This window comes from Paenarthrobacter nitroguajacolicus (assembly GCF_031455195.1).
In the GTDB taxonomy this organism is placed as follows: Bacteria; Actinomycetota; Actinomycetes; order Actinomycetales; family Micrococcaceae; genus Arthrobacter; species Arthrobacter nitroguajacolicus_D.
Genome location: NZ_JAVDSH010000008.1, coordinates 1 through 57,671, shown reverse-complemented (window position 1 = coordinate 57,671; position 57,671 = coordinate 1). Strand labels below are relative to the sequence as shown.

Below are 57,671 nucleotides of genomic sequence, written 5' to 3'. Positions count from 1 at the left end.
TGGAACAGCTCATGGCTGACGGGCTGGTCCGCACCAAGATCATGATGAGCGTCGAAGGCACTCCCATGCAGACCACCGGCCTGGATGTTGTGCCGCATCCGTACCGGCCTTTGGCGGCCAACGGGTCGGTCACCGAAAACCTGTACGTTCTGGGTTTGCAGTTGTCCGCTTCACAGTGGGGCACGGCCATCGCGGCGGAGGCGCGGCCCCGGACCGGGCATGCCTATGCCAGCGGACAGCGGACCCTGCGGGACGCCGATGAGATTGCGCGTAGCATTCTGGCCCGCTGAGGACCCAGGGTTGCAGTGCCGCCCGGCCTTCGTTAGTGTGTGAGCTGCATCACCGAACTGGTGGTGCGCGCTTTTGATCCGCGGCGGGAGAGCCCTGCCGGTACATCACCACAGGCGCCGTAGGAGCAAACCCTCCCCAGGAATCTCTCAGGCCCATGTACCGCCGCGGCGAGGCAACTCTGGAAAGCAGTCCGGAACGCCGGGCTCACCGAAGGTGCAAGCAGGCCCACGCCTGCGGAAACTCTCAGGTCCATCTACAGAGCGGGGAGGAACCCGAATCTTGTGGCACCCAGTGCCGCCTGAACGATGGAGTTCCTTTGACGATTCAGCGCCCACCCTCAACCGGTACCGATTCACCGCATCTTGAGCGCCAGCTCAGCAACCGCCACATCCAGCTCATCGCCATCGGCGGAGCAATCGGAACAGGCCTTTTCATGGGTTCCGGCAAAACCATCTCCGCCGCCGGCCCGTCCGTCATCTTCGTGTACATGATCATCGGCTTCATGCTGTTCTTCGTCATGCGTGCCATGGGCGAACTGCTGCTCAGCAACCTGAACTACAAATCCTTCAGCGACTTCGCAGCTGACCTCCTGGGTCCTTGGGCCGGCTTCTTCACCGGTTGGACGTACTGGTTCTGCTGGGTCATCACGGGAATTGCGGACGTCATTGCGATCGCGGGTTACTCGCAGGAGCTGTGGCCTTCCCTTCCGCTCTGGGTGCCGGGGCTGATTACCATCGGCATCCTCCTGCTGCTGAACCTGGCAACGGTGAAGGCATTCGGCGAAACCGAGTTCTGGTTCGCCCTCATCAAGATCGTCGCCATCGCGGCCTTGATCATTGTTGGCCTGTTCATGATTTTTAGCGGCTTCCAGTCCGAAGCCGGCCCAGCCAGCTTCACCAACCTCTGGAGCCATGGAGGCTTCTTCCCGAACGAATTCATGGGCTTCGTCGCCGGATTCCAGATCGCGGTCTTCGCTTTCGTCGGCATCGAACTGGTGGGAACCACTGCGGCTGAGGCCAAGGACCCGGAAAAGAACCTGCCCAAGGCCATCAACTCGATTCCCATCCGCGTGCTCCTCTTCTACGTGGGCGCCCTGATCATCCTGATGTCCGTCACCCCGTGGACCCAGTTCGCTGCCGGTCACAGCCCGTTCATTGCCATGTTCTCCCTGGCCGGCCTGGGCGCAGCAGCCACGATCGTCAACCTGGTGGTCCTCACATCCGCCATGTCCTCAGCCAACTCAGGGATCTACTCCACGTCCCGCATGGTGTTCGGCCTCGCCCAGGAAGGCGATGCCCCCAAGGTGTTCGGCGCGCTCTCCGGACGCAAAGTACCCCGCAACGCACTGTTCCTGTCCTGCGTTCTGTTGCTGTCCGGCGTCGTGCTCATGTACGCCGGCCAGGACGTCGGTAAGGCGTTCGATATGGTGACCACCGTGTCTGCCGTCTGCTTCGTCTTCGTGTGGTCGATCATCCTGGCCAGCTACCTGGCCTTCCGGAAGCGCCGTCCCCACCTTCACGAATCTTCGGCGTTCAAGATGCCGGGTGGAGTGGCCATGGTGTGGGTGGTGTTCGCCTTCTTTGCCTTCGTGCTGTGGGCGCTGACCACCCAGCCGGACACCCTCGCAGCGTTGCTGGCCACGCCCCTGTGGTTCGTGTTTTTGGGGGTCGCTTGGGCGATACTCCGACGCCGTCCCGCCCACCTGGCCCGGTACGCCGCTTTCCAGGCCGAGCTGCGCAGCGATGCTGCCAGGGTCCAGGACCCGGAACCGGCAAACAAGTAACCACAAGACAGGCCCCTCACGAACCAATCGTGAGGGGCCTGTCTCTTGGGGCATGCTACGGGGCGCTTAGCCCCTCAGGCATTTCTGGTACTGCAACCATTCGATGCCGTACCGCAGCCATCCCACAATGTCGTACCACTTGGACGGCTTGGTGGGCGGGGTGCACTGCGGCGGGTTGGGTCCGCTCGCTGCCACCTTGACCAGGGCCTTCACTACCGTTCCGGACTCGACGGCGGTCAGCACCAGGGTGCCTGTACCCGCGACCGCTGCAGCGGGCACCTTCACGTTGACGGTCGCCGCGCCGGCGGATACGGGGACGTCCCCGAGTGCCACGGAGGCGCCCTTGGCGTCGACAAAGACCGCTTTCAGCAAGGTGTTCGCAGGGCTGCCGATGGAGGTCAGGTTCAGCTTGGAGACCGCCAGCGTGATGGATTCGCCAGCCTTGACCTCGGCTGCGGTGGAGTTTGCCACAGCAACTGAGCGGCGTGCGAAGTCCGGCGAGACCGGGTTGTGCGTTTGGAGGTACTTGATCCAAGCGTCACGGTCCACCAGGCCCGTGTCCTTCGTGTTGCTGCCCTCCTTGAAGATCCGGAAGTTGTCACCGCCTGTTGCCAGGAAGCTGAAGGTACCGATCCTGTACTGCTTTGCGGGGTCGATCACAGCGCCATTAACCCAGATGCCAGTGATCCGATCGCCCGCTGCACGGGCGGCGTCGTAGGTGTAGTTGACGTTCTTGGACACCCCCAGCTGCTGGTACGGGCGGCTTGGGATGGTGCCGTCCGGGTTGGTCTGCCACTGCTGCTCCAGGAGCGTCTTGAACTGCGCACCCGTCAGGGATGTGGTCCACAGGTTGTTCACGAACGGCAGGACCGCGTTGGCCTCGGCGTAGGTGATGGTCCCGTCCGGCGCGTAGTACAGCTCGTTGCGCAACCCGCCGGGGTTGACGACGCCGATTTCCGCCGCGCCGAGTTCGGGCGCCTTGAGCGTGTCCACCAGGGAGTCCGCTACCAGGTTGCCCAGCGTGGACTCGCTCGCGCGATCGTCCCGCTTGGGGGCGCCCCCAGCGGGGTCCGGGGTGAATGCTGTGGTGATATCAGCGGTCACTGCACCTACAGGCTGGTTGCCGATTTCCGCAGCCTGGGCCAGGGCCATGTCCACGATGGTTTTCACTGCCGCCACCCGCGGATAGGCCGCGACGAGGCTTTCAGCGGTTTCGGTGGTCCTGTCCACGACTGCTGCCTTGTAGGCGGTGACGGACTTGCTCGCGGTGTCTACGGTGAGCGTTACGCTGCCCACGTTCTCGCCGTAGTTGCCGGTCTGCACGATCGGGCGGGTCTTGCCGGTGGGTTGGCCGTTGGCGTCAAGTACGGGCGCGTCCCAGGCGTACTCCTTGTGGGTGTGCCCGGTGAAGATGGCAGCTACGTCCGGAGTGGTTTCGTTGACGAGCTTGGCAAACGGACCGCCCGCGGCCACTTCCTGCTCCAACGTGGCGCCCTCTGGGGTGCCGGACGCGGCGCCATCGTGGTTTTCCACGATGATCAGGTCTGCCAGCTTTTCGGCCTTGATCTTCGCGGCAACCCGGTTGATGGCCTCCACGGGATCGCCGAACTCAAGATCGGTGATGCCTGCGGGGGTTACCAGGGAAGGAACTTCCTGGGTGACCGTGCCGATGACCGCTACCTTCATGCCGTTCAGGTCCAGGACCTTGTACTCCGGCAGGACGGGGGTGGTGGTGCCCTTCTGGTAAACGTTGGCGCCCAGGTAGGCGAACTTTGCGTTGTTGCCTCCGGCTATGACGCGGTCGCGCAAGTCTGCCCAGCCGCCGTCGAACTCGTGGTTGCCCACAGCGGAAGCCTGCAGCTCGAGCGCGTTCAGGACGTCAAGGGTGGGCTGGTCCTTCGCCACGGAGGAAGCGAAGAGGGAGGCACCGATATTGTCGCCAGCGGAGATGAAGGCAGTCGCGCCGGGGGCTGCTGCCGCACGGAGCTTCTCCACGGTGCCTGCGAAGAGTACCGTGTTGGTGTCGATCCGGCCGTGGAAGTCGTTAATTCCCAGGAACTGCAGGTCAACAGTGGCCGGTGCGTCCGGAGCCAGGTTCAGGCCCACCACCACGGGGTCGTGGTCGCTGGCCCGGAACTCGTCCGCGGCATAGTAGTTGGTCACGTTGTTGTTATACCTGCTGTATTCCAGGGCGACGGACTCAACGGAGTTGATGTTCCAGATGTCGGTTCCCGTGACAACCTTGTGGGCGGCCGGGGATGCCAGGATGTGGTCGAGGGAGCCCACCATCCCGCCGAACAGGTAGGAGTGTTTGCCGGTGCCGACTTCGAGGTCGGTGTAGCCCGCGCCGGTGAGGACGTTGATGGGATCTTCCTTGGAATAGGCGTTGAAGTCACCGATCAGGAAGACCTTGTCAGTGCCCTTGGAGGCCTGGAGGTCCTTGGAGAAAGCCAGCAGGGATTCGGCCTGCTTGGTGCGGGCAATGTTGGAGGCGCCCTGGCCCTTGTCGGTATCGTCCGGCGTTGCTGCGGAGCCCTTGGACTTGAAGTGGTTCACGATCGCGATGAATTTCTTGTCATCGCTGCCGCCGACCGGCTTGAACACCTGGGCCAGCGGCTTACGGGCGCTGGCGAAGGCCACGGTGTCGTTGTGGATGATGGACTCGCCCAGAGGTTCGGCCGCGGCCTTTTTATAGATGAATGCGGTGCGGATCATGTCTTCATCGCTCAGCGGGGGAGCGTTCGCAGGCGTGCGCACGTAATCCCACACTCCGGGAGTCTTGACGTTGAGGGACTCCACGAGCTTGGACAGGGCGTCGTCGCGGTTCTTGCCGAACTGGGCCGAGTTCTCGATCTCTTCGAGGGACACGACGTCGGCGCCCGACTTGGTAATCGCGGCAACGATCTTGGCCTGCTGGCGCTCGAAGTTCTCCGCGTTGGCAGCACCGCGGGCGTTGCAGCCTTCCTTGACGGTGATCGGGTTGCCGTCGCGGTCGGTGTAGAAAACACAGCCAGCGAGTTGGTCACCCGTGGTGGGGAAGTAGTTCAGCACGTTGAAGGAGGCCAGCTTGAGGCTGCCACCCACGTCTGCAGGACCTTCTGGGCGGGTGGAGGTGAAGGTTGCGGGCTGGACGGACTCAGCGTTTGCAGGGCTCAGCGCCGTGAGCGGCTGGAACTTCCACGAGTTGTTCCCGTAGCCCAGGATGACGTCGGTTTTGAACGTGGCGGGCGAGCCAACACGTACGGGGTCCGAAGGGGTCAGATACGGCAATTGCTGGGCCTTGGTGGCCGCGTCCTTGAGGAAGTTGGTGGACGCGCCGTCGTCGAGCTTGATGCCGCGCAAGGCGTTATCTGCCACTACGGCGGCATACTCGGGCGAGCCGTAGGTTGCCACCGCCGTCGGCTGGACCAGCGGGGACTTGCCGGCCGCGAGGCCGATCTCGCCGTACTGGTTCAGGGAGTAGTTGTCAGTCACCGTGAAGTCACCCTGGGGTGAGACAAGCATGCCTTCGAGGCTTTCACGGGCTGCCTCGTTGGCCGGCAACGCGAACGGCGTGGACTTGACCTCGGGGGCCGCTTCGGTGAGCTTCTTCAGCCCCGCGGCTTCCACTGTGATCTGTGTTTGGTTGGCAAATTCGCTGACCACACCGGTGAGTTCCAGGTAGTCGCCCGGCTGGACCGTGGCCGCCGTCGTGGGTGAATAGACGAACAAAGCGTCCGACGCCGTCCTGGCCGCCGCTGCTGTTTCGCCGCCGGTACCCGGGGTCTGCACGTAGTAGCCGTTGAATCCGCCTGTCGCGTAGACGGCGGTGACCTTGCCTCGGGTGCTCACCGTGCTGCCGACCAACGGGCTGGCCATGCCGGTGCCTTGTATCTCCGCGATGGTCTTGGTGCCCGGTTGCGGACCAGGATCGGTGGGCGGCGTGGTGCCAGCCGAAGGCGTGGGGGTGATGGTGGCGCTGAGGGTGAAATCAGCGGCATTGGAGTCGGTGTCAACGCCGTTGGTCCGGTTGAGGCTCTTGACGTCTGAATTACTGGCGGGAGCCGTTGCAGGCGCGGTCTCAAAAGTGTTGGACGTTCCGTAACCCAGGAGGTCGGCGATGGCGGCGTTGGCCGTCACTGAGCCCGCGGGAAGTGGGGACACGGCGGTGCCCTGTTTCGCCAGGACCAGTGTCCCGGTGGTTCCGCTCGGGTTCAGGGTTCCGGAGGCCTGAACATCCGGCGTGGGGAGGGCCGGCGCCGTAGAGGAGGCGCTGTTGCTGGCCCCTTGGACCAGGAAGTAGCCCTTGGCCGGGATACTCCCTGTCAAGGGAGTGATCCCCGTTGGTGCTGCGGTAGCCGTGCCCGACCGGTATTGCAAGGACCAGCCAGCCAAGCTGACGGGTGCGTCCGAGGAGTTGTAGAGCTCCACGAATTTGTTCTTGAAGGCCGCGCCGCTGCTTCCGCCGCTGAGATAGGCCTCGTTGATGACCACCGGCGAGGTGCCCGCCGGCGTGGCGGGATCGTCCGCCGCCATGGCCGGGACAGCCGTCAACGGGGCTGCAAGCAACCCTGCCGACAAGGCCGTTCCCGCCAGTAATTTCCAATGGTGTTGGTGCATCCGCTCTAACTTTCATTAGGGAGCCCTGTATGGCCCTGTGGACGACGCCCACCTTCTTGTGAAGTGGGCGCTGTTCCCGGAAGTTACTCCGGGGTAAAGCTGCCTCAGACGTAGCAGAACACGAACGGATGAATGGGAAGTGGACCAGTGGTGGCCGGAGAGTGCCCGCCACTGGCCTTCTTTACTTGGCGGCGCCCTTGAGGGTCCCGGACGTAGCTGCGCCGGACGCGCCGCCGATCAGGCAGACGATCTCGCGGTCATCGGCCTTCCACGTATCGGTAGTGGGGTAGAAGTAGGTCAGTTCCAGGGTTGATGAATCAAAGGGCACGCCCACGAAGCTTGCGAACTCGGAACTGCAATACTCTTCGGATTGCTTCTCAACCTCGGACTGGCCCGGGTACGTGTCGGCCACAATGTCCTTGGCCGCATAAGCTTCGAGATCGTGCTCTTGGTCGCAGGGGATGACGGATACGTCCTTGACCTCAGTACCGGACGGCTCAGCGATGCAGTCACCCACCTTCACTTTGAAGGCATCCGCAACAGAAGACTCGGTAGGTTTGCCGGACTCGTCCCGTTTGGCATCCCCGCTGCTGATCAGCGAACATCCCGCCAGGGCTAAGGACGCCAGGCCCAACAGGGCGGTGGCTTTGATGGCTTGTGAAAGGTGCTGCAACTCAGGTCCTCGTTCCCCAGGGACCGCAGGTGGAGATCGGGGGATGCCCAGCCTGCGGCCAATCAATGAGGGACCGGTCAAAGCGCCCACGCCGAACGATCCCCCAGGATCGGCGGTGGGCGGGTGGGGCCGGGCGCCCCTGGGTAGGAGGCGCCGGGCACCACCCGGAAATCAAAAGTCTAAGCGGACTGACCCGTGTCCTGGATGATCTTGAATACTGCGCCGGTGGGATCAATGAGCGTCGCCAGGCGGCCGAACGGTGTTTCTTCCGCGGCATGCATGACTGTTGCTCCCAAGGCGAGGGCTTGCTCTACTGTGGCGTCGGTGTTCTCAACCGCGAAGTAGACGCTCCACATGGACGGTACTTCGTCAGAGAGTACGCCGGCGGCATCCATGATGCCCGCCTTCGCGTTGTCTCCTGCGCCCAGGGTGGTGTAGCGGAACTCCGGGGTATCACTCATGACATTCGTGTCCCAGCCGAAGACTTTCTGGTAGAAAGACACGGCTGAGTCGTAGTCCTTGGCAAGGAGCTCATGCCACGCCGGTGAACCCGGTTCCGCAGCTACTTCGAAACCCTTCATCTGACCGAACTGCCAGGCACCGATGGATGCGCCCGAGGAATCGCCGTACATGGCCATGCTGCCTTGCTCCGGAACATCCATGGGTTCCATGTAGACCTGGCCCCCGTTGGCCGCTGCGGCCTCTGTGGTCGCCTTGATGTCGTCCGTGCGCAGGTAAGTGGACCACAGGTCCGGCATGGCGCCCATGTCAGCCTGCTTCTGCATGATGCCGGCCACCAGCTTTCCGTCCTTGGACGCGGTGATGTAGCCGCCGTACGTCTCCTCATCACCGGCTTCGTACGTCCAGCCGAAGAGGACGTTGTAAAACTCCTTGGCTTTCTCTGTATCGGACGTCATCAGATCTATCCAGCACGGTGCGCCGGGTGTGATGTCAGGCGTTGGCATAGGTCAGGCTCCTGTTGTAGTTCCGCGGTAAAACTGCGGTTTAGGTCAGAGGTGTGGAGACAGGTAGAACACTATGCGGGGGGTCTGACAGTTTCAATGATGTTCCGGTTGCAGGTTCTCAGTTAGCCCGGACGCACTGGGACCGTGGGCACAAAAATGCCCCGGGTTTGGAACCCGGGGCATTCATTGGCGGAAGGTAAGGGATTTGAACCCTTGGTACGGGGTTACCGCACACTGGTTTTCAAGACCAGCTCCTTAGGCCGCTCGGACAACCTTCCTCGCCTAGTAGTGTTTCATAGGGAGTTGGCTGTTCCAAAACATCACGTCTGTCCGGTCCCCGCCCCGGGGCCGACGGACATGCAAGAAACCGGGAGTTCGTCATGAAAGCCGTCTACATCTCAGAGCCAGGCGGGCCCGAAGTCCTCGAGGTCCGCGACGTTCCTGCTCCGGTCCCGGGTGAGGGCGAAGTCCTGATCGATGTCGTCGCCGCAGGCCTGAACAGGGCCGATGTCCAGCAGCGACGCGGTTTCTACCCGCCACCCCCTGGGGCTTCAGAGATCCCCGGGCTTGAAGTGTCCGGCCGCATCGCCGCCTTCGGTCCCGGCGTCACCAAGGCATTCTCGGTAGGGGACAAAGTAGTTGCCCTTCTTTCCGGTGGCGGCTACGCCCAACAGGTAGCTGTGTCCGCCGAGCAAGTGCTCAGGGTTCCCGACGGCGTTGACCTCATCACCGCAGCCGCGCTGCCCGAGGTTGCCGCCACCGTTTACTCCAACCTGATCATGACCGCCCAACTGCAACCAGGCGAGACGGTGCTCATCCACGGGGCAACGGGCGGCATCGGCACCATGGCCATCCAGCTGGCCAAGGCCTACGGCGCAAAAGTGGCTGCCACAGCCGGCACGGACGAGAAGGTCGGCACCGCCAAGGCCTTCCTCGGTGCGGACATCGCCATCAACTACACCGAAGAGGACTTCGCTGAAAGCCTGCGGGCGCAAAACGGTGGCAAAGGCGCGGACGTGATCCTCGACGTCGTCGGTGCCAAATACCTGCAGCAGAACATCGACGCCCTTGGCGACTACGGCAGGCTCATCGTCATCGGGCTCCAGGGCGGCGCCACAGCGGAAATCAACCTCGGCCAGCTCCTCAGCAAACGGGCCGCCGTTATCGGAACGGCCCTCCGGCCCCGGTCCGTGGCCGAGAAGGGCATCATCATGTCCGCCGTGCGCGAGTCCGTATGGCCCATGATCACCGATGGCAGGATCCGGCCCCTGGTGGCCAAGTCCTTCCCGCTGGACCAAGTGCAGGACGCGCACCGGTACTTTGACTCCGGCGACCACGTGGGCAAGGTCCTGCTTCTGCTCTGACCAGTCAATCCACCGCAGCGAGGAGTCCAATGTCCATCCGGCACAGCCTGCTGGCCCTGCTCCAGGACCAGCCGCGGTACGGCTATGAGCTGCGGGTCGAATTCGAGGACCGAACAGCTGCCGCCTGGCCGCTGAACATCGGGCAGGTCTACACCACCCTGGACCGCCTGGAGCGTGACGGCCTGGTCAGCAAGGACGGCGACGACGGCGGTGGGCACGTCGTCTACAGCATCACTGACGCCGGGGCTGAGGAAGTCGTGGCGTGGTTCGCGGGGGCGGTTGACCGGGGCAGTCCGCCGCGGAACGAAATCGCCATCAAGCTGGCGCTCGCCGTTACCCTTCCTGGTGTGGACGCCTCGGAAGTGATCCAGTCACAGCGCGAAGTGTCACTCCGTGCCCTGCAGGAACATACGCAGGCCCGTAAGGCGGTTTCCGCCAATCAGCGATCGTCCGATACTGCATGGCTGCTGGTGCTGGACTCGCTGATTTTTCAGGCCGAAGCGGAGGTGCGCTGGCTGGACCTTTGTGAGGCACGGATGGTCCAGGCGCAGGGCAACGCGGGAGCGGTTTAGCGTCTTCCGGTGCGAGACGCGAGTTTGCTGGGCGTCCAGGAACGGTCGTCCGTCGCATGGCTGTGACCGCTCACCGCGGGCCAGGGTCCCGCACGCGTGTACGGCCTTTACTTGTCGGTAGCAGTTGTTACTGTGCTGGAAGGCACGTGGCGAAGCGGTCCCTACCGCAGTTTTCGCCACAACAGCATTTCCCATCACCGCAGCAGTTCTCAAGGAGGAGATATGGGCAAGGTTCCTGACCAAACCGGACTCGCGGAAGGACTGGATCCCACACTGCCATCGCCGGCCGTGGATGATTCCGTTAGTGAGGCTGAAGAGCGTAACTGGACGCCGGCCAAGATTGGGCTCTGGGTGGCGATTTCGCTCCTTGGGGCGGTGGCATGGTTCATGGTCGCGTTGGTCCGTGGCGAAACAGTGAATGCCATCTGGTTCGTTTTCGCCGCGGTGTGCACGTACTTGATCGGCTACCGGTTCTACTCGAAGGTCATAGAGCGGTACCTGCTCAAACCGGACGACCGCCGGGCCACTCCTGCTGAGTACAAGGCGGATGGCAAGGACTATGTCCGAACAGACCGCAACGTGCTCTTCGGCCACCACTTCGCTGCCATTGCAGGCGCTGGCCCGCTGGTAGGACCTGTCATCGCGGCCCAAATGGGCTATCTGCCGGGCACTATCTGGATCATCCTCGGCGTCGTTCTTGCCGGCGCGGTGCAGGACTATCTGGTGATGTTCTTCTCCATGCGCCGCGGTGGACGGTCCCTGGGCCAAATGGCCCGTGAAGAACTTGGTGTTATTGGCGGTACCGCAGCGCTGGTCGCCACGCTGCTGATCATGATCATCATCGTGGCCATCCTCGCGCTCGTGGTGGTCAACGCCCTTGGTGAGAGCCCGTGGGGTGTGTTCTCCGTCGGCATGACTATCCCCATCGCACTGTTCATGGGTGTTTACCTGCGCTTTATCCGGCCGGGCAAGGTCATGGAAGTCTCCATCATCGGGTTCGTCCTCCTCATGGCCGCCATCATTGGCGGCGGTGCGGTGGCTGGCACCGAGTGGGGTGCGGCCTTCTTCCACCTGGATAAGGTGACCATCGCGTGGGGCCTTATCATCTACGGGTTCATCGCCGCGATCCTGCCCGTTTGGCTGCTCCTTGCGCCGCGGGACTACCTTTCGACGTTCATGAAGATCGGCGTGATCGTGATGCTCGCGCTTGCCATCATCGTGGTCCGTCCGGAAATCACGGTCCCGGCGTTCAGCGAGTTCGCCAGCCGCGAGAACGGGCCGGTCTTCTCCGGTGCACTGTTCCCGTTCCTGTTCGTGACCATCGCCTGTGGCGCGTTGTCCGGTTTCCACGCGCTCATTTCCTCGGGCACCACCCCCAAGCTGATCGAGAAGGAGCGGCAGACGCGCTTCATCGGTTACGGCGGCATGCTGATGGAGTCCTTCGTGGCCATCATGGCGCTCGTAGCAGCGATCTCGATCGATCGCGGCGTCTACTTCGCCATGAACGCTCCGTTGGCCCTGACCGGCGGCACGGTTGAAACCGCAGCCACTTGGGTCAACAGCCTGGGCCTGGCCAACGTGAACATCACCCCCGACGTCCTGGCCCAGACAGCGAAGGACGTGGGCGAGGAGAGCATCATCTCGCGCTCCGGTGGTGCCCCGACGCTGGCTGTTGGCCTGGCGCACATCATGCAGCAGTTCATCGGCGGCCCCGGCATGATGGCTTTCTGGTACCACTTCGCCATCATGTTCGAGGCACTCTTCATCCTGACCGCAGTGGACGCGGGCACGCGTGTTGCCCGGTTCATGCTGCAGGACTCCATCGGCAACTTTGTTCCCAAGTTCAAGGAAGCCTCATGGCGGCCCGGTGCATGGTTGTGCACGGCAATCATGGTGGCAGCCTGGGGTGCGGTGCTGATCATGGGTGTCACGGATCCTTTGGGTGGCATCAACACCCTCTTCCCGCTGTTCGGTATTGCCAACCAGCTTCTCGCCGCAATCGCCTTGGCGGTGTGCATGGCCATTGTGGCCAAACGGGGCACCTTCAAATGGCTGTGGATCGTCGCTGTCCCGTTGGCGTTCGCCGCCGTCGTCACCATCACGGCCAGCTTCCATAAGATCTTCTCGCCCGTCCCGGCCGTAGGATACTTTGCCAACAACCAGGCGTTCTCCAAGGCCTTGGCTGATGGGAAGACGGAATTCGGAACCGCCAAATCGGTGGCGGCCATGGAAGCGGTGATCCGGAATACGGCTATCCAGGGGTGGCTGTCAGTGATCTTTGTGGTCTTGAGCATCATCGTGATTCTCACCGCCCTCCTGGCCACCATCAAAGCCATCCGCGCCGGTGGGGGACAGGGTCACGAGGACCCGGCTGTCCCTTCAAAGGTCTTCGCCCCCGCGGGGCTGATCCCCACTGCGGCGGAGAAGGCTTTGCTCGCCGAATGGAACGCCCTACCCGTTGGGAAACGCACTGAGAAAGCCGGACACCACTGATGAACGCCATCGCCAACGGCTTCCGGGGCTTCGCGGCATACATGGGTTCGCTTATGGGTGCTGATGCGTACGCGAAGTATCTTGAGCATTTCGCTGCTACCGGCCATGCCGGTCCCGCCATGACCGAACGTGAGTTCTGGCGGGACCGGATGGACCGGCAGGACAGCAACCCGCAGGGAAGGTGCTGCTGACACCAGCGCCGGTGGTCGCCTGTTTCGCTACGAACGAAGTCCAAAAATGATGACTCGGACCTGGGTTCGCCCGAACCACATGAGAGTATGAACCAATGAGCGATCTGAACGACATTCAGCCCAAGGATGAGGCTTCGGACGACACCCCCGTGGAGGGCACCATGCTGGACGAGGGCGAGGCACAGGCCCCTGGCCAGCCACAGACTCAAGGGCAACCTGCGGACGATGCCAAGCCCAGGAGCGGTGGCCTCCACGAACTGGTGGACGAGCCCGCCAAGGTGATGCGGATCGGCACCATGGTCCGGCAGCTCCTGGAAGAAGTTAAGGCAGCACCGTTGGACGATGCTGCCCGCGGACGCCTGGCAGAAATCCACGAACGCTCCATCAAGGAACTCGAAGATGGGCTTGCGCCGGAACTCATCGAGGAACTGGAGCGCATCAGCCTTCCGTTCCCCGAGGAAAAGGCGCCTTCCGACGCCGAACTCCGCATCGCCCAAGCCCAGCTGGTGGGCTGGCTTGAGGGTCTTTTCCATGGGATCCAGGCCGCCATTGCGGCCCAACAAGCCGCCAAGGAACACGCAGCCGCCCAGATGCACCTGCGGCAGCTCCCACCTGGAACCGTCATCGCTCCGGGAATCGTTATCGGGGAAAATGGGCAACCGCAGCGGGCCGCCGCGCCTGGCGCGCCCGGCGTTCCGCAGGGACGTCCCGAAGATCCCGACCACGGCCCGGGCCAGTACCTCTGAGTCTGGGGGTGGGTTTCTTTGGGGCCGTCCGGCAGGGGCGGAAAGACGATGTGGAGCTCGGCAAGGGGCTTTGGCGCCGCGCCCACGACCGCTTCCATCGGGGATTGGACCGGTACCACCAGGTACTTGAGGGCGTAGATGACGAGCAGTTGTACAACGAACTGGTGGTGATCGCCAATGAACTGGCCGGGTTGTCGCCGCGTGTCAGGGCTATTTGCGTTGAGGCGCAACGACGTTCGCCCAGTGACGGTTTGGACGTTCCTGGGGCGCTTGCCGGCGTGCACCGGGCGCTATCGAAGGCGGGGAACTCCTTGGCCACCACGGCTGAAGCGGCGGCAATGCTGAGGCTGGCCGTTGGGCCGGTGCCGGTGGGTGCGCTGTCCGTCCATCGGCGCGCGGAGGCCGTCTTCGAGCAGGTTGCCGATGCCGAGCGGGAACTTTCCAAGGAAGCATAGTGTGCAGCGTCCGCAACTACAGGCGTGCGCCCTTATTCATCCGATGCAATAAGTTAAGCGCATAGCTGATCTGCGTAACAATTGGCGCTTTCCAACGCGCCGTGCTGGCAGTATGGCAAGCATGACTTCGTCACCAACACTTACTTTCAACGACGGCAACACCATCCCCCAGCTCGGCTACGGGGTGTGGCAAGTTGAAGACGATGTAGCCGAAAAGGTGGTGCGCCAGGCTTTCGAGGCTGGGTTCCGCCACATCGACACAGCAAAGATCTACGGCAACGAGGCAGGCGTCGGCCGTGCCATTGCCTCCTCCGGCCTTTCCGCCGAGGACATCTTCATCACCACCAAGCTGTGGAATGCAGACCAGGGCTACGAGTCCACGCTGGAGGCTTTCGAGGCTTCCATGGACCGTCTCGGCCTGGAGACGCTGGACCTCTACCTCATCCACTGGCAGCAGCCCAAGCAGGAAAAGTACGTTGATACCTGGAAGGCCCTCATCGAGCTCAAGAAGCGCGGCCGGGTCAAGTCCATCGGTGTTTCCAACTTCACCAAGGAAGGCCTGCAGCACATCATTGATGAAACCGGCGTTGTGCCGGCCATCAACCAGGTGGAACTGCACCCGTTCTTCAACCAGTCCGAGCTGCGCGAGTTCAACGCGTCCAAGGGAATCCTGACCCAGGCTTGGTCCCCTCTGGGCCAGGGTGGCGAGCTGTTGGAGAGCGCCACCATCGCTGAAATCGCTGCCAAGCACGACGCCACGCCGGCGCAGGTTGTCATCGCCTGGCACCTGGCCATCGGCAACGTCGTGATCCCCAAGTCCGTTACCGAGTCGCGTATCCGGGAAAACTTCGCTGCCCTGGACGTCACGCTGGACGCCACCGACGTCGAGGCCATCAACGGCCTGGACCGCGGCGCCGAGGGCCGCATCGGCCCGGACCCGGCAGTCTCCGACTTCGCCTAAGCCTGACGGTTTGTGCAGGTGCCCCGCTCCCTTCTTGGGGGCGGGGCACCTGCCGTTAACGTTCGACGCCGGCACCTGCCGTTAACGTTCGACGCCGGCACCTGGCCGGGGCGCCCAAGGTGACCGGCCGCCGTCGCACCCTTACGAGGCGGTCGGCCGTTCCGCCCGCCCGGCTCCAGCTGTCCCCGGACAGGCCAAAGGCAGGACGCCCTGGGAGCGTCCTGCCTTTGTCTTTAGCGCATGGGGTCCCTGCGCCCGTCCGTCGGGTTTCCTGTTGCGATGGAGTACAGGGCCTTCCCGCGCTTGCCGGACATTGGTCCGGCAGGCTGTGCCGCATCCGCTGTAAACCCAGCGGGATGGAAGCCGGTGCAGGTGGGTTACATGATGCCGGTGGGTACCAGCAGGGCCCAGGCCAGTGCCGGGGCAACCAGGACGACTCCACCGGCGTACATCATCAGCTGCTTGTAGACGCGCTGGCGGTCGTGCTCGCGTGCGTTGGCTACTACCAAGGCGCCGTCAGTGGAGAACGGTGAAACGTCTACCACCGTGGCTGCAATTGCAAGAGCCGCGACGGTTCCGGAGGCGCTGAGTGAGCTGGTTGCCAGCAAAGGGCCGGCCAGCGGGATGAACGCGGTCAGCAATGCCGTGGACGAGGCGAAGGCCGATCCGACGCCAATGACGTAGCAAAGGACCAATGCGATCAGCAGGGGTGCGCCCAAGGCGAGGGCCTGTTCGGCGAGGGTGTCGATGACGCCGACGTGCTGGAGCAGCGAGACGTACGTGATCATGCCGGCCACCAGCAGGACGGTAGACCAAGAGATGCCGCCGATGAACGTCTGGTGCTCCTTGATGTTCACCAGTGCCAGGAGAAGGCCGGCGGACAGGGCAACGAAGCCGATAGGCATGTGGAAGCCCAACGTGCACACGAGGATTGCGAGAATCAGGGCCAAGGTCAGGAGCTGCTGCCCGTTGGGGCGTCCGATCCGCGGCGAATCCAGTGCGGAGTACTCGTTGGCGTGCTTGTCACGGAGTTTGCCGAGCAGCCCAAACAGCACGATGGTCAGCGCCGAAAGGATGAAGTTCAGGGCGAAGCTCGCCAGGAAAAGTGCCCCCTGGTCGATGGGAAAGCCGTTCTTAGTGGCGATGTCGTGAACCAGGACGCCGGCCACGGACAGGGGCGAGAAGCCGCCGGCATGGGCGCCATTGATGACGAAGGCCCCCATCAGGACCGGATGGATGCGCGACTCGTAGGCAAGCCCGAGCGCGGCCGGTGCCAGGAGTGCCACGGCCGCGGGGGAGAACGTCCCCAGTGCGGTCAGGGCTGCGGCCATGAGGAAGAAGACCCAGGGCAGCAGCATGGTCTTGCCCCGGACCAGTCGGACGCATGTCTGCACAATGATGTCGATGGAGCCGTTCCGCTGGGCCATGCTGAAGAAGTAGGTGACGCCGATGATCGTCAGTACGATGCTGGCCGGGAATTCTTCCAGGATCTGCTTGTCAGTCATGCCCAGTACGAAATAGCCGACGCCGAAGGAAGCAACCAGCCCCATCACGCCGATGTTGAGCGGCCACTTGGTTGCCACCACGAACATCACCACCAGGATGACGAGCGGGATGATCTGCGTTGCGGTCATGGTCGGCTCCGATCCCGAGGCCGCCGCGGGGCTGCCAAGGACACCTCCGAGCAGGAGGGCGGCGAGACCCAGGACGGTGATGGCGACAGCCGTCACCAGCAGGATACGACGGCGGCGCTTGGGCCGCGCTTCAACTGGGGGGTTGGGGGCAGTCTTCTCTGCGGTCTTAGTCATGGTGCTCTCTCTTCATTGAGTAGCGCTGGCTGTTCAGCGGGTAGCGCCGGCAAGGGAGGCGTCGACGGTGTTGTCGAGCGTCTCGGGGAGGTGGATGGTGGTGGTTGCGATGGTGCGGGCTGTCCGATCCACACCGATGATCAGGGAACCGTCCTTTTCCTCACTCCACGTCTCGATCACGCCGGCTGGTGTGCGCAGCCTCAGCGTTGGCCGCAGGTTGTGTTCGGTGATGTCGTACAGAACGGTGCCCGGTGTGCGGGCTGCAAGCGTCAGTGCGATGCTGCCCGTGATGGCGAGGGCGGGGTGCGGCTTGCCCATGGAGAGCATCATGACGCTGACATCGCTGCCTGCATCGGACTGGGCCGGTGGAGCGACGATGGCAACTTTCGGGATGGCTCGTGCCGCTTCGCTGGTGGTTGCGGCGAGGCCCATGCGTACTGCCGCTTGGCGTCGGATCTGTTCGAGCGTCTCCAATTGCAGTTCGACGCCAGCAAACCAGCTATCGTAGCGTTCCGGGTCCAAGCCGAGCTCCTCGGCTCGCAGAATTACTACTGGCGCTCCGGCGTCGACAAGGGAAGCGGTCCAGCGTGTCCCGCCTGCGCTGATCGTCTCTGCCGCGGATCCAGTGGGAAGCAAGCTCCCAGTGGTTTTACCGGCGGGGTCCTGGAAACCAAGCCCCACCCGGTACCCGGGGAAGGGGACGCCGGGCATCTCTGCCTGCGGGACGATGGGAAGGGCACCGGCCGGGGTGGATACCCGCTGGATGATGATCTGGCCAGTGTTGGTATTCCGGGTGACGATCCGGGTGATGTCACTGGTGGGCGTAACCCAACCCTTCTCGATGGCGTACAAGCCCACCACCGCCGAGCAGTTACCGCAATTGCTGCCCCAGTCAACGGCAGCTTCTTCAATTCCTACCTGGGCAAACGTGAACTCGACATCAATATCGTCGTCCGCTGGACGGTGGACGATCATGGCTTTGCTGGTTGTCGAAGTTGCGCCACCCACACCGTCGATCTGCCGGTGGTCGGGGCTGCCGAACAGTCGCGGGAGCAACGCGTCCGGACTGGTTTCAGTGTCACCGAATTGCCCGCTTTCGAAGACCCAGCACTTGCTGGTGCCTCCGCGCATCCATTCCGCTTCGATGTTCATGGTCGGTTCCTTGCTTCTCTGTCGCCCAGGTTTGTTCAAGGGCTTACTTCGAGATTGAGGCACATCACATTTGAAGACAATGTTGAATATCTTGGGTGGGATGAAGCAATACTTCATTCACCGATTGCTTTGGGTGGGATCGTCCGCTGAAGATAAGGAATGGCCTTCCTGGATGCCAACTCTTCCTTGGTATTGGCTGCTGCCTGTATAGAATTAACCAATTCCTAGGAAGGGTGAACCGTTGCTTAACGATGCGAGCCAGGATCTTTTTGATATTCGACGGCTGGCGCTGCTGGTTGAGGTTGTTGAGCAGGGTTCCATAACCGCCGCCGCCGAACTCATGCTCTACTCTCCTTCGGCAGTTTCCCAGCAGCTGCGGAAACTGGAACAGGAAGTGGGGCAACCACTCCTCAACCGCCGCTCCCGTGGGGTAGTGCCCACCGAAGCGGGGCAGGTGCTGGCTGGCCACGCCCGCAAGATCGTCAGTCAAATGCGGGCAGCACAGTCGGACCTTGACCAAATCGCCGGACTCAAGCGCGGCTCCCTGACGGTCGGAACATTCCCGACTCTTGCCGGGTCATTCCTCCCCATAGTCATCAGGGCCTTCAAGAAGCGGTACCCGGCCATTGGCCTGTCCGTGCGCAGTGCGCGTTTCGATGACCTGGTATCGGACCTGCAGTCCGGGGTTACTGGCCTATGCCTCCTCTGGGACTACCCCTGGAACAGATTCCAGGACGACTCAATTCGCGTCACCGAGGTCTTCCAGGAGAGCACGGTGATCCTGGTTTCCCGAGGACACGCTCTGGCCGGGCGCGAAGAGATCCGAATGGAGGAGCTCCGCAAGGAGTCGTGGATAGTGCGGGCTGAGGCCCATCCCGTGGTGGAAGTGCTGCAACGTTCTGCCCACGAAGCCGGGTTCGAACCAACCATCGGGTTCCTGGCCAACGACTATCAGGAAGCCCAGGCAATGGTGAGCGTTGGGATGGGCGTGGCCATGGTGCCGAAAACCGCCGTCGCACTCCAACATCCCGACGTGAGGGTCATCAGCCTGGGTTCCGCCGCCCCCTTGCGGCGGGTGCTGCTGGCACAACGCCAGGACAAGGTCTACGCGCCGGCGGAAGTCGCCTTTCACTCCACTCTGCTGGAGATAGCGCGGGAGCGCGCGGGGGACTACCTGTAGCAGCGGCACCAGGGGTATGTCGCCGTCGACTTACCGCCGGGACATTTTAAGGATGACCCGATAGCCGTCCGCGGGCCATTCTTCTTCCACTATGCATACTTCGTCCGTGCCGCCTCCGTCGCGGTCGTTTTCTTTGATGCAGCCGTCCTCCGACAGCTTCGATTTGCTGACATCCATCCCTATGCGGGTCGCAACGTCATTGAGGCTGACTCTATGATCAACCTTCCACTCCGCGCGCAGCCTGACGCAGGAGGTGTCGATGGAGAGACAGCCGGCCTCTACCTTCGGATCGCTCCGGTGCGTGAGAACCCAGTCGTCCTCCGGTGCATTGTCGGCCGCGGCCATGACAGCTTTGGCCTTCTCGGCGTGGCTCCCACCGCCGTTGATGGAGTTGACCAGGGCGGAGCACCCCGCGAACAGGAGGATCAGCACGAAAATGCCGATGCCACCGAGAATCCACCCGAGTTTGCTCTTCTTTTTGGGCTGCGGCGGACCGTACTGCTGTGGCGGGCCGTACTGCTGTGGCGGCCCGTACTGCGGCGGTGGGCCGTACTGCGGGCGCTGCTGGGGATGCTGGCCGGGAAACGGTTGAGGTGGCGGTGGTCCGTACGGTTCCATGCAGCGAATGTCTCCTGGGTCGTCGTCAAGGACAGTAGTTGTGGAGGCTGATGACAATGGCGCCATGACCGTCCTCCAAAACAGCGTAAGGGTTCATGCGCGCTGTCATGCCTCCCGCCGTCGGCTTCGACGTGTTTCTGCCCAAAGTTGTCCCTAAACTGTGGCAGGACCCAATATCGTGGCGTTCGCACAGAGGAGCCCCCGGGCACATACGCCCAGTTCACCAGCACAGACCGGATGGAGCCCGCATGGCGGTGTTTGACGCATTGGAGCGGCAGATCGTGGCTGCCCTGCAACTGGATCCCAGATGTCCTTGGCGCAAGATGGCCGCCGTGCTGGGGGAGGCCGAGCGGACCGTCGCCCGACGCGGATCGCAGTTGCTGGAGTCCGGTGCCGTAGCGGTAGTGGGAATCCGGCCAAGGCCCGCCGTGGTGTTGGTGGAGATGCGGTGCCTGCCCGGGACAGTGCGCGCAGCCGCGAATGCCCTTTCCCAGCGCGGTGACACCACGTTCGTCTACACCACAACGGGCACGGGCGACTGCGTGGCCGAAGTCCTCACTGAACCTGCCCGGATGGGAGATGTCCTGTCCGATGAATTACCTTCCACTATCGGACTCAGGGACTCAACCAGCTACCCGGTGCTCCGGTACTTCCGGACTATTCGTGGCTGGCGGCCGGAGGTCCTTCCGGTAGACAAAGCCGAGGCGCTGCGTTCCAACCTCGCGCAGGACTCCGGCATCCTGGTCCGGCAACAGCAAATGAGCCGCCAGGATAATGAACTCATCGACGCGCTGTGCGCCGATGGCAGGATGAGCTTCGAAGCACTGGGGCGTCGGGTTGGCGTGTCGGAGGCTACTGCGCGGCGACGAAGCGAATGGCTCCTGACCAACAACCAGGTCCATGTGCGGGCGATAGTTGAGCCCGCGTCCTTTGGCCTCGCTGTTGAGGCGCTGCTCTGGATCAGGGCTTCGCCGCAGCACGTTGAGCGTGTGGGGAAGAGCCTCGCTGAGCTTCCCACAGTTCGGTATGCCGCCGCCATCGCGGGCAACTACCAGATCATGGCCGATGTCACTGTGGAGGACATGTCCTCCCTTTACCGTTTCATCACGGACTCAGAGTGGGCCCAAGAGGCCACCGGCGTGGACGTGTCCATCCTGTTGGACGCGCGAAAGCGCGGGGGACGGGTCATGCGCTCGCCGTCGTGAGGGGCTCGGCTTCCACGGCAGGTGCGACGGCGGCATACCCGGTCTGCTGCTCGAAGGCATGGCCGTAGCGGAGCAGTTGCATATCCGTGTAGTGGTTGCTGGCCAGTTGCAGGCCTATGGGCAGCCCGGCGGAACTGAAGCCTGCCGGAACGCTGAGTACAGGGAGGCCGGTGGCCGAGAGCAGGCAGGCCGATCGCATCCAGTCCAGATAAGTCTCGGAGGGCACGCCGGCAACCTCCATGGGATAGCGGAGCGAGGCGTCGAAGGGGAGCACTTGGGCGCAGGGACTGGCGAACAGCTCGTAGCGTCCAAAAAAGTCCTGGACGTTGCGCTCGAGCCGGGTGCGGGCGGCGGCAGTTTCGATGAGGTCCCGGGCCGTCAATGCGAATCCCTTATTCACGTTCCAGTGCACTTCAGGCTTAACGACATCCCCTGCGCGAGCCAGGAGAGGACCCAGGCCAGCGGCGAAGTCCATGGCGCGCGTGTTGCCGAACACCAGGTCCGCTTCGCTGAAATCCGGAGTCGCTTCTTCCACGATCGCCCCGAGCTCCTCGAAAACGGAAAGCTGCCGTTCCAGGTGCTCCACAATTTCAGGCTCCACAGGCACACCGATGCCAAAGTCGCGGGACCAGCCGATCCGTACGCCGCGCATGTCCGTCGCCAGCGACGTCCGGAAAACATTCGGATCGAGGCCTTCCGGGTGCGGAACCCGCGGATCCTTGCCGGCGGTTACGGACATGAACAACGCAATGTCCTCCACACTCCGGGCCATGGGTCCGGTCCTTCCCAACCACGCGAAAGCATTGACGTCCGACGGCATGGGGATGACCGCCGTCGACGGCCTGAACCCCACCACGTTGCAGAAGGAAGCCGGGATGCGGAGCGAACCGCCCATGTCGCTGCCGTCGCCGATGCTCTGGACTCGGGAGGCAACGACGGCGGCCACCCCGCCGCTGCTGCCGCCGGCACTCAAGGTCGGGGCGTAAGGGTTGGTGGTAGTTCCGAAGAGGTCGTTGAAGGTATGCGAGCCCGCACCAAATTCGGGAACATTCGTCTTTCCCGTGCTGACCACCCCGGCCTCCTTGAGCCGCGCAATGATGAGGTCGTCGGCGTCGGGAACGAAGTCACGCAAGGCGAGCGAGCCCTGGGTGGTGCGCATCCCGGCGGTGTTGTTCGTGTCCTTGTGCGTCATGGGCAGGCCGTGGAGGGGTGGGAGGTCCGCCCCCGATGCCGTCAGCTGGTCGGCACGATGGGCCAAGGCGTGGGCACCGTCGGCATCGAGGGTAACCACCGCGTTGATCACCGGGTTCACTTCGGAAATGCGGGCCAGGTGTTCGGCCAGGGCTTCGCGGGCCGAGATTTTCTTCCCGCGGATTGCAGCGGAAAGTTCGACGGCGGACAGCTCGCCAATGGTGTCGGACATGGTGCTCCTTTGCTGGATGTCTACTGCCTGACAGTGTGCCGGGTCACACAGAGGTGGGGAAGCCACGACCCCAGTCAAGGCAAGCTTTGACCGATTCGGCCATTCAGGCGGCTGATTCCGTCAGCTATTGTGTGTGATCCGGCTCATAGCAGATGGTGTTGGTAACCCGCTGGCCGATCCGGTCGGTGGGTAAGGATTAGCCCCTCAGCGCCGCATGCCGCACAGCGTGGTTCGGTCGCGGAGTTGCCGCGGGGCCAACACCCGGAGGTTCCTTTGTTCCAACCCCTGGCACTTCAACCGCTCGCCCCCACTGACTCCACCGACATCATGGCCATCGCCAACAATCCCGTGCTGTGGATCTGCGTGGCCGGCGTCTTCGGCGTCATCATCATCCAATCCGTGATCTTCATGAATGCGGCCCGACGCGCAGCCCCCTCCGTGGACATGAGTACGCAGGACATCAAGACCTCATTCCGTTCAGGTGCCGTATCAGCCATAGGCCCGTCCCTGGCGGTTTCACTGGTAGCCATTGCACTCCTGGGCCTTTTTGGAGCCCCGGCCGTCCTGTCCCGGATCGGCCTGATCGGTTCCGCAGCCTACGACGTTTCGGCCGCTGGCATCGCAGCAGGTTCCATGGGCGCCAAGCTCGGGGACGCCAGTTACACCCAAAGCGTTTTCGCAGTCGCGTTCTTCGCCATGAGCATCGGCGGGGCCATGTGGATGCTCGCCACCCTGATCCTGACGCCCCTGCTGCGCAAGGGCGACGCCAAGATCCGCTCCATCAACCCCGCGGCTATGGCCATCGTCCCGGCGGCGGCACTGATCGGAGCCTTCTCCTGCCTGGGGCTCACCGAGCTGCCCAAGTCCGGCATCCATGTGCTCTCCTTCATCGTCTCCGCAGCCGTCATGGGGACATGCCTGCTGCTGGCCAAAAAGCTGGGCAAGAGCTGGCTGCGGGAGTGGGGGCTCGGGATTTCCATCGTCATCGGCCTGGCCGCCGCGTATCTCGCCGCCGGCGCCTGAGCCGGCCCGCCGCCGTCGTCCTCCACTCCGGTACCTGACCCGGGCACGAAAGGAACACCCGCATGTCTTCCATCACCTCTGATCCCACCACTACCAACACAGCCTCCATGGCGGACTTCAACCGCACCACATCCCGCTGGGGCCAGATCACCATGATCGCCGGACTGCTGATCTCGGTTGCCGGTCCGCTGTACCTCGTCTTCGCTAGCGGCCTCGATATAGGCCCATCGCAGCTCTGGATCGCCTTTGCGGCCGTCGCCGCAACCTTCGGCATCATCTGGATCGTGGAGCCACTCACCTACTATCCGATCCTGGGACCGGCCGCGATGTACCAGGCGTTCATGATCGGCAACATCTCCAACAAGCTCCTGCCGGCTGCCTTGATCGCCCAAACCAACATTGGTGCCAAGCCGGGCAGCAAGCGGGCCGAACTGGCCGCCGTCGTCGCCATCTGCGGCGCCGCCGTCGTTCACCTGACCTCGCTGGCGATCTTCGTCGGGCTTCTGGGCACGTGGTTGATCAGCGTCATCCCGCCTTCCGTATTGCTGGTCACGCGGTTGTACGTGCTTCCCACCGTTCTGGGTGCCGTGCTGGTACAGGCCATCGTCTCCATGAAGCAGCCCCGCACCACCGTGTTCGCCCTGCTGGTCTCGGCCGTCGTCGTTTTCGTGCTGTTGCCCCTGGTGCCGTCGCTCGCCATGGTGTCCACCGCCATTGCAGTGCTGGGGACCATCCTGCTGGCATGGTTCTTCCGCGGCAAGGCCGACGTCCCGGCAGCGAAGCCCATCCACATCGAGTAGCAGCAGCGCCCGGAACAGAGCCAGCACCCGCAAAGGAAGACAGGAACCATGACAACGACAGCTACGGCCCTCACGCTCGACACCAACCAGACCGCCAAGCTCCATGAGTTGTACCGGCACCTTCACTCGCACCCGGAACTGTCCATGCAGGAGTTCGCCACCGCCACCCTGATCGAGGAGCAACTGGACGGCCTTGGCATCGAGCACTTCCGCTGCGGAGGAACCGGTGTCGTTGGCATCCTGCGGAACGGAGACGGGCCAGTGGTGGCCTTCCGGGCCGACTCTGACGGCCTGCCCATCGAGGAAGCCACCGGGCTGGAATATGCCAGCACTGACACGGGCACGCTGCCGGACGGCACGGTGGTTCCGGTGATGCACGGTTGTGGCCACGACACGCACGTAGCCAGCCTGCTCGGTGCCGCTGAAGTGCTTTCGGGCAACCAGGACGCCTGGTCAGGAACGCTGGTGCTGATCTTCCAGCCCGGCGAGGAGACTGCAGCTGGCGCGCTTGCCATGCTCGACGACGGACTATGGGACAAGGCGCCGCGGCCAGAAGTGGTGTTCGGGCAGCACGTGATGCCCCGGCGGGTGGGCACGGTCGCGATTTCCAGCGGGCCTGTCGCGGCCATGGCGGACTCGCTGAGGGTCACTGTGCATGGACAGCAATCGCATGGTTCGCAGCCCCAGGATTCCATTGATCCAATCGTCATGGCCGCGCACATGGTCACCCGTCTGCAGGGGATCGTGTCCCGCGAGCTGGACCCACGGAAGTCCGCCGTCGTCACCGTTGGGACATTCCACGCCGGCCTCAAGGAGAACATCATCCCGGCCTCGGCCGAGTTCACCCTCAACATCCGCACGTTCGACGAAGACGTCCGCGGCCAGGTCCTTGCCGCGGTCCGTCGCATCATCGCGGCCGAGGCCGCCGCGTCGGGGGCGCCCCAGCCGGACATCGAGGAAATGTACCGTTTCCCGCAGTGCTTCAACGACCCCAACGCCGTCCCTTCGGTTGTGGAGGCCCTGCGGCTGGCACTGGGGCACGAGTCGGTGGAAATCACTCCGCCGATGATGGGCAGCGAGGACTTCGGGCATTTGGGGACGGCCATCGGCGTGCCATCAGTGTTCTGGATGTTCGGCGGGACACCGGTTGCCGGACTCGAAGGGCCCACTCCGGTCAACCACTCCCCGTTCTTCGCTCCCGAGTTGGAGGGTTCGTTGGCCGGGGGAGTCTCTGCCGCCGTCGCGGTGCTGTTGTCCCGGCTGGGGAACTGAGGGGCGCATGTGCCGGGTTGTCAGTGTGAGGCGGCCCGGCACTGGCGACCCGGGAAGGTGTCAGTCTTCCCGCGCCAGGGCCCGCCTGGCTGCCAACGGTAGGGATAAGGACAACAGGATTGAACCGGCACCGTAGGCGGCCAGCGCCTGCGGGTCGTACTGGAAGGACAGCTTGAGGCCGTTACCGCGCAGTTCACCGATGCGGTCTCCACGCAGGTACACGTCCAGGCTGCGGCGGGGGCTCATGGTTGCACGTGCAGTTTCGAAAAGCGCGGCACAAGGGCCACATCGCGGCCCATCGCCCTGATGGCCCGCATGGCCACGACCATGGAGACAGCATCGCCGGCTTCAAGGCGCACGATGGTGCCGCGGGTGACGCCCAGTTTCACGGCAAGGTCGTGTTGGGTGAGTGCTGCCTCCTTGCGTGCTTGGGCGATGGACCGCCCAAGAGAAGCAGCATCGACAGCCCGGTAAAACGGGGTTAGCTCGTCAGAGTGTTCCATATATCGATCATACGATCGAAACCTCTAATGTCTTTTATTTTGAACATTTCCGATGTTTTGACAGAAGTTCGATATTCCGATCATGCCGAGGTTGCGTGGGTTCGCGCCATCCCACTTTCCTTTGGAACACAGGACTTAAAAAGTGAAAACCCCGGCAGCCCTAGGACAAGGGCCGCCGGGGTTTATCCCGAGCTTCCTATCAGAATCGAACTGATGACCTTTTCATTACGAGTGAAACGCTCTACCGACTGAGCTAAGGAAGCACCGCGTTCATCACCGGTTTCCCGGGCGATCACGCAAGACATAACTGTAATAGAGGCAGCGCGCCCGGGTCAAAACGAGGGTGGCGGCGGTCGTTGCGGGGATGTTCACCCGTATGTCGGGCCGGGTTCAGGCTGCGGTCTCCCGGCGGCCTGAAGCTGGGGAACCAACCGTGCCACGCACACAAGCCGAAGGAGCCGCCCAATGACCGGGGACGCATTGACCATGGACGCCAGCCACACACCCAACAGGCTGCGGCTCGCAGTGGTGGACATGGTGGGCACCACCATCACCGATGATGGCCGCACCGAGCGCGCCATGTCGCGGGCGCTTGTGGAACACGGCATAGAGCCCGGCAGCAGCCGGTACGAGAGCATGCTTGGCTACGCCCGTGACACCATGGGATTCTCGAAATTGACGGTCTTCAGCCACCTTTTCGATGATGCAGCCACGGCCGATAGCGCCAACAAGGTCTTCGAGAAGGCCTACGACGAGATGATCGACGACGGCGGCGTCCGCGCCATTCCGGGGGCGGAGGACGCCATCCTTTGGATGCGTGAATCCGGCATGCAGATCTGCCTTGCAACCGGCTTTGGCCGCCACACGCAGAACACCGTGCTCGAATCTCTCGGCTGGATGGGGCTTGCGGATCTCAGCCTTTGCCCTGCGGACGCCGGACGGGGCCGACCGTACCCGGACATGATCCTGACCGCCGTGCTCGCGTTGGATCTCGACGACGTCCGCGAAGTGGCAGTCGTTGGCGACACAAGTTCGGACATGTTGTCGGGCGTACGTTCAGGGGCGTCGCTCATCGCCGGTGTGCTGACCGGCTCGCATTCGGAGGCCACCCTGCGCGCCGCCGGCGCCACCGCCGTGGTGGATTCCATCAAGCAGCTCCCGCTCCTGGTGGAGAAGCGTGAGGCCGGGCACCTCTAGCATTTCAGGCCGTCTTGCGGCAGCTTCCCATCAACAAAGTAGTCGTCGACGGCGGTGCTGACGCAGGTGTTGCTGCGGCCGTAGGCCGTGTGCCCCTCACCTTCCCACGTGACCAGGGAAGCGGTCCCAAGTTGTTTGCGCAACGACTCGGACCATTCAAGGGGCGTGGCGGGGTCGCCCGTTGTGCCGACCACCACGATCGGCGCGGATCCCTTGTACTCAACAGGTGCCGGTGTCCGTGTGTGCGGGTACGGCCAGTCCCTGCAGTTGACACCCCCGTAGGCGAAGAAGGAACCGAACGTGGGAGAGTCCTGCTTGAGCTGGGCTTCCTCCGCCCGCATTGCCGCGGCATCGCTGACCATGGGGTAGTCGAGGCAGTTGATGGCCTGGAAGGCGAGGGCGGAATTGGAGCTGTAGGTGCCGTTGGCTTCGCGGTCCGCACCAAGGTCGGCGAGCCGCATCATGGGGGAAACGTCGCCGGAAAACGCAGCGTCAAGTGCCTGGGTGAGGGCGGGCCAGCTTTGGTCGTTGTACAACGGGAGGATCAGCCCATTGACGAAGTCGTTGCTGGTCACCAGGCGGCCGTCCTTGGCGGTTTGGGGGTTCTGGTCCACCGCGTTGATGAGGTCCCTGATCTCCTGGACGCCGTTGTCCACTGACCCGCTGAGCGGGCATGGGTTTTGCTGCTGGCAGCTGGCCACATAGGTGTGAATGGCACGCTCGAAGGCCTTGGCCTGGCCGGCCGTCAGCTCCTCGTTGCTGATGGAGGGATCCACCGCTCCATCCAGGACCAGGCGGCCCACATTGTCCGGGAAGAGCGACGCGTAGGTGGAGCCGAGGAAGGTGCCGTACGAGAAACCGAGGTAGTTGAGTTTGGCGTCGTTCAGGACGGCGCGCAGGACGTCCAGGTCCTTGGCGGCGCTCACGGTGTCGATGTGCCCCAGTACGGCACCGGTCTGTTGGGAGCACTGCTGTGCCAACGTCTTGTTGAAGGCGAAGGCGGCCTCCAGTCCTTCGTCGGTGTCTTTCCTGAAGACCTTTGCACGGGCAGCATCCCGTTCAGCATCGGTCATGCAGGTCACGGGAGCTGAGCGGCCCACGCCCCTCGGATCGAAGCCCACCACGTCGAAGTTGGCCCGCAGCTTCTCCGTGAGGAGGGTCTTTCCGGCATCCTTCACGAAGTCGACGCCCGATCCGCCCGGACCGCCCGGGTTGACCAGGACGGATCCCTGTTTGTTGCTGGTGCTGGGCAGCTTGATGATGGACAGCGAGATGTCACCGGCGCCGGGGTTGGCGTAATCCAAGGGCACCTGGACTTTGGCGCAATGGAATCCGTCCTCACACGAACTCCATTCCACCGACTGGGAGTAGAACTTCTCCAAACCCTTGGGAGCCGAAGCGGCGATGGACGGATCCACCGTGCTGGTGGACGGCTTCGCGGTGGGAGTCGGCATGAACGGAAGGGTGCAGGCGCTCAGTACCAGCAAGGAAGCGAGAGCGACGCACAGCGCTGCGAACCGGCGTGGTGCGGACTTCATGGATTCTCCTATTGCTGGATGAGGCTGGTGGCCATGGACTCGACTGCCAACAGCGGGGCCACGTTGGTGGTGGTGATGCGGACGCGTGCTTTGTTGATGGCGTCCATCCGGGCAAGGGTAGTTTCAGGGGTAGAACGGCCGGCGTATTCCTCCAGCTCGCCCTTGAGCTCAACGTTGACCAGTTCCACGGCGTTCCCCAACTGGATGATCAGCACGTCCCGGTAGAAGGACAGCAAATCCGTCAGCGTGCGGTCCAGTGAGTCCGTGATGGAGCGCTTGGCGCGCCGTTTCTGGTCGTCCTCAAGCTGTTTCACTTGGCTGCGCATGGAGGGCGGCAGCGTGCCGGATTCCGGGGCGCCAAGGCTGGCGAGCAGCGCAATTTTCTCTGCCGCGTCGCGTTCGTCGTTGGAGCTGTTGGCTTCGTCGGTGGCGATCTTCACGAGTTTCTCGGCCATCATCACGGCAGCCGTGACACCCCGGAGGCCCAGCGGGATACGAACGGTTTCCAGGCGGCGTTCCCTCGCATCGGCATCGCGCGCCAGACGCCTGGCGATACCGATGTGGCTCTGGGCAGCACGGGCCGCACGGTCCGCGAGTTGGCGATCGACGCCGTCGCGCCTCACCAGAAGGTCCGCGACATCGGACGCCGGGGGAAGCCGCAGGCTCACGGGGCGGCATCGGGACCGGATGGTAACAAGGACGTCGGCCGGCGAAGGAGCGCACAGCATCCAGATGGTGCGTGGCGTCGGTTCCTCGATGGCCTTCAGCAATACGTTGGTGGTGCGCTCCGCCATGCGGTCCGCGTCCTCCACCACAATGATCCGCCAACGGCCCGTGGCTGGCCGGTCTCCGGCCTTCGAAACGAGTTCACGCGCTTCGTCGATGGTGATGGTGACTTTTTCGGTCCGCACGAAGGTCACATCCGAGTGCGTCTCGCCCAGGATCGTGTGGCAGGCCGCGCACTCGCCACAGCCGCGCCGGGTGACGTCGTCCTGCTCGCAGTTCAGTGCTGCAGCGAACGCTTTGGCTGCATTGGAACGGCCGGAGCCCGGGGGACCGGTGAAAAGCCAGGCGTGGGTGAGGCCGGTTTCGCCCTGCGCCGCCTGCTTCAACTGCGCGACCACGGGCGCCTGCCCCTGGAGGTCGTCCCAGACACTCACGGGCGCACGTCCGAAACATGCGCGTCCGGAACACCGACACGCAGCAGTGATTCCACCCGGTCCAGAATTTTGGCGGCCAGCGAATCGATGTCAGCGTTGGCCGGCAGGACCAAGTAGCTCGAGGGAGCCGCCGCTGCCCGGTCCAGGAAAGCATGGCGGATGGTGGAATGAAACTGGTCCGGTTCCGACTCGAGCCTGTCCTCCGCGGCATCACCGGCGGTACGACGCTGGCGGCCGTCAGCGGGATCGACGTCGAGCAGTACGGTCAGGTCCGGATGCAGGCCTTCAGTGGCCCACTCATTAAGGGTCAACACGCCCTCGGCGCCCAAGCCGCGGCCGGCGCCCTGATAAGCAACTGACGAGTCGACATAGCGGTCAGTGATGACCACCGTCCCCTGCGCAAGGGCTGGACGGATGACCTGGCTGGCGTGGGCAGCGCGGGCAGCGGCAAACATGAGGGCTTCGGTGCGCGCATCGATGGTGCCGTGCCCGTGGTCCAGGACAAGGGAGCGAAGTTTCTCGCCAATGGGAGTGCCCCCGGGTTCCCGGGTGCGCAGCACGGAAAGTCCGCGTGACTCAAGGGCATCAGAGAGCCGGGCGGCCTGCGTGGACTTGCCCGCGCCGTCCCCGCCTTCGAAGGCGATAAAAAGACCTGCTCTCTGAATACTCACGCGTCTAGCCTACCGAGATTCACTGACATCAAGGCGCGTAACGCCTTTCATCCACAGCCTTGGCCGCGACTACGCTGAAACCATGAGCCTCTCCGATCAGCACGCCGCCGAATTGTCTCCGGAAACCGTTGTGGTGGCTGCCGGCCGCCCTGAGCGCGCACACGATGAGCCCGTGAATCCGCCCATCGTCCTGTCCTCCACATACTTCGGTACTGGCTCCTTGAACGACGGGGATCGCGGCTACGGGCGGTACGCCAACCCCACATGGGACCCTTTTGAGGACGCCCTGGCCAAGTTGGAGGGCGCATCGCTTCCCGGACTGCTCTACGCATCCGGCCTGGCGGCCGTCAGTTCGGCGCTTTCGCTGGTTCCGGCCGGCGGTGTAGTGGTCATGCCTTCGCACAGCTACTCAGGCTCGCTGGTGATGGCCACCGAGTTGGCGGAGAAAGGCTTCCTGGAGCTCCGCACCGTTGACATCACGGACACGGACGCGGTCAAGGCCCTCATCAGCCCCGAGGAAGGCAAGAAAGCCAACCTGCTCTGGCTTGAGAGCCCCACCAACCCCATGCTCGGCATCGCCGACGTCCGCGCCCTCGCGGACGCAGCCCACGCCGTGGGCGCCCTCGTGGTCACGGACAATACTTTCTCGACGCCCTTGGTGCAGCAGCCCCTCAGCCTGGGTTCCGACGTCGTCCTTCACTCGGTGACCAAGTACCTGGCCGGACATTCCGACGTCGTCCTCGGTGCGTTGGTGACGTCCGACCCGGAACTGCGGGCCACGCTCCTGCACCACCGGATCATCCACGGCGGCATCGCGGGTCCTTTTGAAGCGTGGCTCGCCCTGCGCGGCCTGCGTACCCTGGCGCTGCGGATCGAGCGTTCGCAGGCATCGGCCGCCACGCTCGCCGAACGCCTCAGCACCCACCCTCGCGTGGAAACCATCCGTTTCCCTGGCCTGCCCACCGACCCGGGCCACGAGCGTGCCAAGGACCAGATGAAGGGCTTCGGCTCCATTCTGTGTATCCAGATCGCCGGCGACACCCACCGAAGCGGCGCTGACGCAGCGGATGAACTGGTCCGTGCGCTGCAGCTCTGGCTTCCTGCTACCTCGCTGGGTGGGGTGGAGTCCCTTATAGAACGACGACGCCGGCACGCGGCTGAGCCGGTCAGCGTACCGGAGAACCTGGTGCGGCTGAGCGTCGGAATCGAAAACGTGGAAGACCTCTGGCAGGACCTTGAGCAAGCGCTGAAGGCTTTGGACGGCTAGGCTAAAGGGCGTGGACGGAAAATTCTTGATCGCCATTGTCACCAACGCGGTCTACTTCATTTTGGGATTGGTGGCCCTCGCCCTTGAAGTGTGGGCTTTCGCGGACTGCCTGCGGCACCGGCCCACCCTGTTCGTGGCCGCGTCCAAGCGCACCAAGACGTTCTGGCTCGCCCTCACGGGTGTCGCCTTCGCCATCGGGGCGCTGACGGTCTTCACCGGCGGCAGCGGGCTTGGCCTGTTCGGCATCGCAGCGGTCACCGCAGCGTGCGTCTACCTCGCAGATGTCCGTCCCGCCCTGCGCGAGGCCGGCAGCGGCGGCAACCGCAACGTCGGCCCGTACGGGCCCTGGTAACCAGCGCTACAGGCAACCAGCGCTAGCGTGGCGCCACCGCGTCCCACGCCACTGTCAGCTCGCCAAGGCGCCACCGCGCGGGGCCATCCTGGAGCGGCCAGCCAGCATCGCGCAGTGAACGGCACATAGCCGTCCAGCGCTGCCGGTTCCCGAACGACGCCAACGGCGCAGCTTCCAGCCAAGCCTTGTCCATGGCCTGCAGGAACGCATGAACCGCTTCGCCGGGCACGTTGCGGTGGATAAGCGCTTTCGGCAGCCGCTCAGCAACTTCCGACGGCAGCTCGAAACTACCGAATCGTACGGAAAAGCTCAGGCTCAACGGTCGCTCGGCATCCAGCGCCACCCAGGTGACGCGCCTGCCGATTTCATCGCAGGTTCCGTCGATGAAAAGGCCTCCGGGGGCCAACCGTGACTGCACCAAGGCCCAGATCGCGGCGACGTCCGCTTCTTCATATTGCCGGAGCACGTTGAAGGCCCGGACCAGCACGGGATTCCCAGGAACGGGGAGCTCGAAGCCGCCCACGTGGAAGCTCAGCCCGGGTCTTTCCAGGGCCTTGGCGCTGCGGACACGTTCCGGTTCAATCTCGATCCCGCAGACCCGCACATCGGGGCGGACGGCCTGGAGCCGTTCAAAAAGCTCGACGGCGGTGGTCGGCGAAGCGCCGTAGCCCAGGTCAATGACGAGAGGCTCGACGGCGGCCCGCAACCGCCACGCCTGCGGCCCGGCCAGCCAACGGTCCAGGCGGCGCATCCGGTTGGGGTTGGTGGTGCCGCGGGTGATGTTGCCAACAGGCTTCCCGCCCCGACTGCGGGGAGAGCCCACCCGTTCCGCTTTTTGCACCACGGCCAACACTTTATCGCCTTCCCTTGCCTCGCATCCTTTGCCGCCGTACGCACCCCCGATCTCGGGTGCGCCGGGCGGGAGCAGCTGCGCTCCAAAGGTGGAATCAGTGCGTGCGGCGTAACGCCGGGCACGGCACCGGAGCCCTCAGCTAGGATGAAAACCATGACTTACAAGCTGATCCTGCTGCGCCACGGCCACAGCGACTGGAACGCCAAGAACCTGTTCACCGGTTGGGTGGACGTTGACCTGAACGACCAAGGCCGCGAAGAAGCAGTGCGCGGTGGGGAACTCCTGGTTGAGAACAACATCCTCCCGGACATCCTCTACACCTCGCTCCTGAAGCGCGCCATCAACACCGCCAACATGGCGCTGGACAAGGCCAACCGCGGCTGGATCCCCGTCAAGCGCGACTGGCGCCTCAACGAACGCCACTACGGCGCCCTCCAGGGCAAGGACAAGGCCCAGACCCTCGCCGAGTTCGGTGAAGAGCAGTTCATGGAATGGCGCCGCAGCTACGACACCCCGCCGCCGCCCCTGTCCGACGACAGCGAATTCTCCCAGGCCCACGACCCCCGCTACGCGGACCTCGGCGACGCCCTGCCGCGCACCGAATGCCTCAAGGACGTCCTTGTCCGCCTCCTCCCGTACTGGGAATCGGACATCAAGGAAGACCTCAAGGCCGGCAAGACCGTCCTGGTCACCGCACACGGCAACTCCCTGCGCGCCCTGGTCAAGCACTTGGACGGCATCAGCGACGAAGCCATCGCCTCGCTGAACATCCCCACGGGCATCCCGCTCGTGTACGAACTGGACGACAACTTCAAGCCCATCAACCCGGGCGGAACCTACCTCGACCCCGAGGCAGCAGCGCAGGCCATCCTCGCAGTGGCCAACCAAGGCAAGAAATAGGCAAACGACGGCGGCCGGTCACCTTGGGTGACCGGCCGCCGTCGTCGTATCTGCGGTTGTGAAGGCTAGAAGCCCTCGGGCTGCCATTCGCCTGTCACCAGGTAGGTGACCTTCCGGGCAACGGAGACGCCGTGATCGGCGAAGCGCTCGAAGTAGCGGCTGGCCAATGCGACGTCCACGGTGGTGGACGGGCTTTCGCTCCAGTCCGGGGAAGCGATCGCCTTGAAGACGCTGAGGTGGAGGTCGTCCACGGCGATGTTGATCTTGAGGATGTCGCGGGCAACCTCAAGATCGCGGGTTTCGAGGAGCTCGATGACCTTGGCGGTGATCTCGATGTCGTGCTGGGCCATGGCCTTGAAGGTCTGGGTCAGCGATGCGGGGATGACCGTTGCGGGGTAGCGGAGGCGCGCCAGCTGGGCTACATGGCGGGCGAGGTCGCCCATGCGTTCCAACGAAGCGCTCATGCGAAGCGAACCGACGATCATGCGGAGGTCGCTGGCCACGGGGCCCTGCAACGCCAGGATGTCGATGGCGCGCTCGTCGAGGCTGTTCTGCAGGAAGTCGATGCGCGCGTCTGCTGCGATGACGTCCTGGGCCAGGTCCACGTCGGCGCCTTCGAAGGACGTTGTGGCCTTCGTGATTGCTTCGTGAACCAGCTTGGAGATCTCGATGAGGTCGTCACCTACCTGGGTGAGTTCCTCCTGAAAAACCTTGCGCACTAAGGCGTCCTTTCCTTGGAAATCCCGTTCCCGTGATGGGGGTCGGATTTCAAAACCATTGACAGTCCAACCAGTAACTGTGTCAGGGGTCAGTGAACTGTTCGGCACCTTTAGATGAACGTTAGTTGAACCGTCCGCGTTTGGCACCGGATCCATGCTCGGCCGTGTTTCAACAGCATAAGCTGGACCCGTGGATCCATTGCTCATAGGTGTCGTCGCAGGCCTGGTTGGCCTGTCATTGGGCGTCTTTGGCATGCTCGCATTCAAGATCAGCGAACGCCAGCGGAGCATCGTTGACCTCGACGTCACTGAACCCCTGCTTCCTGAAGGCGCAGCGGAAGTCCTTGCCGTCGTCGGGCGTGCCTTCGTCGTGGTCGATGCGATCGATGGCGTGGTCCGGGCAAGTCCGGCCGCCTACGCCTACGGCTTGGTCCGCGGACACACCGTGGTGCACAAGCAACTCCTGGACATGACCGCGAAGGTCCGCCGCGACGGTGTGATCCTGGAGGAACAGTACGAGCTGCCACGTGGCCCGCTGGGCAAAGGCACCATTGTGGTCCAGGTCCGTGCTGCCATGCTGGGCTGGGAATACATCGTGCTCCTGGCCGACGACCGCACCGAAATCACCCGCACGGAGGAGATCCGCAACGACTTCGTGGCCAACGTCTCGCACGAACTCAAGACGCCCGTGGGCGCTATTTCGCTGCTTGCCGAGGCGTTGGAAGCCTCGCCCGACGACGAAGAAGCGGTCCGCCGCTTTGCCAAGCGCATGCACAAGGAGTCCGGCAGGCTGGCGGCACTGGTCCAGGACATTATTGAACTTTCGCGCCTGCAGGGTGCCAACGTGGCGCAGCAGGGGCACGCCGTGGATATCAACACCGTCATCACCGAAGCCGTGGACCGCTCGCAGCTCCCGGCCGAAAGCAAGAACATCCAGATTGTTGTAGGCGGCCATTCTGAGTCCCTGGTTTTCGGCGACCGGGACCTCCTGGTGACGGCCCTGCGCAACCTGATCGACAACGCTATCCGCTATTCGCCCGAAAACACGCGGGTGGGCGTCGGCGTCAGGACCCGCGAAGGCGTCGTTGCCGTTTCCGTCACGGACCAAGGCGAGGGCTTGACTCCCGAGGACCAGGAGCGCGTTTTCGAGCGCTTCTACCGCGTGGACGCAGCACGTTCCAGGCACACCGGCGGCACGGGCCTTGGCCTGAGCATCGTCAAGCACGTGGTCTCCAACCATGGCGGCGAGGTGACCGTTTGGTCCCAGCCCGGTCAAGGCTCCACGTTTACCCTCCGACTGCCGGAGATGGAAGGCCAGGACGACGACGCCGGCCTGCCGCCCGCCGCAGCGGCGCACGAACTTCCGGCGGCTGCTGCCGCCGTCGAACCCCATCACGCGAGCCAACACGCGAGTGAAAAGACGGGCGCCAGCGGCGCCCAAGAGCAAGGAGCCAGCGCTTGAGCCGGATTTTGATAGTTGAGGACGAAGAGTCCTTTAGCGATCCCCTTTCCTATTTGCTGGGCAAGGAGGGTTTCGACGTTGAGGTTGTGGACAACGGCAGCGACGCTTTGGTTGAGTTTGACCGGAATGGTGCGGACCTGGTCCTCCTGGACCTCCAGCTGCCGGGCACGCCGGGCACCGAAGTCTGCCGCCAACTGCGTCAGCGCTCCAGTGTTCCTGTGATCATGCTGACCGCCAAGGACTCGGAAATCGACAAGGTAGTGGGCCTGGAACTCGGCGCCGATGACTACGTCACCAAGCCCTACTCCTCGAGGGAGCTTGTGGCCCGTGTCCGCGCCGTCCTTCGCCGCCAAGGGGAACCGGAAGAGCTCATTACGTCTACCGTGCAGGCCGGACCTGTCCGCATGGACATCGAGCGCCACGTGGTGAGCGTGAACGGTGAGCAGGTGTCCCTGCCGCTCAAGGAGTTCGAGCTGTTGGAAATGCTGCTCCGGAACTCGGGCAGGGTCCTGACGCGTGGTCAATTGATCGACCGCGTATGGGGTTCGGACTATGTGGGTGACACCAAGACGCTGGATGTCCACGTCAAACGGCTCCGCAGCAAGATTGAGCCCGATCCCTCGCTGCCGCGGTACCTGGTGACGGTGCGGGGCCTGGGCTACAAGTTCGAGCCGTAAACCTTTAGCCCTGGCGACTCGCATATTCGTGCCCGCCAAAAATCCCGGCTGATGACACCCAAATATCGGTGTCATTATCCCGTTGCCGTGGCACCAGCATTAAACGAAAGGAAGGGTCCCGCCGAAGCGGAACCCTTCCTTTGTTGTATAGCCGCTTGTTAGTGGCCGGCTGCTGCGGACTCCGTGGAGGTAGCAGTAGTGGACGGGGTGGCCGATCCGCTCGGCGAAGGCGTTGCAGAGCTGGACGGAAGGTACTTCTGGTATTCCGGCAGTGTGCCGTTCACTACGGGGATGTTGATCTGGGCGGAATCGGAACCGCTCCGGACCGTTACTTTCGCCAGGCCGCCGGGCGCAGCGCCGGCCGTGCTGAGCACGGCAGAGTCGCTTTCTTCGTTCAGGTACGTCTCCGACTTTGCCTTGACGGGAACCTCTGTCTGGGCACCGTCCGCTCCACTGATGGTCAGCGTTGCGTCCGAGTTGGACTGGTTGAACACGGCGCCGATGACGCGGCCCGACTCTTTCTCGCCCGAAGCAACAATCAGCATGTTGCGCAGCTGCAGCTGGCCGAGATCAGCTTTGATCCCGTCCGATGCCGAGTACTGGTGGGTAGTCTGCTGGGCGTTGACGAATCCACAGCCGGTGACGGACAGAAGACCGACGCCGATTGCAGCCGCCGCAATTGCCAGCTTGCCGCGCTGGACAGGGTTCATCGCAGTATTGCGCACGACACCTACTCCTCAAGAGTCATTGGAACACTTTTCAGCCATAGCCTATCGGCAAACCCGTCGAAATAAGGATTCGGGGAGGGTTTGTGGCGCAGCCAACGGGCGGGATTTGTTCGACGGGTTCCGCGTTCGATGCATCTTTCCCGGAATACGTCAAGAGGTTGGACGAACCCGTTTAGGGCCTCTTTCCCAGTATTGGCGCGGCTGGAGCGGCCATTCGGTGCCAGTCGTATGCCTTAATCGTGATAGACTAATCTGCGGGAAAGGGGAAAGTCCACATGGTTTTTGAGGTCGGCGAGACAGTAGTTTACCCTCACCACGGTGCAGCAAAAATTGAGGAAATCAAGATGCGCACCATCAAGGGCGAAGAGAAGATGTATCTCAAGCTCAAGGTGGCTCAGGGTGATCTGACCATTGAAGTTCCAGCAGAGAACGTTGACCTTGTTGGGGTCCGGGACGTAGTGGGCAAAGAAGGCTTGGAGCACGTTTTTGACGTTCTTCGCGCCGAGTTCACTGAAGAGCCTACCAACTGGTCGCGTCGTTACAAGGCGAACCTGGAGAAGCTTGCTTCGGGCGATGTCATCAAGGTGGCAGAGGTCGTCCGCGATCTTTGGCGTCGTGATCACGATCGCGGCCTTTCCGCAGGCGAGAAGCGGATGCTGGCCAAGGCGCGGCAGATTCTGATTTCAGAACTGGCCCTGGCTGAGAAGACGGACGAAGAGAAGGCTGCAAGCGTTCTTGACGAGGTCTTGGCTTCCTAAGAATTGAGCCCCGGTGGTGCGAAAGCGCCGCCGGGTTTCTTTTTGCCACAAAGTACGCTGGTGACCATGAGTATTCCTTCCAAGCGCGCCGTCACTGCCGTGATCGTGGTTGCAGCCGGTTCCGGTGAACGCCTCGGTTACGGCATGCCCAAAGCCCAGGTTCCGCTGGGCGGAGAAACCATCCTGATGCACGCCCTCCGCGGTGTGGTGGCATCCGACGTCGCACGCCAGGTCTGCATCGCCGTGCCCAAGGGCGACACTGCCCTTCGCGCGCTGATCGCCGAATTCACCGTTGACCTTGTTGACGGCGGTCCCGAAATTTCAGTCGTCGACGGCGGAACCTCCCGCGCGGATTCCGTCCGGGCCGCTTTGGCCGTTTTGGAGGACGGGACAGAGTTCGTCCTGGTGCATGATGCCGCGCGTGCCCTGGCCCCCGAGCGCATCTTCGAACGGGTGTCCGAGGCGTTGGCAGCAGGCGCAAAGGCTGTTATCCCCACGTTGCCGGTGGTGGACACCATCAAGACGGTCGCTGAAACTGACGGCGCGGATGCTTCCATCGCCCCTGAGGTGGTCACCGGCACGGCCCCCCGCGAGCAACTCCGCGCTGTGCAGACCCCACAGGGCTTCGAGTTGGCTACGTTGGTCCGAGCCCACGAGGCCGCCGGGCTCTTCGACGAGAAGCAGGCCGCTGCGGTCACCGACGATGCCATGCTGGTCGAGCTCCTGGGAGTCCCGGTCCACGCCGTTCGCGGGGCCAGCCAGTCCCTGAAGATCACGACGCCGCTGGACCTGATCATCGCTGAAGGTCTCCTCGAAGGTCCCTTGGGCATCCGGTGGGTGGAGGGATAGTGGCCTCGGAGAACATGCTGTTGCCCCGGACCGGCATCGGCATCGATGTCCACGCCTTTGCCCCCGACGACGACCCCCAGCCGCTCTGGTTGGGCGGGCTTTTTTGGGAAGGCGAACAAGGGCTGTCAGGCCATTCCGACGGCGATTGCGTCGCCCACGCAGCCGCAGACGCACTCTTCTCCGCCTGCGGCATCGGCGACCTCGGAACCCACTTCGGCACGGACCGCCCCGACTTCGCCGGCGCCTCCGGTGTAAAGCTTCTCGGGGAAGCCGCCAGGATCGTGCGTGAGGCAGGCTTTGAAATCGGCAACGTCGCCGTCCAATTCGTAGCCAACAGACCGAAGTTCGGCCCCCGGCGCGAGGAATCCCAGCGGGTTTTGAGCCAGGCCGCCAACGCTCCGGTCAGTGTCACGGCCACCACCAGCGACGGTTTGGGTTTCACCGGACGCGGAGAGGGTATCTCCGCCGTCGCCACAGCCCTGGTGTACCCAGCTGCCAGCCCCCACCCGGGACCCGCGAAAGGTGCCCCGCATGCCTAAGCCCAGTACCGGCGTCGTGCGTTCCGCCGTGCTGCTGTCCGCAGGCCTGGCCGCCGCGCTCCTGCTGGGAGGCTGTGCGGGGACGCCAAGGATGGACGTGAAGGCTAGTTGCGACTTCCTGAATGGTGACGCCTTCAAACCGGACGGTAACCAACAGCAGCAGTCAAAGCAGCTCGCTGAGCACTACCACGAGCTGGGGGAGAAGCTGGCTCCTGAAATCGCCGATCCCATCAAGGAGATGGCCGCGATCATGGACAAGGCAGCCGCCTCCTCGCTGGGGGCAGCGACGCAGGAGCAACAAGAAAAGCTCAAGGTGCAGTTCAACAAGATCGGCGAATTCTGCAAGTAGGCAGGTCACGCCGCGTCATCGGCTAATCTGGAGCGGTGACCCTGCGCTTCTATGACACCGCCTCCGCCGAAGTCCGCGACTTCGTTCCCCTCGAAGACGGCAAGGCCAGCGTCTACTACTGCGGGGCCACCGTCCAGGGAATGCCCCACGTTGGTCACGTCCGGTCCGCCATCGCCTTCGACCAACTGACCCGCTGGCTGGAATTCCGCGGCCTTCGCGTCACCGTTGTGCGCAACGTCACCGACATTGATGACAAGATCCTGGCCAAGTCCGAGCAGTCGTTTGGCCCGGATTGGGACGCTGAACCCACGGCACGCCAGGCCGAGGAGTGGTGGGCCCTGGCGTACCGCTACGAGCAGGAATTCGAGAACGCCTACGACTCCCTGGGCGTCCAACGGCCCACCTATGAGCCCCGGGCAACGGGCCACATCCCGGAAATGCATGCCCTCATCCAGCGCCTCATCGACCGGGGCCACGCATACCCCGCCCTGGACGACTCCGGTGATGTCTACTTCGATGTCCGCTCGTGGAGCAAGTACGGCTCCCTGACGCGGCAGAACATTGATGATATGCAAGGAGCAGCCGACGCCGACCCTCGCGGAAAGCGCGATGCCCGCGACTTCGCCCTGTGGAAGGGTTACAAGGAAGGCGAGCCGGAGACGGCCAGTTGGGCATCGCCGTGGGGTGCCGGGCGTCCCGGCTGGCACCTCGAGTGCTCCGCCATGGTTACCAAGTACCTTGGCACGCGTTTCGATATCCACGGTGGGGGACTGGACCTCCGTTTCCCGCACCACGAGAACGAAATGGCCCAATCCCAGGCTGCAGGCGACGAGTTTGCCAACTTCTGGATGCACAACGGCATGGTCACTTTCGAAGGCGAAAAGATGTCCAAGTCGATTGGCAATACAGTGAGCCCGGCCGAGATGCTCGAACTCGCTTCACCACGCGTGGTCCGTTACTACCTGGGCCAGGCGCACTACCGCTCAATCCTGGACTACCGGCCCACCTCGCTTCAGGAAGCTGCCGCGGCCGTGGAGCGCATTGACGGGTTCATTTCCAAAGCAAAGGCAAAGGTGGGCATGGACGCCGTCGAGGTTGCACCTCAGGCCAACATGCCCGCAGCCTTCATCGCCGCCATGGATGACGACCTCAACGTGCCCCAGGCGCTCGGCGTGCTGCACGAAACCGTGCGTGCCGGAAATACGGCCCTGGCATCAGGCGACCTCCATGCGTCCAAGTCTGCCCTTGATGCCGTGCTGTCCATGACCGAGGTCCTCGGCCTGGACTCCGTCAAACAGCCCGAAGCCGTCCAAGGCCGGGAACACGCCGCGCTCACCGTTCTGGTGGAAGCCCAACTTCAGGCCCGCGCCGCAGCCAGGGCCAACAAGGACTGGGCCGCTTCGGACGCCATCCGTGACACGCTCGCCGCCGCCGGCGTCGTCGTCGAAGATGGTGCGGACGGTGCCACCTGGAGCCTGAAGCGCGACTGACAAAGGGCCTCGACAGCCGAATTGCATTGGGTCAGTAGACTTGATTCCAGACTTACTCACAAAATCAAGGATGGAATCTCATGGCCAATAATGGTCGCCGGTCGGTCAAGCAGAAGAAGGGCCCCACCACCGGAACCGGTGGCCACGGCCGCAAGGCCCTGGAGGGCAAGGGTCCTACGCCCAAGGCGGAGGAACGGACCTACCACAAGGCATACAAGAACAAGCAGCTGGCTGAGCGCTCGGCTGCCAAGCGCGGGCCAGCACGTCCGGGCACGGGCGCACGCTCAGGTCCCAAGGGGCGCGCAACGGAAGAACTGGTCACAGGCCGTAACTCGGTTGTCGAGGCACTCCGCGCCGGTATCCCGGCCAAGGCCCTGCACGTAGCCATCCGCATCGAGATGGACGACCGTGTCAAGGAGTCCCTCAAGCTCGCTGCCGAGCGCGGCATCCCGCTGCTCGAAACCGGCAAGCCCGAGCTCGATCGCATGACCGAGGACGCCGTTCACCAGGGCCTGGTACTTCAGATCCCGCCGTACGAGTACCAGGACGCCTACGACCTCGCCGAGGAAACCCTCGCCAAATGGAAGAAGGGGCACATCTCCAACGCCCCCATCTTCGTGGCCCTGGACGGAATTACCGACCCCCGCAACCTCGGCGCGATCATCCGCTCCGTCTCCGCGTTCAGCGGGCACGGCGTCATCGTCCCTGAGCGTCGCTCCGTCGGCGTCACGGCGTCCGCTTGGAAGACCAGCGCCGGTGCCGCTGTCCGCGTGCCCGTGGCCCGCGCGTCGAACCTCAACAACGCACTCAAGCAGTTCAAGAACATGGGCATCTACGTCCTGGGCCTGGACGGCGATGGAGATGTTTCGTTGCCCGACCTCACCGTAGCCACGGAACCGGTCTGCATCGTGGTTGGCTCCGAAGGCAAGGGCCTCAGCCGTTTGGTCCGCGAAAACTGCGACCAGATCGTGTCGATCCCGATCGACTCCGCCATGGAGTCGCTCAACGCTTCCATGGCCGTAGGCATCTCGCTGTACGAAGTGTCGAGGCAGCGCGCCGCCAAGTAGGTCCTGATGAGGCGCCGCAAGCGCCATCCTCCGCGTGCTCGCTCGTCCCTCGCTTAGACGCACGCTTCCGGATGACGCCTGCGGCGCCTTTCGTGTGTCTGCACCCAACGCTCTCTCACATCCCGCCGGTTTGGGGCGGACGCTCTCTCACATCCCGCCGGGATGTGGAGGAGCGTCGGGCTCAAGGGGTAGGGATGTGCGAGAGGGTTAGAAGTCGCGGCGGTTGGCCAGGACGGGGAGTTTTTGGCGGGCTTCTTGGACTTCGGCGGGGTCGAGGTCGGCGAAGATGAGGCCCGGTTCGCTTTCGAGCGCTTCAAGGACCTGGCCGAATGGGGATACGACGGCGGAGTACCCGACCCCCGTTGGCGCGGCACCTTTGGCTTCGATGCCTTGGGTGGCTGGGTCGCCCTGGCCGCACGCGAGCACGAATGTGGTGGTGTCCACGGCGCGGGCCCTGGCCAGGAGCTGCCATTGCTCAGCCTTGCCGGGGCCGGATCCCCAAGACGCCGACACAATGTTCACCACCGCGCCGCGTTGGGCGTTGGCCGTGAAAAGGGCCGGGAAACGGATGTCGTAGCAGGTGGCCAAACCAAAGGTGACGCCACCGGCGTCGAACGTCACCGGGTCAGTACCCGCTTCGACCGTGTCCGACTCCGCGAAGCCGAACGCGTCGAACAGGTGGATCTTGTCGTAGCTGGCCTCCACGCCGGGTCCGGTTGCCAGAAGGGTGTTCCGCACCCGCGGGTTTCCCGAATCGGAGGGAGTGCCGGGCGTGAACATGCCCGCGACGATCACCAGCTGCAACTCCTCAGCGAGGGAGCGCACGCGGCTGGCCCACGGTCCGTCAAGGGGCTCGGCGATGTCCAACAGCGAGTTTCCGAAAGCACGCATCATCGCCTCGGGGAAAACCACAAGCTCGGCTCCACCCTCCTTGGCCCGGCGGGCGTACTCCTCCAGGAGCCGCAGATTCCCGGCCAGATCCCGGCCGGTGATGACTTGGGCGAGTGCGACGCGCACCATTGGACCTCCAGTTGTCTCCGTTCCAGTATGCCAAGTAATGAAATCACTGCACTGAACGTCGTCACATGAGCGCCTGGCGCGGCACATAGTGGGCGTGGAACTAAACTTGCAATCAATGGTTATGCCTATTTTTGACACAGCAGCTGCCGTCGATGCGTCGCGGCCACGGCCCCTCGGACTGAGCACACCCCAGCCCGGCCTCTCAGATGCGGTGAAAACGCAGGACCATGAAGTGAATGTGGCCGTCTTTGCGCCGGACCTGGAACAGGTGGAGGTGGCCTTCCAAGCACCCGGCGGGACGTGGCGCGCCCAGGTTCTTCCCAACATTGAGGACGGCGTGCATTTCGGCCTGATCGCCGGGATGCCCCCGGGCACCCGCTATGGTTTCCGCGAGGCGCCTTCGGAAGCTGGCCTCCCCATGCCGGTTCCCGCCTTGGATTTGGACGACGACGGCGAGCACCGGCTGCTGCTCGATCCCTATGGTCGCGCTGTGGACCAGCGGGGCGAGTTCCTCACGAGCGTCCACGTGGACAACAGTTTTGATTGGGGCGACGACCAGCCGCCCAGGACACCGATGCGGACGTCCGTGATTTATGAAGCCCACGTCCGCGGCCAGACCATGCTTCACCCGGAGATCCCGGAACACCTTCGCGGAACGTACGCGGGGATGGCGCACCCTGTGATGATCCAGCACCTCACGGAACTGGGCATTACCGCGGTTCAGTTGCTGCCCATCCACTTCCACTTGGATGAGTCGCACCTCCAGGACCTCGGCATGACCAACTACTGGGGCTACAACACGGCTGCGTTCTTTGCCCCGCATGCCGACTACGCCACTGAGGCCGCCCGGAACGCCGGCCCGCACGCGGTGCAGGACGAGCTCAAGGGCATGATCAAGTTGCTGCATGCGGCCGGCATCGAGGTCATCCTCGACGTTGTGTACAACCACACGGCCGAGGCCGGGCCTGATGGGCCCGCCATCAGCTTCCGGGGGTTGGCGGAGCAGCGCTACTACCGGCACGACGCCCATGGACGCTACCTGGACACCACCGGCTGCGGAAACACCCTGGACTTCAGCGATCCCGTGGTGGTGGACCTTGCCCTGGATTCCCTGCGCTACTGGGTGAACGACTTCCATGTGGACGGGTTCCGCTTCGACCTCGCGGTCACCCTGTGCCGCGACGCCGGGAACACGTTCGACCCCCAGCACCCGTTCCTTCAGGCCATCGCCGAGGACCCGGTGTTGTCGGGAGTGAAACTCATCGCTGAACCGTGGGATGTGGGCTACGGCGGCTGGCAAACAGGCCGTTTTCCGCAGGGGTGGTCGGACTGGAATGACCACTTCCGCGACGGCGTACGCCGCTTTTGGCTCTCCGACCGCGCCGCCATTGAGGCTGGCGGCCAAGGCGGCTCCGTGGCGTCGTTGGCGGAACTCATGGCTGGTTCAGCCAACCTCTTCGCATCGTCCGGGCGGACGCGCTTGGCCTCGGTCAACTTCATCACGGCCCACGACGGCTTCACGTTGAAGGACCTGGTTAGCTACGACCGTAAGCACAATGAGGCCAACGGGGAGCAGAACCGCGACGGCCACGGCGACAACCGTAGCTATAACCATGGCGTGGAAGGCCGCAGCGAGAATGAGGCGATTGTTGCCGCCCGTTCGTTGTCCATCCGCAACCTGATGGCCACGTTGCTGTTGTCCTTCGGTGTACCGATGATCACGGCCGGCGACGAGCTTGGCCGGACGCAGCAGGGCAACAACAACGCGTACTGCCAGGACAATCCAACGGCTTGGCTGGATTGGAGCCGCACGCAGGAAGCCAACGCCATGTTCCGGACTACACGGGAGCTGGTCAGGCTTCGCCGTTGGTTCCTGCGGCACCAGCCGGAAAGCTTCCCCGGCAAAGCGAACGACGCCAGCCTGCAGTGGTTCGACGACAAGGGCAAACGGATGACTCCAGCCCGCTGGAACGACCCCAACGTCCGCTCGGTCCAACTGCTGATGGGCCACGAGGACAGCGAGGTCCGGGGCCTGATTGTCGTGAACGGCAGCAACCAGGACGTGAAGATGGTCCTGCCGGAGATCCTCAGCGAAACGGGCATCGGCAAACGGATGTTTGAACTGCGCTTCACCACGTCAGTGCTGCATGAGCGCCGCAAGGGTGCGTTGGTGGCGTCAGGTGAGCGGGATATCCTGCAAGCCAACACCATCAACATCTACCGCACCTAGCCACTGATCGAACAGGGAGTTCCTCCACATGAACCGCAGCCGCAGCAAACTGGTGGCTTTCGCGGGACTGGTGATCGCCGTCGTCGTGCTTGTGGTTGCCATGGTGGGCGGCGGCGCCCTGACGGCCCCCTCCACCGCACCGCCGGCGCCTTCAAGCGCACAAACCACGACGGAACCTGGCTCCGTTTCGACGACACGTGCCGCCGTGGCGAACCCGTCTACGCTTCCCACGATCAACGCGTCGCAACTCCCCAAGGAGGCACGGCAGACGCTGGCACTCATCGCGAAAGGCGGCCCGTATCCATACGATCGTGACGGCGTAAACTTCGGCAACTTCGAAGGCCTCCTGCCCAAAAAGCCAGGGGGCTTCTATCAGGAATACACCGTTGAGACGCCCGGAGAGTCGGACCGCGGCGCCCGCCGGATCATCGTGGGCAAGGACACCGCGAAGTACTACACCGCCGACCATTACGTGTCGTTCAAGTTCATTGTCGAAGGCAAGTAGGAGCCCATGAAAATCTATTCATCAGACACCTGGACCCTCGAAGAACTCCAGGAACAGGTCTCCGACGCTGGCCGCCGCACCCTCCTGGTACCGCCGGCCAACACCAAGCAGTCAGTGCTGGAAGTCTTCGCCCAGGTCCTCGACTTCCCCGAGTTCTACGGCGTGAACCTGGACGCCTTGAATGACTCCCTGCACGACTACGCGGACGCCTTGTCAGAGGACGACGGCGGCCCGGTCACCATGATCTGGCAGGTCCCGGCAGCCTACCGAACGGACCGCTCCTTCGGCGTGGTCTGCGAGATCCTGCAAGACGCAGAGCGCTACGCCGGACGCGATCTGGCAGTCATCGCGGTTTTCGAGAACTGAACAGCTCAAGTCGCAGCGCACCCGCTAGCTGGACAACAAAGCCGGATGCCAGTTATCCGGAAGCGTGCGTCAAAGGCGAGGAACGAGCCAGCACGCGGAGGATGACTGACATCCGGCGGATGTCGATTGGCTAAGGACTAGGCGTTCGCGATCAATCCGAGTTCAGCCTTGGAAGCCAACGCCGAGTGCTTCGGGAACACGCGGACGGTGTAGCCGAAGGAGCCTGAGCGGTTGATGACCAGGGAGCCGTTGAAGAGGTGGCGTCCGTTGCCGAGGTCCTCCACGGAGTCCAGTTCGGCCACCACGATGTCTTCGAGCTCATCCGATTCCTCGGCGCGGCCGAAGGCGACCTCCACGGAGACGTCGTCGGGTGTCAGGTTGTTGAGGGCTACGTAGGCGTTGACCTGCAGTGTGTCGCCTACCTGGGGTTCTTCGGAAACACCGACGGAGTCCACGTGTTCCACCACAACCTCGGGCCAGGCGTTCCGTACCTTGGTGGTCCAGGCCGCGAGTTCCTTGGCTTCCTTGTGGGCTTCGGCGACGGCCCTGCGCCCGGATACGGCGGCCGGGCAGTAGAGGTTGTTGACGTAGTCGTGGAGCATGCGTTCCGCTGATACGGCCGGGCCGAGGTTGGCCAGGGTGTGCTTGATCATGGACACCCAGTGGGTGGGCACGGTTTCGCGGCTGGATTCGGATGGACCTGCGGCCCCGGCACCCTGGGCTACGGTGGTGCCGTAGAAGCGCGGTGCCACCTGGGTTTCCAGCAGCTCGTACAGCGCGGATGCTTCGATGTCGTCGCGCTCGTCGGCGGTGGCGTTGTTGTTGGCAGTGGGGATGGCCCAGCCGTTTTCGCCGTCGTACATTTCGTCCCACCAGCCGTCAAGGACGGACAGGTTGAGCGAGCCGTTGATGGCTGCCTTCATGCCGGAGGTGCCGCAGGCTTCGAGCGGGCGGAGCGGGTTGTTGAGCCAGACGTCGCAGCCCGGGAAGAGGGTCCGGGCCATGGCGATGTCGTAGTTGGGCAGGAACACGATCCTGTGCCGGACTGCGGGGTCGTCGGTGAAGCGGACCAGGTCCTGGATCATTTTCTTGCCGGCGTCGTCCGCGGGGTGGGACTTGCCCGCGATGACCAGTTGGATGGGGTGCTTGGGGTCCAGGAGCAGGGCCTTCAGGCGTGCGGGGTCGCGCAGCATAAGGGTGAGCCGCTTGTAGGTGGGCACGCGGCGGGCGAAGCCGATGGTGAGGACGTCGGGGTCCAGCACTGAGTCGGTCCACCCGAGTTCGGCGTCTGCGGCTCCACGCTTCTTCCACGAAGCCCGGAGGCGGCGTCGAACGTCGTCGATGAGCTGGGCGCGCAGGTCGCGGCGGAGCGCCCACACGTCCTCGTCGCTGACGTTGTAGGCCAGGTCCCAGCGTCCCAGCGCTTCCGCTTCGGCGCCGAACTGGTGCCGGGCCAGGGAGGAGATGCGCGGGTCCACCCAGGTGGGGACGTGGACCCCGTTCGTGACGGAGGTGATGGGAATTTCGGAGTGGTCGAATCCGGGCCAGAGGCCGGCGAACATTTCGCGTGAAACCACGCCGTGCAGTTTGGCGACGCCGTTGGCCCGCTGCGCGAGGCGCAGGCCCATGACGGCCATGTTGAAAACGGAGGGGTTGCCGCCGTCGTAGTTTTCCCGGCCGAGCTCCAGGATCCGGTCGGTTGGCACTGCGGGCGCCAGGCCGGCGTCGAAGAAGTGCTTGATCTGCACGGTTTCGAAGCGGTCAATGCCTGCGGGCACGGGCGTGTGCGTGGTGAAGACGGTGGAGGCGCGTCCCGCGGCGAGGGCTTCGTCCCAGCTGAGGGGATCGGAGGGGTCCGACATCGCTTCCTGGATGCGTTCGATTCCCAGGAAACCTGCGTGGCCCTCATTGGTGTGGAACACTTCGGGCGCGGGCGTGCCGGTGAGCTCCTGGTAGACGCGCAGCGCCTTGACGCCACCCATACCGAGAAGCAGTTCCTGCTGCAGGCGGTGGTCGCCCCCGCCGCCGTAGAGGCGGTCAGTAATGCCACGGGCAGCTTCGTCATTGGACGGAACGTTGGAGTCCAGCAGCAGCAGCGGAACGCGTCCGACGTCGGCACGCCACACGTGCGCGTGAAGCTCACGGCCGTTGGGCAGCGGCAGGGAGATGTGGACGGGCTTGCCGGGCACGCCGTCCTTGCCCGGGTGGCGAAGAAGGGTCAGGGGAAGGCCGTCGGGGTCCAGCACCGGATAGGTTTCCTGCTGCCACGCATCACGGGACAGGGACTGCTTGAAATAGCCAGCCTGGTAGAGGAGGCCGACGCCGATCAACGGCACGCCGAGGTCGGAGGCGGCTTTGAGGTGGTCGCCTGCCAGGATGCCGAGGCCACCGGAGTACTGTGGCAGGACCTCGGTGATGCCGAATTCCGGTGAGAAGTAGGCGATGCAGGCCGGAGCGTCGTCCCCAAGTCCCTGGTACCACCGCGGTTCGCTGAGGTATCGGTCGAGGTCGGATGCGGCGTGTTGTACGCGTTCCACTACCTCCCCGTTGTTGGCGAGGTCCTGCAGCTGTTCGCGGCTGATCGACCCCAGGAGGGCTATGGGGTCGTGTTGCGAGGCCTCCCAGAGAGCCGGGTTGAGGCTCGCAAAAAGTTCCCTGGTGGGCCTGTGCCAGGACCAGCGCAAGTTGGTCGCCAAGCGGGCCAGGGGCCTGATGGGCTCAGGGAGGACGGTACGGACTGTAAACCTTCGAATTGCCTTCACGAGCGCCACACTAACTGACTGGCATGGCTGCCGGAACTGCTTTGGGTTTCTTTTAGGTAAAAGACATCTTGCGCAGAGGAGAAAGGTCGTGTGCTTAGCATTTCGGGATTTTTGTCGCTAACGTCGTGCTTGTGACGAATACCGTGCGAAACATCACCGCCCTGAAATCCAAGACGAAAACGGACATCACCGACGGACTTCGTTTCGGCCGGTTCCCCATCACCGCTGTTCAGCCGGTGGTTGAGGGTGGCCGTTTCCCGGCGAAGGCTTTGCCGGGGGAGGACCTTGTGGTTGGTGCCACGGTCTTCCGCGAAGGCCATGACCAGCTCGGCGTGTCCGCTGTGCTGCTCGACCCCAGGGGTCGGGAGCGCCAGCGCGTGCGCCTCAGCCCCGCCCAGGGCGAGCAGTGGAAGGGCCTTGACCGCTGGGAGGGCCTCATTACCCCCGGCGGCACGGGCGCGTGGTCTTTCGTCATCGAGGCATGGCATGACCGCTACGGAACGTGGCACCACAACGCAGAGGTGAAGATCGGCGCCGGCATCGACGTCGAATTGATGCTCGCCGAAGGCGCGGCCCTCCTCGCCGAAGCAGCCGACGACGCCGGGCGCGGCGGTGCGGACAAGCGCACCCTGCGTGCCGCTTCTGTCGTGCTCGCCGATACCTCCAAGTCTGCCGAGGAGCGCCTTGCCGCAGGGTTCAGCGCCGAGGTGCTGGCCGCCGTCGGACGCCTTCCGATCCGCGAGTTGGTGACCGTTTCCGAACGTTTTCCCCTGCAGGTGGAACGTGACCTGGCGGGACGGGCAGCCTGGTACGAGTTCTTCCCCCGTTCTGAGGGCGCAGTCTTCGACCACAACACCGGGGTGTGGACGTCCGGCAATTTCCGTACTGCGGCGAAGCGGCTCGATGCCGTGGCGGAGATGGGGTTCGACGTCATTTACATGCCGCCCATCCACCCGATCGGCTTCCAGCACCGGAAGGGACGCAACAACACCCTGACTCCGGGGCCCAACGACCCGGGTTCGCCGTGGGCCATTGGCTCCAAGGACGGTGGCCACGACGCCATCCACCCCGAGCTGGGGACGTTTGAGGATTTTGATGCTTTTGTTGCGCGCGCCAACGAGCTGGGACTCGAGGTGGCGCTGGACCTCGCCTTGCAGGCAGCCCCTGACCACCCTTGGGTGACGTCGAACCCTGAATGGTTCACCACGCGTGTGGACGGTTCCATTGCCTACGCCGAGAACCCGCCCAAGAAGTACCAGGACATCTACCCGCTGAACTTTGACAACGATCCCGCCGGCCTGTCGAAGGAAATCCTGCGGATCGTGCTCTTGTGGATCAGCCACGGGGTGAAGGTCTTCCGCGTGGACAACCCGCACACCAAGCCCGTCTGGTTCTGGGAGTGGCTGATCGGGAAGGTCAACAAGAAGCACCCCGACGTCGTTTTCCTCGCCGAAGCTTTCACCCGCCCGCCCATGATGCATGCCCTGGGCCGGGCCGGTTTCCAGCAGTCCTACACGTATTTCACGTGGCGCAACACCAAGACGGAGCTGGAAGAGTACTTCTACGAGGTCAGCCACGTCAGCCCGGCGTATTTCCGGCCCAACTTCTTCGTCAACACCCCTGACATCCTCACCGAGTACCTGCAGTACGGTGGTCCGGCGGCTTTCAAGATCCGCGCAGCCCTGGCTTCCACAGCCAGCCCGTTGTGGGGCGTGTACGCAGGCTACGAACTGTATGAGCATGTGGCACGCCCAGGCGCCGAGGAGTATATCGACAACGAAAAGTTCGAGATCAAGGCGCGGGACTGGGAGGGTGCGGCCGAGTCCGGGCGGACCCTTGCTCCGTACATCACGCGGCTCAACGCCATCCGCAAGGACCACGTGGCGTTGGGGGACCTGCAGAACCTGACGTTGCACCACAGCACGGACGACGCCACGATTGTCTACTCCAAGCACAAGACTCTTCCGGACGGCACCAAGGACACGTTAATCATTGTGGTCAACGTGGATCCGCACAGCACCCGGGAGAGCACGGTGTCCCTGGACCTGGCAGCGTTGCAGCTGGACCCTGAGGACTTCAACGAGGACGGCCGCTTCCGCGTGGACGACCTGATCAGCGGACAGAGCTGGGAGTGGGGCGAGCACAACTACGTCCGCCTGGACGCCCATGTTGAACCCGCACACATCCTGAGCATCCGGAGGCAGCTTTAGTGAGTTTTTCTCCGCAAAACCCCAGCCAGTACTTCACTCCGAAGAACACCTTCGAGTTGAACGCCCCAGGTCTCCAGCACGATCCGAACTGGTACCGCAAGGCAGTCTTCTATGAGGTACTGGTGCGGGCCTTTGCGGATGCCAACGGGGACGGCTCGGGCGACTTCCATGGGCTGATCGAGAAGTTGGACTACCTGCAGTGGCTGGGCGTGGATTGCCTGTGGCTGCCGCCGTTCTTCCATTCCCCGTTGCGTGATGGCGGCTACGACATCGCGGACTACACCTCGGTGCTGGATGAATTCGGCACCATCAGCGATTTCAAACGCTTGGTGGCTGAGGCGCACGCCCGCGGCGTCAGGGTGATCATCGATCTTCCGTTGAATCACACCTCGGACCAGCACCCTTGGTTCCAGGAATCACGCAAGGACCCCACGGGCCCGTACGGAGATTTCTATGTGTGGAGCGATACGGATGAGAAGTACCAGGACGCGCGCATCATCTTCGTTGATACGGAGGAGTCGAACTGGACCTTCGACCCCATCCGCCGCCAGTTCTTCTGGCACCGGTTCTTCAGCCACCAACCCGACCTGAACTTCGAGAACCCGAAGGTCATCGAGGCCCTCTATGACGTTGTCAGGTTCTGGTTGGACCAGGGGATCGACGGCTTCCGTGCCGATGCCATCCCGTACCTGTTCGAAGAGGAGGGCACCAACTGCGAGAACCTGCCGGCAACGCACGCCTTCCTGCAGGACCTTCGCCGGATGGTGGACGCGAACTACCCGGGCCGGGTGATCATCGCGGAGGCCAACCAGCCGCCGCATGAAGTGGTGGAGTATTTCGGCACGGAGGAAGCCCCCGAATGCCATATGGCCTTCCACTTCCCCATCATGCCGCGGTTGTATTACGCCCTGCGCGACCAGAAGGCCGCGCCGATCATCGAGACGTTGCGGGAAACCCCCGAGATCCCCAAGGGTGCCCAGTGGGGTACCTTCCTCAGGAACCACGACGAGCTCACCCTGGAGATGGTGCCCGCCGAGGAACGTGCCGCGATGCTGGGCTGGTATGCACCGGACCCGCGCATGCGCGCCAACATCGGCATCAGGCGCAGGCTGGCCCCGCTGCTGGATAATTCCCGCGCGGAAATCGAGCTGATCAACGCGTTGCTGCTGTCCTTGCCTGGCAGTCCTTTCCTGTATTACGGGGATGAGATCGGCATGGGAGACAACATCTGGTTGGATGACCGCGATGCCGTCCGCACGCCCATGCAGTGGAACCCAGACCGTAACGCCGGATTTTCCGGAGCGGATCCGGGCAAGCTGTACCTGCCGGTCATCCAGTCGCTGGTCTACAACTACAGCATGGCCAACGTTGAGGCTCAGGCGGCCCACTCGGGCTCGCTGCTGCGTTGGACGCGGCAGATCCTCAGCGTTCGCAAGAACCATCCGGTGTTCGGCTTGGGCGGCTTCCGCCACATAGGGGCGGACCATGAGGTGGTGTTGGCTTACGTGCGGGAGTTGCCGCCCGGTAATCCGGAGGGGGAGGACGCCGAAACCATACTGTGTGTCTTCAACCTTTCCCAGCACCCCGTGGCAGCCACCTTGGACCTTCCTGAGTTTGCGGGCCGCGGCCTGCGCGATATTTTCGGCGGTCAGCCTTTCCCGGCCGTCGGTGAGAACGGCAACCTGACCGTGATGCTGGGCAGCCACAGCTTCTATTGGCTGCGTGTGCGCTCGGCGTCTTCCAATCCATCGTCGCCTTTTACGCAGGCGATCCCCGTGGTGTCGACCAAAGGATGAGATGAGCAAGGGAACAAGAAACCCCGCCATTGAAAGTCTTCTCCGGACCTGGCTCCCCACCAAGCGCTGGTTCCCGGTGAAGAGCCCCGATTTTGCCCTCGAGCAGGTGGGTGGGTTCAGACTCCCCGCCCCTGGCGATGATGCGGTGTTTGAGGTGGTGTTGTTGGCAGTCACCTACCGGACGGCCGACGGCGGTCCACGGACTGACGTTGTCCAGGTGCCGTTGAGCTTCCACAGCCGGCCGCTGGTGGACGCGCCTTCAGCGCTTTTGGGGGAGTTCACCGATCCCGACCGTGGGCTTCAACTGGTGTACGACGCCGTCTACGATTCTGCGTTCGTTTCCGCCTGGCTGGAGTTCATGCGCAGCGAAGCCTCCTTGGAGGACAACCTGGCGCAGGGCCATCTCACCCACGGCAAGGTGTCACTCCCCAAGAACCCCGTTTCTGCGCGGGTCCTCTCCGGTGAGCAATCGAACACCTCTGTCATCATCGACGACGGCGACTCGGCCGCCATCCTCAAGGTTTTCCGCGTGCTGGCGGCTGGCAAGAACCCGGAGGTGGAGCTGGGCGCCGCACTGACGGCGGCCGGAACCAGCGAGGTTCCCGCGACGCTTGGTTGGATTACCGGCTCCTGGAACGAACCGGCGTCGGACGGCTCCACAACCGCCACCGGTGAGCTGACCGTCGCCCACGAATTCCTCCTGGGCGGGCAGGACGCATGGCGCCTGGCCGTTGACGCAGCGGCGGCCGGGGAAGATTTCACCGCAGAAGCCCGCGGCCTGGGAGCGGCGACCGCTACGGTCCACGCACGGCTCGCGGAGACGTTCGGCGTTCTGGACGGTCAGGCGCAGGGCCCGGACATTATCGCCACTGTTGCCCGGCGGGTCCGTCAGTCGTGGGCGGAGGCCGCCTCCGCCGTCGGGCATTACGACAACAACCTCGACGAATTGTTGGCCACTCTGGACCCGCGCGACGTCGGGCAGCTGCAGCGCGTACATGGCGACCTCCACCTCGGGCAGATCCTTTGGGTCCCGGGGGCGGACGACCGGGCAGGCCGCTGGGCCATCCTGGACTTCGAAGGAGAGCCGCTGCGCACCATTGACGAACGCAATATGCCCGACCTTCCCTTGCGGGACGTGTCGGGAATGCTGCGGTCCTTCGACTACGCCGCGGGCGCCGCCACGCGCGAGAATGCGGACGCCAAGGTGCCCGAAACCTGGGTGGATGACTGCGCTGCCGCCTTCCTTGAGGGTTACAGCGACGTCACCCCGGGAACCATAGACCGCCGGTCGCCGCTCTTTGTGGCATTGTGGCTGGACAAGGCCTTATACGAGGTGGTCTACGAGCTGCGAAACCGGCCCGACTGGCTGTCGATCCCGGTCAACGCATCGAGACGAATCCTCGACAACACAAGCCGCGGCAAGCATGCGGCAGCTACAGCGGAAGGTAATGACATGACTGGCTCTGCACGCACCGAACGGCCCCGAGTCCCACTGCACGTGGACTCCGAGACCTTGGAACGCGTGGCAGCGGGGGCTTACCACGCACCGCACTCCGTGCTCGGCGCGCACCTGGATGATCACGGCCACGTCACCGTTCGCACGGTGAAGCACCTCGCTAAATCGGTGGCAGTGGTGACCGAGGCCGGACGTACGGAGATGACCCACGAGGCACACGGTGTGTGGGCTGCCGTCCTGGAACCGCTGCAGGCGGGCCATGTGCCGGACTACCGTTTGGAAGTGGTGTACGACGCCGAACCGGTCACCATCGACGACCCGTACCACTACCTGCCTACCGTGGGTGAGGTGGACCTCCACCTGATCGGCGAAGGCCGGCACGAGCGGCTGTGGGATGTCCTGGGTGCACACGTCCAGCACTACCGTTCGGCGTTGAGCGAGGTGGACGGTGTCTCGTTCGCGGTGTGGGCTCCGAACGCCCAGGCTGTACGCGTCAAGGGTGACTTCAACGGTTGGGATGGCCGTTCGCACGGTATGCGTTCGCTGGGTTCCTCGGGCGTATGGGAACTCTTCATTCCGGGTGTTGTAGCAGGGGCGTGCTACAAATACGAGATCCTGACCAAGGCCGGAAACTGGGTGGAGAAAGCGGACCCCTTGGCCTTCGGCACCGAAGTTCCGCCCCTGACCGCCTCGCGTGTAGTTGATCCGAGCTACCGCTTCAAGGACGCGGAGTGGATGGCTGCCCGTGCCCAACGGGATCCGCACAATTCGCCGATGAGCGTCTACGAAGTCCACCTCGGCTCGTGGCGCCTGGGCCTTGGTTATAAGGAACTGGCCAAGGAACTCGTCGATTATGTGAAGTGGCTTGGCTTCTCCCACGTCGAGTTCATGCCCGTGGCTGAGCACCCCTTCGGTGGATCGTGGGGCTACCAGGTGACGTCCTACTTCGCTCCGACCTCCCGGTTCGGGCACCCGGACGAGTTCCGGTTCCTCGTGGATTCCTTGCACCAGGCAGGCATTGGCGTGCTGCTGGACTGGGTTCCGGCCCACTTCCCCAAGGACGCATGGGCTTTGGCGCAGTTCGACGGCCAGCCCCTGTATGAGCACTCCGACCCGGCCCTCGGGGAGCACCCGGACTGGGGAACACTGATCTTCGACTTCGGACGCAGCGAGGTCCGGAACTTCCTGGTGGCCAATGCGCTGTACTGGCTGGAGGAGTTCCACATCGACGGCCTGCGCGTTGACGCGGTGGCATCCATGATCTACCTGGATTACTCCCGCGAAGAAGGACAGTGGCGCCCCAACAAGTTCGGCGGCCGCGAAAACCTTGAGGCCATCTCCTTCATGCAGGAAGTCAACGCCACGGTCTACAAGTCCCACCCGGGAGCCATCATCATCGCCGAAGAGTCCACGGCATTCCCCGGCGTGACGGCACCGACCAACCACGGCGGCCTTGGTTTTGGGCTCAAATGGAACATGGGCTGGATGCACGATTCGCTGAAGTACATCTCTGAAGACCCCATCAACCGCAAGTGGCACCATGGCACCATCACGTTCTCCCTGGTCTATGCGTTCACGGAAAACTTCCTGCTGCCCATCAGCCACGATGAAGTTGTTCACGGCAAGGGCTCCATGCTGCGGAAGATGCCGGGTGACCGCTGGCAGCAACTGGCAAACCTCCGTGCCTTCTTCGCCTATCAGTGGGCGCACCCGGGCAAGCAGCTCATCTTCATGGGCACCGAGTTCGGGCAGGAAGCCGAATGGTCCGAGCAGTACGGCTTGGACTGGTTCCTTGCAGATATCCCGGCGCACCGCGGGCTGCAGCTCCTGGTCAAGGACCTCAACGGGCTCTACACGTCCACGCCGGCCCTGTACCAGCGGGACAACGAAGCTGGAGGTTTTCAGTGGATCAACGGCGGAGATGCGGACCATAACGTCCTCACGTTCATCCGGTGGGACCAGGACGGCAAACCGCTCGTTTGCGCAGTGAACTTCTCCGGTGGCCCGCACAAGGACTACATCCTGGGTGTGCCGGCAGCAGGGGAGTGGGTGGAAGTACTGAACACCGACTCGGAAACGTATGGGGGCTCGGGCGTCGTCAACGCGGGTACCTTGAAGGCGACCGCGCCGGGAACCGATGGACAGCCGGCCGCGCTCACCATCACGCTTCCGCCGCTTGGGGCCTCCTGGTTCGCGCCGGCCAAGTAGCCAACGCTCGCTCACGTAATGACCCCTTCCAGCCAACGCTCGCTCACGTAATGACCCCTTCCAGCCAACGCTCGCTCACGTAATGACCCCTTCCAGCTAACGCTCCTCCACCGTGGTGGGGGAGCGTTGCCTGTTCAGCTTGGGTCAAGCGTTCGACGGCGGTTGCCGGCCGTGGCGCTTGGCTTCCGATCAGCCCGGCGAGCCCTGGTTCTCCGACCGGCTAGCCCGTCCCGATACGGGTCTTTGCCAAGCCCGCAGAGTGTGTGTATAGTTAATACCCGCGCTGCTCCCCGGTGGAGGAAGGCGAAACCGACATGAATCCTTAAGGAAAATCAAGTCAACTTCGCCGATTTGACCCGGAGGCGGGCAGCGGGTAAGTTTGAAAAGTTGCTCCGGAGCGATCCTGGACCCTTTGGTGGGTGTGGGTGGTGCCGGTTAGTGTCTGTTGTTTGAGAACTCAATAGT

49 protein-coding genes, 2 tRNA genes and 1 riboswitch (1 of these 52 running past the window's edge) are annotated in these 57,671 nt (G+C 63.5%); of the genes, 32 read left to right on the top strand and 19 right to left on the bottom strand.

All coding sequences use genetic code 11. The features are described 5' to 3' along the window. Positions 1-290, top strand: the final stretch of a protein-coding gene (locus J2Y68_RS16370; protein ID WP_309994855.1) for an FAD/NAD(P)-binding protein. Its footprint begins 1,675 nt before the window's first position; only the last 290 of its 1,965 coding nucleotides appear in the window; its start codon lies off the left edge, out of view; the stop codon is at positions 288-290. 74 nt (positions 291-364) lie between these two features. Next, a riboswitch (glycine riboswitch) is annotated at positions 365-463 on the top strand. Positions 464-607: 144 nt separating this feature from the next. After that, positions 608-2,074: a D-serine/D-alanine/glycine transporter gene (gene cycA / locus J2Y68_RS16365; RefSeq protein ID WP_309994854.1), complete on the top strand. Its 1,467-nt coding sequence runs from the start codon at positions 608-610 to the stop codon at positions 2,072-2,074. Between the two features lie 66 nt (positions 2,075-2,140). Here cycA and J2Y68_RS16360 read toward each other — a convergent pair whose 3' ends face one another. The 4 genes from J2Y68_RS16360 to J2Y68_RS16345 all read right to left on the bottom strand — a co-directional run bounded on the left by J2Y68_RS16360 (position 2,141) and on the right by J2Y68_RS16345 (position 8,589). Continuing rightward, positions 2,141-6,673 carry an ExeM/NucH family extracellular endonuclease gene (locus J2Y68_RS16360; RefSeq protein ID WP_309994853.1) on the bottom strand — a complete coding sequence of 1,511 codons (4,533 nt, stop codon included), beginning with the start codon at positions 6,671-6,673 and terminating at the stop codon, positions 2,141-2,143. Between the two features lie 181 nt (positions 6,674-6,854). Then, on the bottom strand, positions 6,855-7,346 hold the full coding sequence (locus tag J2Y68_RS16355; RefSeq protein WP_309994852.1) for a septum formation family protein: 492 nt from the start codon (positions 7,344-7,346) through the stop codon (positions 6,855-6,857). A gap of 179 nt (positions 7,347-7,525) precedes the next feature. Continuing rightward, positions 7,526-8,311 carry a VOC family protein gene (locus J2Y68_RS16350; protein ID WP_309994851.1) on the bottom strand — a complete coding sequence of 262 codons (786 nt, stop codon included), beginning with the start codon at positions 8,309-8,311 and terminating at the stop codon, positions 7,526-7,528. A 187-nt stretch (positions 8,312-8,498) separates the two neighbouring features. Further along, positions 8,499-8,589, bottom strand: a tRNA-Ser gene (locus J2Y68_RS16345). Between the two features lie 102 nt (positions 8,590-8,691). Between J2Y68_RS16345 and J2Y68_RS16340 the strand changes: the two genes are divergently transcribed. The 7 genes from J2Y68_RS16340 to J2Y68_RS16310 all read left to right on the top strand — a co-directional run bounded on the left by J2Y68_RS16340 (position 8,692) and on the right by J2Y68_RS16310 (position 15,093). After that, on the top strand, positions 8,692-9,675 hold the full coding sequence (locus J2Y68_RS16340) for an NAD(P)H-quinone oxidoreductase (protein ID WP_309994850.1): 984 nt from the start codon (positions 8,692-8,694) through the stop codon (positions 9,673-9,675). Between the two features lie 29 nt (positions 9,676-9,704). Then, positions 9,705-10,247 (top strand): PadR family transcriptional regulator, encoded by a 543-nt coding sequence (locus tag J2Y68_RS16335; RefSeq protein WP_257370370.1) that lies wholly within the window; start codon positions 9,705-9,707, stop codon positions 10,245-10,247. Positions 10,248-10,469: 222 nt separating this feature from the next. Then, positions 10,470-12,740, top strand: a complete 2,271-nt coding sequence (locus J2Y68_RS16330) for a carbon starvation CstA family protein (protein ID WP_309994849.1) — start codon at positions 10,470-10,472, stop codon at positions 12,738-12,740. Continuing rightward, positions 12,740-12,931 carry a YbdD/YjiX family protein gene (locus J2Y68_RS16325; protein WP_257370368.1) on the top strand — a complete coding sequence of 64 codons (192 nt, stop codon included), beginning with the start codon at positions 12,740-12,742 and terminating at the stop codon, positions 12,929-12,931. Before J2Y68_RS16330 ends, J2Y68_RS16325 begins: the two co-directional genes overlap by 1 nt. 95 nt (positions 12,932-13,026) lie before the next feature. After that, complete coding sequence (locus tag J2Y68_RS16320) at positions 13,027-13,677, top strand: bacterial proteasome activator family protein (RefSeq protein WP_309994848.1); 651 nt, start codon at positions 13,027-13,029, stop codon at positions 13,675-13,677. Between the two features lie 8 nt (positions 13,678-13,685). After that, the gene (locus J2Y68_RS16315) at positions 13,686-14,132 is read left to right on the top strand and encodes a hypothetical protein (protein ID WP_309994847.1); all 447 of its coding nucleotides are present in this window, start codon (positions 13,686-13,688) and stop codon (positions 14,130-14,132) included. A gap of 121 nt (positions 14,133-14,253) precedes the next feature. Beyond that, positions 14,254-15,093 carry an aldo/keto reductase gene (locus J2Y68_RS16310; protein ID WP_309994846.1) on the top strand — a complete coding sequence of 280 codons (840 nt, stop codon included), beginning with the start codon at positions 14,254-14,256 and terminating at the stop codon, positions 15,091-15,093. 377 nt (positions 15,094-15,470) lie between these two features. Here the strand turns inward: J2Y68_RS16310 and J2Y68_RS16305 are convergent, their stop codons facing one another. Beyond that, positions 15,471-16,901, bottom strand: a complete 1,431-nt coding sequence (locus tag J2Y68_RS16305) for an SLC13 family permease (RefSeq protein ID WP_309994845.1) — start codon at positions 16,899-16,901, stop codon at positions 15,471-15,473. Positions 16,902-16,934: 33 nt separating this feature from the next. Then, complete coding sequence (locus tag J2Y68_RS16300; protein ID WP_309994844.1) at positions 16,935-18,053, bottom strand: PrpF domain-containing protein; 1,119 nt, start codon at positions 18,051-18,053, stop codon at positions 16,935-16,937. Between the two features lie 241 nt (positions 18,054-18,294). Between J2Y68_RS16300 and J2Y68_RS16295 the strand changes: the two genes are divergently transcribed. Beyond that, positions 18,295-19,233 (top strand): LysR family transcriptional regulator, encoded by a 939-nt coding sequence (locus tag J2Y68_RS16295; RefSeq protein WP_309994843.1) that lies wholly within the window; start codon positions 18,295-18,297, stop codon positions 19,231-19,233. A gap of 30 nt (positions 19,234-19,263) precedes the next feature. On the opposite strand, the gene J2Y68_RS16290 is transcribed toward J2Y68_RS16295, so the two are convergent. Continuing rightward, a complete protein-coding gene (locus J2Y68_RS16290) occupies positions 19,264-19,917 on the bottom strand; it encodes a hypothetical protein (RefSeq protein WP_309994842.1) in 654 nt (217 codons plus the stop codon). 182 nt (positions 19,918-20,099) lie between these two features. Here J2Y68_RS16290 and J2Y68_RS16285 point away from each other — a divergent pair, with 182 nt between their 5' ends. Beyond that, positions 20,100-21,056, top strand: coding sequence for an Lrp/AsnC family transcriptional regulator (locus J2Y68_RS16285; protein ID WP_309994841.1), 957 nt, complete (start codon positions 20,100-20,102; stop codon positions 21,054-21,056). On the opposite strand, the gene J2Y68_RS16280 is transcribed toward J2Y68_RS16285, so the two are convergent. Continuing rightward, complete coding sequence (locus J2Y68_RS16280; RefSeq protein ID WP_309994840.1) at positions 21,037-22,479, bottom strand: amidase family protein; 1,443 nt, start codon at positions 22,477-22,479, stop codon at positions 21,037-21,039. The two genes, J2Y68_RS16285 and J2Y68_RS16280, sit on opposite strands and share 20 nt — an antisense overlap. A gap of 273 nt (positions 22,480-22,752) precedes the next feature. Between J2Y68_RS16280 and J2Y68_RS16275 the strand changes: the two genes are divergently transcribed. From J2Y68_RS16275 to J2Y68_RS16265, 3 genes are all read left to right on the top strand, one after another. Beyond that, complete coding sequence (locus tag J2Y68_RS16275; RefSeq protein WP_309994839.1) at positions 22,753-23,502, top strand: DUF5058 family protein; 750 nt, start codon at positions 22,753-22,755, stop codon at positions 23,500-23,502. 62 nt (positions 23,503-23,564) lie between these two features. Then, positions 23,565-24,302, top strand: coding sequence for a hypothetical protein (locus tag J2Y68_RS16270; RefSeq protein ID WP_309994838.1), 738 nt, complete (start codon positions 23,565-23,567; stop codon positions 24,300-24,302). 48 nt (positions 24,303-24,350) lie between these two features. Then, positions 24,351-25,574, top strand: a complete 1,224-nt coding sequence (locus tag J2Y68_RS16265) for an amidohydrolase (protein ID WP_309994837.1) — start codon at positions 24,351-24,353, stop codon at positions 25,572-25,574. Positions 25,575-25,634: 60 nt separating this feature from the next. Here the strand turns inward: J2Y68_RS16265 and J2Y68_RS16260 are convergent, their stop codons facing one another. From J2Y68_RS16260 to J2Y68_RS16250, 3 genes are all read right to left on the bottom strand, one after another. Continuing rightward, a complete protein-coding gene (locus J2Y68_RS16260; RefSeq protein WP_309994836.1) occupies positions 25,635-25,820 on the bottom strand; it encodes a HipA N-terminal domain-containing protein in 186 nt (61 codons plus the stop codon). Continuing rightward, on the bottom strand, positions 25,817-26,077 hold the full coding sequence (locus J2Y68_RS16255; RefSeq protein WP_309994835.1) for a helix-turn-helix transcriptional regulator: 261 nt from the start codon (positions 26,075-26,077) through the stop codon (positions 25,817-25,819). The genes J2Y68_RS16260 and J2Y68_RS16255 overlap by 4 nt, the downstream gene beginning before the upstream one ends. A 190-nt stretch (positions 26,078-26,267) precedes the next feature. Continuing rightward, positions 26,268-26,340 (bottom strand) — tRNA-Thr (locus tag J2Y68_RS16250). Between the two features lie 202 nt (positions 26,341-26,542). Between J2Y68_RS16250 and J2Y68_RS16245 the strand changes: the two genes are divergently transcribed. Continuing rightward, complete coding sequence (locus tag J2Y68_RS16245) at positions 26,543-27,274, top strand: HAD family hydrolase (RefSeq protein WP_309994834.1); 732 nt, start codon at positions 26,543-26,545, stop codon at positions 27,272-27,274. On the opposite strand, the gene J2Y68_RS16240 is transcribed toward J2Y68_RS16245, so the two are convergent. The 3 genes from J2Y68_RS16240 to tmk are packed head-to-tail and all read right to left on the bottom strand — an operon-like array spanning position 27,271 to position 30,643. Continuing rightward, complete coding sequence (locus J2Y68_RS16240) at positions 27,271-28,812, bottom strand: alpha/beta hydrolase (RefSeq protein WP_309994833.1); 1,542 nt, start codon at positions 28,810-28,812, stop codon at positions 27,271-27,273. The genes J2Y68_RS16245 and J2Y68_RS16240 overlap by 4 nt on opposite strands. Positions 28,813-28,820: 8 nt before the next feature. Further along, positions 28,821-29,972, bottom strand: a complete 1,152-nt coding sequence (locus J2Y68_RS16235; protein ID WP_211711397.1) for a DNA polymerase III subunit delta' — start codon at positions 29,970-29,972, stop codon at positions 28,821-28,823. Beyond that, a complete protein-coding gene (tmk, locus tag J2Y68_RS16230; RefSeq protein ID WP_309994832.1) occupies positions 29,969-30,643 on the bottom strand; it encodes a dTMP kinase in 675 nt (224 codons plus the stop codon). Before tmk ends, J2Y68_RS16235 begins: the two co-directional genes overlap by 4 nt. Positions 30,644-30,725: 82 nt before the next feature. Here tmk and J2Y68_RS16225 point away from each other — a divergent pair, with 82 nt between their 5' ends. Further along, complete coding sequence (locus J2Y68_RS16225; protein WP_309994831.1) at positions 30,726-31,910, top strand: trans-sulfuration enzyme family protein; 1,185 nt, start codon at positions 30,726-30,728, stop codon at positions 31,908-31,910. A 10-nt stretch (positions 31,911-31,920) separates the two neighbouring features. Continuing rightward, positions 31,921-32,262, top strand: a complete 342-nt coding sequence (locus tag J2Y68_RS16220; protein ID WP_309994830.1) for a DUF2516 family protein — start codon at positions 31,921-31,923, stop codon at positions 32,260-32,262. A 22-nt stretch (positions 32,263-32,284) separates the two neighbouring features. Here the strand turns inward: J2Y68_RS16220 and J2Y68_RS16215 are convergent, their stop codons facing one another. Beyond that, positions 32,285-33,106, bottom strand: a complete 822-nt coding sequence (locus J2Y68_RS16215) for a class I SAM-dependent methyltransferase (protein ID WP_309994829.1) — start codon at positions 33,104-33,106, stop codon at positions 32,285-32,287. 162 nt (positions 33,107-33,268) lie between these two features. On the opposite strand from J2Y68_RS16215, the gene J2Y68_RS16210 reads away from it, so the two are divergent. Next, a complete protein-coding gene (locus J2Y68_RS16210; RefSeq protein WP_309994828.1) occupies positions 33,269-34,015 on the top strand; it encodes a phosphoglyceromutase in 747 nt (248 codons plus the stop codon). Between the two features lie 65 nt (positions 34,016-34,080). On the opposite strand, the gene phoU is transcribed toward J2Y68_RS16210, so the two are convergent. Next, positions 34,081-34,734, bottom strand: a complete 654-nt coding sequence (gene phoU, locus J2Y68_RS16205) for a phosphate signaling complex protein PhoU (RefSeq protein ID WP_309994827.1) — start codon at positions 34,732-34,734, stop codon at positions 34,081-34,083. Positions 34,735-34,933: 199 nt separating this feature from the next. On the opposite strand from phoU, the gene J2Y68_RS16200 reads away from it, so the two are divergent. Beyond that, a complete protein-coding gene (locus J2Y68_RS16200; RefSeq protein WP_309995058.1) occupies positions 34,934-36,196 on the top strand; it encodes a sensor histidine kinase in 1,263 nt (420 codons plus the stop codon). Next, a complete protein-coding gene (locus J2Y68_RS16195; protein ID WP_211711390.1) occupies positions 36,193-36,873 on the top strand; it encodes a response regulator transcription factor in 681 nt (226 codons plus the stop codon). Before J2Y68_RS16200 ends, J2Y68_RS16195 begins: the two co-directional genes overlap by 4 nt. A gap of 158 nt (positions 36,874-37,031) precedes the next feature. Here J2Y68_RS16195 and J2Y68_RS16190 read toward each other — a convergent pair whose 3' ends face one another. Continuing rightward, positions 37,032-37,583, bottom strand: a complete 552-nt coding sequence (locus tag J2Y68_RS16190; RefSeq protein WP_309995057.1) for a hypothetical protein — start codon at positions 37,581-37,583, stop codon at positions 37,032-37,034. Between the two features lie 293 nt (positions 37,584-37,876). Between J2Y68_RS16190 and J2Y68_RS16185 the strand changes: the two genes are divergently transcribed. The 6 genes from J2Y68_RS16185 (at position 37,877) to rlmB (ending at position 42,653) form a co-directional block, all read left to right on the top strand. Then, complete coding sequence (locus J2Y68_RS16185) at positions 37,877-38,359, top strand: CarD family transcriptional regulator (protein WP_011690592.1); 483 nt, start codon at positions 37,877-37,879, stop codon at positions 38,357-38,359. A gap of 66 nt (positions 38,360-38,425) precedes the next feature. Next, entirely contained in the window at positions 38,426-39,208 is a 783-nt protein-coding gene (ispD, locus tag J2Y68_RS16180; protein ID WP_309994826.1) for a 2-C-methyl-D-erythritol 4-phosphate cytidylyltransferase, read from the top strand. Between the two features lie 14 nt (positions 39,209-39,222). Then, positions 39,223-39,747, top strand: a complete 525-nt coding sequence (gene ispF, locus J2Y68_RS16175) for a 2-C-methyl-D-erythritol 2,4-cyclodiphosphate synthase (protein WP_309995055.1) — start codon at positions 39,223-39,225, stop codon at positions 39,745-39,747. Then, positions 39,740-40,096 (top strand): hypothetical protein, encoded by a 357-nt coding sequence (locus J2Y68_RS16170; RefSeq protein WP_309994825.1) that lies wholly within the window; start codon positions 39,740-39,742, stop codon positions 40,094-40,096. The genes ispF and J2Y68_RS16170 overlap by 8 nt, the downstream gene beginning before the upstream one ends. A 35-nt stretch (positions 40,097-40,131) precedes the next feature. After that, positions 40,132-41,586 carry a cysteine--tRNA ligase gene (gene cysS, locus J2Y68_RS16165; protein ID WP_309994824.1) on the top strand — a complete coding sequence of 485 codons (1,455 nt, stop codon included), beginning with the start codon at positions 40,132-40,134 and terminating at the stop codon, positions 41,584-41,586. A gap of 80 nt (positions 41,587-41,666) precedes the next feature. Next, positions 41,667-42,653, top strand: a complete 987-nt coding sequence (gene rlmB / locus J2Y68_RS16160; protein ID WP_309994823.1) for a 23S rRNA (guanosine(2251)-2'-O)-methyltransferase RlmB — start codon at positions 41,667-41,669, stop codon at positions 42,651-42,653. A 207-nt stretch (positions 42,654-42,860) separates the two neighbouring features. Here the strand turns inward: rlmB and J2Y68_RS16155 are convergent, their stop codons facing one another. Further along, entirely contained in the window at positions 42,861-43,670 is an 810-nt protein-coding gene (locus J2Y68_RS16155) for a carbon-nitrogen hydrolase family protein (protein WP_309995052.1), read from the bottom strand. A 118-nt stretch (positions 43,671-43,788) separates the two neighbouring features. On the opposite strand from J2Y68_RS16155, the gene glgX reads away from it, so the two are divergent. The 3 genes from glgX to J2Y68_RS16140 are packed head-to-tail and all read left to right on the top strand — an operon-like array spanning position 43,789 to position 46,774. Further along, positions 43,789-45,903 carry a glycogen debranching protein GlgX gene (gene glgX / locus J2Y68_RS16150; protein ID WP_309994822.1) on the top strand — a complete coding sequence of 705 codons (2,115 nt, stop codon included), beginning with the start codon at positions 43,789-43,791 and terminating at the stop codon, positions 45,901-45,903. 28 nt (positions 45,904-45,931) lie between these two features. Beyond that, positions 45,932-46,408 carry a guanyl-specific ribonuclease gene (locus J2Y68_RS16145; RefSeq protein WP_309994821.1) on the top strand — a complete coding sequence of 159 codons (477 nt, stop codon included), beginning with the start codon at positions 45,932-45,934 and terminating at the stop codon, positions 46,406-46,408. 6 nt (positions 46,409-46,414) lie between these two features. Beyond that, positions 46,415-46,774 (top strand): barstar family protein, encoded by a 360-nt coding sequence (locus J2Y68_RS16140; protein ID WP_309994820.1) that lies wholly within the window; start codon positions 46,415-46,417, stop codon positions 46,772-46,774. A gap of 137 nt (positions 46,775-46,911) precedes the next feature. Here J2Y68_RS16140 and glgP read toward each other — a convergent pair whose 3' ends face one another. Further along, entirely contained in the window at positions 46,912-49,536 is a 2,625-nt protein-coding gene (gene glgP, locus J2Y68_RS16135) for an alpha-glucan family phosphorylase (RefSeq protein ID WP_309994819.1), read from the bottom strand. A 125-nt stretch (positions 49,537-49,661) separates the two neighbouring features. Between glgP and J2Y68_RS16130 the strand changes: the two genes are divergently transcribed. From J2Y68_RS16130 to J2Y68_RS16120, 3 genes are read left to right on the top strand one after another with little or no spacing between them, the layout of a single operon-like run. Beyond that, positions 49,662-51,746: an alpha-1,4-glucan--maltose-1-phosphate maltosyltransferase gene (locus J2Y68_RS16130; RefSeq protein ID WP_309994818.1), complete on the top strand. Its 2,085-nt coding sequence runs from the start codon at positions 49,662-49,664 to the stop codon at positions 51,744-51,746. After that, positions 51,746-53,542 (top strand): maltose alpha-D-glucosyltransferase, encoded by a 1,797-nt coding sequence (treS, locus tag J2Y68_RS16125; RefSeq protein WP_309994817.1) that lies wholly within the window; start codon positions 51,746-51,748, stop codon positions 53,540-53,542. Before J2Y68_RS16130 ends, treS begins: the two co-directional genes overlap by 1 nt. A 1-nt stretch (position 53,543) precedes the next feature. Then, complete coding sequence (locus J2Y68_RS16120) at positions 53,544-57,206, top strand: 1,4-alpha-glucan branching enzyme (RefSeq protein ID WP_309994816.1); 3,663 nt, start codon at positions 53,544-53,546, stop codon at positions 57,204-57,206. Positions 57,207-57,671: the final 465 nt, after the last annotated feature.

Excerpts from the sequence above, each read along its gene's own strand:
- J2Y68_RS16120 (WP_309994816.1), top strand. The coding sequence starts at position 53,544 with ATGAGCAAGGGAACAAGAAACCCCGCCATTGAAAGTCTTCTCCGGACC.
- J2Y68_RS16280 (WP_309994840.1), bottom strand. The coding sequence starts at position 22,479 with ATGTCCGACACCATTGGCGAGCTGTCCGCCGTCGAACTTTCCGCTGCA.
- J2Y68_RS16240 (WP_309994833.1), bottom strand. The coding sequence starts at position 28,812 with ATGAAGTCCGCACCACGCCGGTTCGCAGCGCTGTGCGTCGCTCTCGCT.
- rlmB (WP_309994823.1), top strand. The coding sequence starts at position 41,667 with ATGGCCAATAATGGTCGCCGGTCGGTCAAGCAGAAGAAGGGCCCCACC.
- J2Y68_RS16300 (WP_309994844.1), bottom strand. The coding sequence starts at position 18,053 with ATGAACATCGAAGCGGAATGGATGCGCGGAGGCACCAGCAAGTGCTGG.
- J2Y68_RS16270 (WP_309994838.1), top strand. The coding sequence starts at position 23,565 with ATGTCTTCCATCACCTCTGATCCCACCACTACCAACACAGCCTCCATG.
- J2Y68_RS16360 (WP_309994853.1), bottom strand. The coding sequence starts at position 6,673 with ATGCACCAACACCATTGGAAATTACTGGCGGGAACGGCCTTGTCGGCA.
- J2Y68_RS16170 (WP_309994825.1), top strand. The coding sequence starts at position 39,740 with ATGCCTAAGCCCAGTACCGGCGTCGTGCGTTCCGCCGTGCTGCTGTCC.
- J2Y68_RS16310 (WP_309994846.1), top strand. The coding sequence starts at position 14,254 with ATGACTTCGTCACCAACACTTACTTTCAACGACGGCAACACCATCCCC.
- J2Y68_RS16255 (WP_309994835.1), bottom strand. The coding sequence starts at position 26,077 with ATGGAACACTCTGACGAGCTAACCCCGTTTTACCGGGCTGTCGATGCT.
- J2Y68_RS16320 (WP_309994848.1), top strand. The coding sequence starts at position 13,027 with ATGAGCGATCTGAACGACATTCAGCCCAAGGATGAGGCTTCGGACGAC.
- J2Y68_RS16290 (WP_309994842.1), bottom strand. The coding sequence starts at position 19,917 with ATGGCGCCATTGTCATCAGCCTCCACAACTACTGTCCTTGACGACGAC.
- J2Y68_RS16330 (WP_309994849.1), top strand. The coding sequence starts at position 10,470 with ATGGGCAAGGTTCCTGACCAAACCGGACTCGCGGAAGGACTGGATCCC.
- glgX (WP_309994822.1), top strand. The coding sequence starts at position 43,789 with ATGGTTATGCCTATTTTTGACACAGCAGCTGCCGTCGATGCGTCGCGG.
- J2Y68_RS16185 (WP_011690592.1), top strand. The coding sequence starts at position 37,877 with ATGGTTTTTGAGGTCGGCGAGACAGTAGTTTACCCTCACCACGGTGCA.
- J2Y68_RS16225 (WP_309994831.1), top strand. The coding sequence starts at position 30,726 with ATGAGCCTCTCCGATCAGCACGCCGCCGAATTGTCTCCGGAAACCGTT.
- J2Y68_RS16305 (WP_309994845.1), bottom strand. The coding sequence starts at position 16,901 with ATGACTAAGACCGCAGAGAAGACTGCCCCCAACCCCCCAGTTGAAGCG.
- J2Y68_RS16335 (WP_257370370.1), top strand. The coding sequence starts at position 9,705 with ATGTCCATCCGGCACAGCCTGCTGGCCCTGCTCCAGGACCAGCCGCGG.
- J2Y68_RS16140 (WP_309994820.1), top strand. The coding sequence starts at position 46,415 with ATGAAAATCTATTCATCAGACACCTGGACCCTCGAAGAACTCCAGGAA.
- J2Y68_RS16325 (WP_257370368.1), top strand. The coding sequence starts at position 12,740 with ATGAACGCCATCGCCAACGGCTTCCGGGGCTTCGCGGCATACATGGGT.
- J2Y68_RS16245 (WP_309994834.1), top strand. The coding sequence starts at position 26,543 with ATGACCGGGGACGCATTGACCATGGACGCCAGCCACACACCCAACAGG.
- ispF (WP_309995055.1), top strand. The coding sequence starts at position 39,223 with ATGCTGTTGCCCCGGACCGGCATCGGCATCGATGTCCACGCCTTTGCC.
- J2Y68_RS16145 (WP_309994821.1), top strand. The coding sequence starts at position 45,932 with ATGAACCGCAGCCGCAGCAAACTGGTGGCTTTCGCGGGACTGGTGATC.
- J2Y68_RS16340 (WP_309994850.1), top strand. The coding sequence starts at position 8,692 with ATGAAAGCCGTCTACATCTCAGAGCCAGGCGGGCCCGAAGTCCTCGAG.
- J2Y68_RS16285 (WP_309994841.1), top strand. The coding sequence starts at position 20,100 with ATGGCGGTGTTTGACGCATTGGAGCGGCAGATCGTGGCTGCCCTGCAA.
- J2Y68_RS16210 (WP_309994828.1), top strand. The coding sequence starts at position 33,269 with ATGACTTACAAGCTGATCCTGCTGCGCCACGGCCACAGCGACTGGAAC.
- J2Y68_RS16350 (WP_309994851.1), bottom strand. The coding sequence starts at position 8,311 with ATGCCAACGCCTGACATCACACCCGGCGCACCGTGCTGGATAGATCTG.
- J2Y68_RS16260 (WP_309994836.1), bottom strand. The coding sequence starts at position 25,820 with ATGAGCCCCCGCCGCAGCCTGGACGTGTACCTGCGTGGAGACCGCATC.
- ispD (WP_309994826.1), top strand. The coding sequence starts at position 38,426 with ATGAGTATTCCTTCCAAGCGCGCCGTCACTGCCGTGATCGTGGTTGCA.
- J2Y68_RS16265 (WP_309994837.1), top strand. The coding sequence starts at position 24,351 with ATGACAACGACAGCTACGGCCCTCACGCTCGACACCAACCAGACCGCC.
- J2Y68_RS16190 (WP_309995057.1), bottom strand. The coding sequence starts at position 37,583 with ATGAACCCTGTCCAGCGCGGCAAGCTGGCAATTGCGGCGGCTGCAATC.